Here is a 57417-nt window from a genome sequence, read left to right as displayed (position 1 = left end):
CCGTCTCCACTGCTTTCGTGCCGGGCCGTCCGCCTGGACGGTGTCCACCACGGTCATGCTGCGTCCTCCTGCCTCTGGTGCGAAGATCCGGTTGCCATCGGCAGCGCCTTGGCCAGGCCGACGCGGAACCACGTCTCGGCCTGCGAGCTGGAGTAGTGCACCTCCCGGCCGTTCTGGTCGGTGAGCGTGCGGCCGGTCCAGGCGTTCGGGCCGGCGTCCTCGACCAGTGCGCCGCCGAGCCGCTCGATCGCCCGGCGGAGCAGACGCTGCCAGGCTCCGCGTTCGGCCGCCGGGTCGCTGTCCGGTCCGAGGCGGGCCAGCCAGTCGCGGAACGCGCGGTCCAGCAGGGCGTACGCGCGTTCGGCCGCCCGGTCGGCCTCCCCGCTGTCGGTGTCCCGGCTGCCTGCGGCGCGGGCCAGGTTGACGGCGAGCCGACGCAGCACCGTCACGGCGGCCTCCGCGTCGGCGGCGGCGTCGACGGCCGTGGTATGCAGGGCGGAGTCTTCGACCAGCAGCAGCACGTTCATGGTCAGCGCGTCGCTGAACACCTCGTCCACGACCGCCTGTTGGGTGCCGTAGGTGACGCTCGTGGCCCGGGTACGGGCCCGGAAGTCCGATCCGACGACACCAGTGACGGTCAGCCGGGCCAGCCACTGGACCACCATCGGCGGCAGCCGCTGCGGCGGTTCGGCGCTGGGCGGTGGCGGCGCCGGCAGCAGGGATTGCAGGCCACGCCAGAGAGCGCGGTTGGGATCGTGCGGACGGGGCAGGTAGATTGGGGTCCGCTTCTGCTCGCGCTCGCGTGGTCCGCTGCGGCCCCAGACGCTCATCGGTTCCAGCAGGTGTCGGTCCTGCCAGTCGATCCGGTCGCCATTCGAGATCATGGCGCCGGTGATGCGGCCGGCACCGCCGAAGAGCCGGATCCGCCGGGACTGCCAGGTGTAGAGACCGAGCAGGCCGTACGGCCCCCGGGTGGCGTTGCTCTCCTCGGCGGCGGTCTGCGGCTCACGTTCCCAGACGGGCAGGTCACGCTCGTCGGCCACCTGCCAGCCGGGCGCGACCGGCACCAGGTTGAGCAGCAACGTCTCCCGCAGGTTCGCGCCTTCCAGGTGGACGCCGCCCAACGAGCCGAGCGAGCTGGGCCCGATCGGGTAGCCCTTGCCGTTCCTGGCCTGCGGATCGCCGACCGCACCCGTCTTGATGCCGGACGGGTCGAACGCCTGGCAGTGCACCAGCCAGCGGGCGGCTTCGGCCGGCGTGATCGACTCCATGCCCGGTCCGGCCCGGGTGGTCAGGAAGGGCATGCCGTTCGGCACGTCGGCGATGAGGCGCTCCAGCCCGTACGTGCTGTCCTTGGCCGCCCGCAGGTCGGCGACCTGGTAGAACGGGTGCTTCGGGTGGAGCAGGTCGAACCGGTCGCGGAAGGTGTCGAGATAGTCGGCGATCTCGGCGATCGGCAGCTCGCGGTCCCGCCACAGCGCCCGCCAGGCTGCTTCGCCGGGTGGACCGTCGGTGGCGCGGTGCAGGATCGCCAGGGCGAGCCGGAGGATCCCGAAGGTCTGCGTGGGCAGCTCGCAGGCGATCATCCGCAGGTCTGCGGCCTGCTCGAAGAGGCCGAGCAGCGACATCTCGCGGCACTGACCGGCGGTGTCCAGCACCGGGATCCACGCCTCGTCCACCAGCGAGAACCCGGACGTTCGATCAAGGTTTGCCAAAGTCATCCCCACCGTCTGTATTCGTAGGCGCGCTGGTTCGCAGCGACGCTCCCCGTGTAGGCGGGGCTTCCTGTTCCGCTCGGACGACACAGAGACCGTCTCGAAGGTCGTAGTGCAGCTCGAAGGGGCCCACCTGCCCGTCACCGTCGCCGTCGATCTCCAGGACGAGTTCACCAGCGAGCCAGGGGCTGCCCTGCCAGGCGCTGAGGTCGAACCGACTCTCCAACTCGGCGATCACGTCGTCGATGGCATCGGCGGAGGTCATCGCGCGTGGCAGGGGCAGGGTGCACCGGGCCACGGAACGGGCCAGGCGCCATCCCGGCGTCGCGTCGAGTGGGACGACCTCTCCACCCCCGGGGACCCATGGGGGGACGACCAGGCCGGCGGAGGTGCGTACCAGTAACAGGACCTCCAGTGACTCGCCGTCGGCGTCGCGGACGTGACCTCGTGCCGTACGGTCGTCCGCGTCGCCGACGCCTCCGGAGAGCCAGCCGATCAGGGGCACCCCGGGCTCCCCGACGGCGGCCAGGCGGAACCCGTCGGCCTTGAGTTCCTTGGCGTCGAACGCGTCCCGCTGTCTCGCCTCCGCCTCGGTCATCGTGGGCTGCCAGGACACCGGGCCCACCGGCGCGTCGCCGTAGGCCGCCTGGGTGATCGGGGCGATGTCCGACGGCACCCGCAGCGGCATCCCGTCCAGGTACGGCAGGAGCACTGCGGCACTGCGGAGCAGGGTGGCCGGTTGGTAGACGCGGCGGGAACCGGCGACCGGCTGCGGCGGTTCGGTCGTCCAGTCGACGCCGGTGATCCAACACGTCGGCGTCGCGAGCCGGGCGGGACGGTCGTCGCGGAGATGCCGGTGCAGCCGGCCGATGCGTTGCAGCACGAGGTCGACCGGGGCGAGGTCGGTGACGAGCAGGTCGAAGTCGATGTCGAGGGACTGCTCGGCGACCTGGCTGGCCACCACCACGTGCCGGAACGGTCGGCTGCCGGTGCCGGGCGGGCCGAACGTGTCGCGCAGCCAGCGGTCCTTGTCGGCGCGGTCGAGGGCCATGAACCGGGAGTGCGCCACCGACACCGGGACGTCCGGCCCGAGGGCCGCGCGCAGTGCGGCTGCGGTCTCCTGGACTCGGGCCACGGTGTTGCGGACCACGAGCACGCAACCTCCGTCGGTCGACTGGTCGCGCAGCAGCCCGATCAACGCCGGCATGTCGTCGGCCAGCGGCCGGACCGCGACCTCGACACCCCGTCCGGAGTCGGCGCAGGTGCTGGCGGTGCCGCCCCGTCCGGCGGTGGAGACGGTGACCAGGGGGTAACGCAGGTCGGTGCGCAGCGGCGCGTACGGGTCAACCCGTGGTTTACCCCGGTCGCGCCAGGTGGGCTTGGGCAGCGGTCCGAGTCGGCCCGCGTCGTACGCTTCCATGAGCGCGGCTCGCCGGTGAGCCGGCAGGGTCGCCGAGAGGACGACGACCGGAACGCCGTACGCGCCGAGCCACTCCAGCGCCCGGTCGAGGAACCGACCCATGTACACGTCGTAGGCGTGCGCCTCGTCGATCACGACGATCTTCCCGGCCAGCCCGAGGTGACGCAGCACGAGGTGCTTGCCGCGCAGCGCCGCGAAGAGCAACTGGTCGACGGTTCCCACGACGAAGCTGGACAGGAGGGTCCGTTTGGGTCCGGCGAGCCAGATGTGCACGCCGATGTCGGTGCCGCCGGCGTCCTCGGCGATGCCGCTCGGCAGCAGTGTCCTCCGCAGCCGGTCGTACTCGGGGTTGAGGGCCGCCTTGCCGTGGGCCAGCCGCACGTCGCGGGCGCCCCGGCCGACCTGGGTGTCGGGCAGCCGGCTCAGCCAGGACAGCATCCGGCCGAACATGGCGTCGCTGGTGGCCCGGGTGGGCAACGCCAGGTAGCAGCCCGACGCGCCGGTGCGGCGGGCCAGGATCTCCACCGCGGCCAGCGCGGCCTCGGTCTTCCCCTCGCCCATCGCCGCCTCGACGATCATCATGCCGGGCACGGGCATGGTGTCGGCCAGTTCGGCGACGGTGCGCTGTACCGGGCGGGGCACCGCGCCGGCGGGCAGGGCGAACCGCGCCTCGAACAGCTCGTCCACGCCCGGTGGCGGTGCGGCGGGTTGCCACGGGACGGGCAGGTCCAACACGTCCCAACCGGACCGCAGTCGCTCCCCGTCCGTGCCGTCGAGGACGTAGGGGAAGAACTCCTCGTTGCTGGCGATCCAGTCGGCGACGATGACGAGGCCGGTGAGCGCGGCCTGCACCGGCTGCGACAGCGGCACGTCGCCCCAGGTGGTAAGGCGTTCGCCCGCGCCGGACCGCTCGGCCATCCAGTCCAGCAGCTCCTGTTGCACCTGCCGCCAGGCCTGGTCGCCGAGCAGGTGCGGACGCACCTGCACGTCCCGGAGGCCGGCGTCGGTCGGCGGAACACCGTGGTGTCCGCCGACGACGACCGCGTACGGGTGGGGGTCGGTCCAGTCCTGCTGCTGCAACCAGTCCGCCAGCACGAGTTGCCCGGCCGTGGCGTGGGGGGCGTACCTGCGGTCGGCGCGGATCAGGTCCCGGTGGAAGCCGAGCCCGTGGTCACGCATCCGTTCCGCCAGCGCGTACGCCTGGCAGGCGAAGGCCGGGGTGGCCTTGCCGATGTCGTGCACACCGGCGATCCAGACCGCGAGGGTACGGCCGTCCGGGTCACCGCCGGGAAGCTCGTCGGCGATCCGTCGGCGGACCGTCCGACCCAGCCAGTGGTCCCAGAGTTGCCCCGCCACGTCGGCGGTGTCCGCCAGGTGTCGCCACAACGGGAGCCAACCCACCGGTGAGGTGCCCCGACGGTCAGTCTTTCCCCAGACGGAGCGGGCCGCGTCGCCCAGCTTCGGACCGCCTCCGGCGGTGCGGGCACTCATCGAGCCGCCGGCAGGAGCGGGCTGGGCGTACCGATGTGGGACAGGTAGAGCACGTCACGGGCGCGGGTCAGGGCGACGAACAGGAGACAACGCTCCCGTTGCAGGTCCTGCCGGTGGGCGTGCGGGTCCTCGGTCGCCGAGGTGAGCGCGTTCGGGGCAGGCAGGACGCCCGCGTCCAACCCGACCACCGCGAGGCACTGGAACTCGAGCCCCTTCATGCGGTGCATGGTCGCCACGCGCACCCCGTCCACGCCTCGTTTGTCGTCGGCGACGGGAATGTGCGCGTCCGCCAGGATCCTGCTGACCGTTCTGACGAGTTGTCCGGTACGGGCGGCAACGCCGATGGCGTGCGGCTCCACCCCCTGGTCCAGCCAGGTCCCGACCCGTTCGATGAGTGCTTCGCACTCCTCGTCGCGGCTGGGGTGCGCGACGAGGTCCGGTGCTCCGCCGCGCGTGATCGAGCGGTAGCCACGCAAGGTGTCGTCCTGCCCGTCCAGGCCGACGGTCGCGTCGCCGCCGAGGACCCTTACCGACAGGTCCAGGATCTCGTGGGTGGTCCGGTAGTTGACGGTGAGCCGTCGGGTCCGGCCACGGACCTCGATGCCGAGCTGGGCCAGGGAAACGTGGCTGTCGTAGATGCGCTGGTACGGATCGGCGAGCAGGAACATGTCGTTCGGTCCGGGCGCGACGAGCGCACGCAGCAGCCGCCACTGTGCCGGATGCAGGTCCTGCCCCTCGTCCACGACGACGTGCCGGTATCGGGTCGACGAGCGACGGAGGATCACGGCTGCCTCGTCGGCGAGCTGGGTGTGGGTGCGCAGACGTCGCTTCGCCAGCTCCCGCACCACGCTGTCGATGGCGGCCCACACTCCGTCGCGCTGGGTCGTGCGCAGGCCCGCGCCCCGGCCCTTGCGGGGTGCGTCGCGGTACGCGTCGAGGGTGGTCAGTTGCCGTGCCAGGACCACCTGCTCCCACTCGTGCCGGAGGAAGGCGGGACTGACGCCGGTGACCTGGCCGGCGCGGTTCAGGAAGGTGGGCCCGGCCTTGGCGGCGGCTTCCCACAGGTGGTCGAGGAGTTCGCTGTCGGCGATCGTGACCTTTCCGCTGTGCCGGGTGACGACGTCGTGGGCCAGCTTGTCCACGCTGATGACGTCGATGCGGTCTCGCACCGCCGGATCGGAGGTGAGCCGGTACAACTGCTTGGCGAGGGCGTCGGCGAGCGCGCGGGTGAACGTGGTCAGCAGGAGCTTCTCGCCGTCGGGCAGCCGCTCGGCGAGGAACACCGCCCGGTGCAGGCCGGTCACGGTCTTCCCGGTGCCGGCGCTGCCGGTCACCAGTGCCGGACCGCTGTAGGTCTCGCGGTAGGCGACGTCGCGCTGCGTCGGGTGCAGGAAGGTACGCCACACGTCGAACGGGTGGGCGAGGATGGCGACGAGTTCCACCGGGCCGGACACGAAGGCGATCCGCTCGGGCGTACGGCGTGCCGCGGTCACCAGGTCGGCGGTGTCCACGCCCGACACGATCCGGTCGGCCAGCTCCGCCCAGACCTCCTCCACCGTCATCCCACTGGCCAGGTCGCGCAGGATCTCGAGCTGGGTCTCCGGCAGGCGCCCGGCGAGGCTCTCCAACTGCTGGTCGGTGGTGATGACGCGCAGCAGTGGCAGCAGGTCCTCGTCCACTCCGAGCCGGGCGAAGTCGGCGGCCGAGACGTCGTCGAACAGTCCGCCGTGCATGCTGGCTGATTCGGTGCGGGCGAACTCCTCGATGCCGGCCTGGTCGCGCATCTCGAGCACGCCGAGGGTCTGGTTGACGGTGAACCGACGGCTCACGGCGAAGGCGATGGCGTCGTCGTGCGGCAGGACGTCGAGCAGCGCGTACTTCTCCTCACCGAGCGAGAGCACGACGCCGCGGTAGAACTGGTCGATGCGGATGGTGCGGATGTGCGGATCCCGTGCTCCGCTCAGCTTCTCCAGGTGCAGACCCGCGTGGGTGTGCTCGGCGAACTTGCTGATGGCGGCGTCCACGGCACGCTGCACCCGGCGCTGCAGCCTGGCGTAGGCGGGAAGGAATCCCCGACCGATGGCCAACTCAGCCATACCATCCCCTGTCGGCGGCGCCTGGACGTCGCCAGAACGCGGAGGTCAAAGCTGTCGTGTGCCGGACACGGTCGATCGTGTCGAGCACGCAGCTGGGAGTTCGGCGCGAACGGAGCTGACCTGCCCGCACCGCTCCACATTAGAGCACTTGTGAACACTGCTTGCAAGTTAATCTTGGTGGACACGATTCACTGCATCCACCATGCCGAGCGGGCCGGACGTTCGGGGCTACGGGCGGTTCGGTCGATATGCTGACCACGTGGGACCTGGCATGAGCCTCAAGGACCGGTACACGCTGGGCCGGTTCCCGTTGGCCCACAAGGGAATGGGTGAGGTCTGGCCCGCGCGGGACACACAGCTCGACCGCGCCGTCATCGTCAAGTTCGTCAGCACCGCCAGGCTGAACGCGGACCTGATGCGTCGCCTGCGCCGGGAGGCGCTGCTGACCGCCCGGCTGGACCACCCCGGCGTGCCCGCCGTCTACGACTTCGACCAGCATGCCGGCCTGCCGTACGTCGTCCTCCAGAAGGTCCGGGGAATCACCCTCGCCGACCTGGTCGCGGAGCAAGGACCACTCCCGTTCCAGTGGGTTGCCGCCATCGGGGCGCAGATCAGCAGCGTCCTGCTCGCCGCAGGACAGATAGGCCTGGTACACCGGGATATCAAGCCGAGCAACGTCATGCTTGACCCGAGCGGCGCGGTTAAGGTGCTCGACTTCGGTCTGGCGGTCGTGCGGAACGACGACCGCTACTCACGCATCACCGAGACCGGGCAAGCTCTCGGTACGGTGGGCTACATGGCACCCGAGCAGATCCTCGGGGAGCCCAGCGACCACCGCACCGACCTGTACGGCCTGGGTGCCACGCTCTTCGACCTGCTCACCGGCCGACCGCCCTTCGACGGCGTCACCACCACGACCACGCTGCGGCACCAGCTGGACGATCCTCCACCGCGCCCCGCCCAGCTACGGCCGGGCATCCCGGACGACCTCGACGACCTGGTCCACGCGCTGTTGAGCGTCGACCCCCGGGGCCGGCCAGCCACCGCCGCCGACGTCTACCGGGTGTTGGCGCCACTCTCCCACGACCTGCCACCGATTCCCGGAGTGCTCACCGACGCCGCCGAGGCCGTGCGGGCCTACGCGGCGATCGTGGGACGAGTACCTCAGCAGACGCGTCCCACCGCGAGAACGCCCGCAGAGCCGAACGCCCTCGACATGGATCTGGCCGCTCGACGCGCGGAACAGCTACACGCCGCCGGTCAGTACCGGGCCGCCGCACGACAGTGGCGACACCTCGTCGATCAGCGGGTACGGCGGCACGGCGACGACGACCCCCTGGTGTTCGACTTCCGGCTCCGTATCGCCGGAGCTCATTCGGCGCTCGGTGAGCACAGCCGGGCGCTGCGACAGCTCCAGCAGTTGCTGGAGGACCGCGTCCGGGCGGACGGGCCCGAGCATCCGGCCGTGCTGCACCTGCGCCAGGAAGTCGCGAATCTCAGCGCCCGGCATCGGCCGTCTGGACGGACACCGAGCGCGGATCGCTGAACGCACGAGGCAGCAACACCGCCTTCTGCTCCGGGAAACGGCTGCCCCCGTAGCGGAAGATTCGCGCGCAGTTCTGCCCGCGCGTCTCGGTCGCCAGGGCACGTCGGGCCAGCGGTGAGTACATGGTGCGGTGTTTCCACCAGGCCGCCTCCTCGCCGTGCCGGTCGAAGCCGCGGCCGGTCCCCGCGTGCCCGAACACGTCGTGGACCGCCCGGAACATGTCGTTCTCACCATCGCTGAGGTAAGGGTGCGGATTGTCGCCGGCCGCGCTGGCCCAGACCTTCAGCCGACGTTGCCGCACGTCGGCGACCATCGACGCGACGTCCGCGTACGGGTCGGTCTCAACGATCCGCACCTCGACGCCGAGGCCACCGAACTCCACCCGACCGACCAGGAAGTGGTACTGCCGCACTGTCTCCCGGCAGAACGCGGCATAGGCGGGGTAGGCCCGCTCGTCCCGGACCGGTGCCGCCAGGTACGCGTCCGCGATGGCCGCACCGACGACCGGGTCAAGGCGCACTCGTGCGTACACCTGGGGCGTTGCGAAGCCCGTGGAGCCGGAACCGTAACGCACGGCGCCCCGGCAGACGTACGCCACCGGCGGAAAGCTCGGGGAGAGGGTGGCTGGCGGTCCAGGTACGAGCAAGGGTGTTCATGGTCCTCCTTCAGGTGGTGGGAGTGGATCGACTGGGTCAGCGGGCCCCGGCGGTCTCCCGCCTGTCGGGCGGCGGCGAACCCGTGCCGGGTCTGGGGGTCTGTTCACGCCGCAGCAGCTCGCCGAACACCCGGATCTCGGACACCCGGCGGTCCTGGTGGAACTTCCCGATCTTTCCGATGGTGGTGCTGCGTCCGCGACGCGGCATGAGCCCTCCTTCAGGCGTGGCTACCGGAACCACGAGGGAACATAGCGCCTGTGAACTGTATACACAAGAGCTTACGTCATGCTAGCGTTCACGCGTGACGAGAGAGCCGAGCATGGCCCCGAACCAGGCCACCCTGACCGCCAGTGGCATCGCCCGGCTGGCCAACGTCGGCAGGGCAGCGGTGAGCAACTGGCGCCGCCGGTACGCCGACTTCCCGGCACCCGTGGGCGGCACGCCGACGAGTCCGTCGTTCGACGCGCGGGAGGTCGAACACTGGCTGCGCCGTCATGGTCGGCTGCACCAGGCCAGCACCGAACAATGGGCCTGGCGGCACTTCGAGAGTCACCAGCCCGCAACGGAGATCAGCGACATCCTCGGCGTCGCCGGCGCGCTCCTGCTCGTCCGCGCCGACCGGACCACGACCCCCGACGCGGGCCTGCCCACGCCGAAGCAGCTCGTCCGCCACCTGCGCACCCTCGATCCCGGCCTGGCCGACCTGATCGGTGAGGTGCTTCCCGGGCAGTGGACCGCACCGCTCACCACGCTGCTGCGCACGGTCGACCAGCTCGGCTCGGAGCAGGGCCCGGAGGCCGCCTTCGAGCACCTGCACAACCAGTACGCTGCCTCCGCCCACTCGCTGTCCGGCCTCGCCGGCACACCGGACGTCGTCGCCGACGTGATGCTGACCCTCACCGGCACCGGAGCCCGAACCTTCGACTTCACCAGCGGCACCGGGTCGATCCTGCGGATGGCCGCCGACCGGGCCCTGCGGAGCGGCACACCCACCCGCTGCTACGCGCAGGAGATCAACCGGCAGTACGCGGTGATCACCCTGCTGCGGCTCTGGTTCGTGCACCTGCGGGCCCGGCAGGCCGGGCACGACACCGAGCCGCCCGTAGTGCAGATCGGCGACAGCCTGCTCGAAGACGCCCTACCGCACCTGCGGGCCGAGGTCGTCGTGGCGAACTTCCCGTTCGGCATCCACGACTGGGGTCACGACCGCCTGGCGTACGACCCCCGCTGGACCTACGGACTTCCCCCACGTACCGAACCCGAACTTGCCTGGGTGCAACACGCTCTTGCGCACCTCTCCCCCGGGGGTACCGCCGTCGTGCTCATGCCCCCGGCCGCCGCGGCACGCCCCGCAGGTCGCCGGGTTCGTGCAGAGCTGATCCGGCGTGGCGCCCTGCGGGCGGTCATCGCTCTCCCCGCCGGCCTGATGCCACCGGCCGGCATCGGGCTGCACGTCTGGGTCCTCGCCCAGCCCGATCCGCACCAGTCACCCGCAAGCACCCTGCTCGTGGTCGACGCCACCACCGAATCCGCCAGCCGACCCCTCGCCGAGATCATCGGAACCGCGTGGCGTGCCCACCAGTCCGGCGACCAAGCCGAGCTGCCCGGCGTCCACCGCGCCGTATCCGCCATCGAACTGCTCGACGACCAGGTCGACCTGACACCGCAACGCCACCTACCGCAGGCCAGCGAACTCGTCGCCACGCCCGCACAGATCATCTCCAGAATGAGCGACTTCGGCCGGCTCCTCGACCATGTGCGCCGGGTCCTGCCCGCAGTGCGCAGAATACCGACAGCGCCGCTGGGCGACGCTCCTCAGGCCGACATCGCGGACCTGATCCGATCCGGCAGCATCACCGTCCAACGTGCCGCCACCCGCAGCCGACCGACCGGCGTGACCTCCAGCGATGCCGTACTGACCGCCGCCGACGTCCTCTCTGGTGGCCCGGCCACCGGTTCGGCGAACCACAGCGCGAACGACGACCCGGGGCCACGAGTGGGCGCTGGCGACATTCTCGTTCCCGTCATCAGCCGCAAGATCAGCGCCCGAGTTGCCACCCCGGAACAGTTTGGAGCCAGACTCGGGCCCAGTGTTCAGCTGATCCGCGTCGACCCGGACCGCTTCGATCCGTGGTTCGTCGCCGGTGTCATCTCCCGACCGGACAACGCGCGAATCGCCGGCCGCACGTCCAGCAGCGCCAGCGGCGCACTGCGCATCGACATCCGGCGTCTTGCCATCCCCGTCGTACCGCTCGATCAGCAGCAAGCCTACGGACGGGCTTTCCGCCAGCTCGTCGAGTTTCGCACCGCACTGAACCATGCAGCAGCGACCGGCGCAGCCCTCGCCTGCGAGATCAGCGATGGCCTCACGACAGGCGCCCTCGGCCTTGCCCCGTCATCAGCCCCTCGGCCTCGGGAAAGTCTCGTCGACGGTGTTCCCGGCGATCCTGGTCTGTAGGTTTCAGGGGCCGGGAAGCGGTCGCTGAAGGCGATGGCGTTCGACACGGGTTTCCAGCCCACTGCCCTCGGGCTCCTCCTGCTCCGGGCTCTGGCTACAGGATGATCGGGTCTGGACTACTGCGGTAGACACTGCCGGCCAGGACCGGCCGCCCCACAAGCTTCGAGAGCGACGACCAGGCGGGCGCGTCGATGAGCCTGCCGGGCCCGGCCGCCCATCAGCAATCAGGTCACCGTCGCGCCCGGCGACCAGCCGAAACAGCGTACGGACCTGGGCGGACTGCAGCCCGGTAAACGGAAAGATCCGCTCGGGACGAGCCATCGAGACCACCTGCACCCTGTGATGCTCCACGGTGGACCCACCACCAAGTTACAATCTCAGCCTGGCTCGATTGTTCCCCAGCATCAGATGTGCCGTGTGCGACGCTGAGCCAGCCCGAACCTCGCTCTGGTGGAGCGCCTCGTCAACAAAAGTGAAGGAAACTGACCTAGTTGATCTTTGAGACACCAGGTCAGGAAGTCTGCTCCCCGCGCACGCGGGGGTGATCCCGGCGAGGCGCTGCTCGGCGCGGCGGTCGTCGCCCTGCTCCCCGCGCACGCGGGGGTGATCCCGACTCCGTCATGTCCGCTGTCAATACTCAGCCCTGCTCCCCGCGCACGCGGGGGTGATCCTACCGGATGCCGCCAGCCCTTCGGGTTATCCAACTGCTCCCCGCGCACGCGGGGGTGATCCCCGTGCGCAGCGCCGCCTCCAGGTCCTCCCGCGCTGCTCCCCGCGCACGCGGGGGTGATCCCAGGCCCTTGTCGCCGGTGCGGTCGAACTCCGCCTGCTCCCCGCGCACGCGGGGGTGATCCGCCGCCCCACAGCCGGTCGGAGGTGTACGCGCGCTGCTCCCCGCGCACGCGGGGGTGATCCTGAGAAACTGCCCCCGGTCGAGCCGGCACCGGTGCTGCTCCCCGCGCACGCGGGGGTGATCCTGGTTGCGGGCGTATCAGGTCAACACGGTGGCCCTGCTCCCCGCGCACGCGGGGGTGATCCGTTGTCGGCCGTCTCCCGGGCGAGTTGCTCGACCTGCTCCCCGCGCACGCGGGGGTGATCCCACGTGCGCGCCGATCCCGGCCGGCAACGGCACCTGCTCCCCGCGCACGCGGGGGTGATCCCCTGGACGCGCAGGGCATCGCGCACGACCGGGTCTGCTCCCCGCGCACGCGGGGGTGATTCCTTGACCCCGGAGTCCAGGACAGCCACGTCATGCTGCTCCCCGCGCACGCGGGGGTGATCCGTGCCCGTGCGCCGTGGTGGCCGTAACGCTGTTCTGCTCCCCGCGCAGGCGGGGGTGATCGCTGGGCATGGATGGGGTTGCTGTTTGCTGTTGGCCTGCTCCCCGCGCCGGCGGGAGGGGTGATCCCGGGTGTCGATTGAGGTCGGGCGTGACCATCTCCTGCTCCCCGCGCACGCGGGGGTGATCCCTGGTCGTCGTCGTTCTATCCGGACCCAAGCTGCTCCACGCGCACGCGGGGCGGCGTGGGCGTACTTGCGGGCGGTTCTGACGTTCATGTCGAGCCGCCGGGCGGTCGCGCTGATCGACAGTCCTTCGGCCCGTAGGGCGTGCACGGCCGCGTGACGTTGGCGGGTGTTCGCCGCCCGACGTCCCGCCCTGACCGGCTCGGCCGGAGGCGGCGCAGACAGGGCGGGAAGCGGATCGGTGTGCGCGCGTAGGCACCGGCGGTGCCCACGCACGACCTTTTCGACGGCGTCGGTGAGGTTCTTGAGTAGGTGCCACCGGTCGGCGACCTGGACCGCGTCGGGTGCGCCCTTGCGGGCGCCGTCGGCGTAACTGCCACCGCGATCCCGACAGATGACCCGGACGCCGGGATGCTCGCGCAGCCATTCGGCGAGGGTGTCGGCGGTGCGCCCGCACCGTCTGTGTCGCCGCCTCGATCCTGACCCCGACACCCCGGACCACCACCGCCTCCAACCGCAGGCCCACCAGATGCGGAAGCAACGCCGAGATGATCTCCATCCGGGCAACCAACCCGAACTACCGACGAGCACGACTCACAAAATGTGTGCCAGAGCCAGTTTTCAGGCGGAGCCGACACTCTTCCGACCGGAGGGCCAAGAGATGCTCGACGGAGGGACGCCGGCCGCGTGACGACGGTCAGGTAGCCACCATCGGTACGCCCCCGGGTCAGCAGTCCGGGGCACGCCAGAACTGGGTGGACTTGTTGCCGACGTGGACGTGGTCGTCATGGTCGGGATAACCCGGTCCGAGAATCTCCTTGAATCCGCAGGTACGAGCCATCCGCCACATCTCGCAGAGGCTCGGCCGGCTCGACGTGCCGAGGTCGGCGGCCTTTCCGTACGTGTGCAGGCTGGCAGCCGCGCCCAGAGTGCCGGGTCCGCCGGGGCGTCGCTCAACCAGTACGGCGGCGGCCCGCCGTCCTCCGACGTGACGAGTCGGCCGGGAGGCAGCGTTCCGGCGGGCAGCGCGTCGAGCAGCCGGGGCAGGTCCGGGATCACGACGGGGAGCGTAGGCGACCCGTACGACGGGGCGTGCGGGACAGACGCCGGGGCACCGTGCGGTGACCAGAACCGGTAGTTAGTCCTGGTCACCGCACGATTCAGCCCTGGTCACCCACCAGCGACTCAGCCCTCGAAGGCGGCGTTGATCGCGTGAGAGTCCTCGTGCATCCGGTAGGTCGTGATCTTGCCGTCCTTGACGACCATGTGCAGTGCGAAGTGGTTGTCGAAGACCTTCCTGGTGGAAAGAACCTCGAACGAGTTGTGCCCGACCACGACCGCGTTGTCCCCGTCGATGACCGTCGCCGTGACGTTGTACTCCTTGGCCGGCCCGAGGAACTTCCCGAACGATGCGAAGAACTCCTCCAGTTCAGCCGGAGAAGAACGACGCCCCGACCACGGGATGCGAGGGGCCCCCTCGACCACGAAGTCGAACTCGTCGGCGAAGAGGTCGATCAGGCCAGGTACGTCACCAGCGGCAAAGCGCGTGAAGAAGGTTTCGACGACGGCGGCCGTGCTGGTTGTTGTTGCGGTGCTCATGAGAATACTGCTCCTTTTTGTGTATGACGTGGCCGGATCGGCCATGGTGTGCGATTACCGGGACGCCTCAGGCGATGACCGAGAGGACGACCTTTCCTGTGGCGCTGTTCGTTTCGCCGCGCTTGTGCGCCTGAGCCGCTTCCGCCAGCGGAACGGTGGTGTCGATGAGCGCCCGCAACCGTCCGCGAGCAACGAGATCTGCGATCGCCTTCATTCCGGCGTGGTCCGGCTCGACGAGCATCCGGGTGGCGCGCACGCCGAGTTCCTCGGCAAGGTCGGCGGGGAAGTCGGGGGCCACAGGCAGAAGCGAGATGAGAATCCCGCCCTTCCGCAGGGTCCGGAGGGAACGCGGCGTGTAGTCCCCGCCGATGGTGTCGAGCACGACATCGACGTCACGGAGGACACCGAAATCCTCTGCCGTGTAGTCGATCAGTTCATCCGCGCCCAACCTCCGAAGGAGGTCGTGCTTGGCAGCACTCGCCGTACCGATGACCCTTGCGCCACGCGCCTTGGCGATCTGCACGGCCAGATGCCCGACTCCTCCCGCAGCAGCGTGGACGAGGACGCGCTGGCCCGGCTGGATGTCGGCGGTGTCGACGAGAGCCTGCCAGGCGGTCAACGCCGCCAAGGGCAACGCTGCGGCGGCCGTGTGGTCGAGGTTCGCCGGCTTGCGGACGAAGTGACGCGCGGGAGCGGTCACGAACTCCGCGTACGCGCCTGCCGGGTGCGGGAAGCGCGGCATGCCGAACACCTCGTCGCCCGGCGAGAAGAGGGTCACCCCGGGCCCGACCGCTTCGACGACCCCCGAGACGTCGAAGCCCAGCACGAACGGCGGGACGACGCCGGTGGCGAACTGCCCCCGAGCCCGGGTCTTCCAGTCGGTGGGGTTGACCCCGGCAGCATGAACCCGGACGAGGACCTCGCCGACGGTCGGGACCGGGCGGTCCACCTCGATGATTTTCAGGACATCGGGCGGCCCGCCCACGTCCTGGCTGACGGCGAGCATCCGTACCGGCACTCGCGCTGAACTGGTTGTCACTGCGCTCCTCACCTGTCGCATCGGCCGCCTGCCAGCCGCGCAGGTCCAACATCCCCTCATGAGCGGCGCCCGACCAGTGGCCAGATCGACAATATGCGCAAGGATCCGGCCATCGTCGGCGAGCCGTAGCCACCGCGCGAAGTTTTCGTCCGAGCGTCCGGGTCAGCACGAAGCCCCCGACTCCGAGAGAGGAGGCGGGGGCTGTCGGCGTGGCAACAACACCTGTCCGAGTCGGCTCCACAGCGGCCTGTGCGTCACGCCGCCTTTTGGGGACCCTGTTCGGCATCCATGGCAGGAGCGTCACTCTGTCACCGACTCTAGAGCCGGGTGCCGCCGGTGGCGTCAATGGTCTGCCCGGTGATCCACCGCCCTCCGTCGCCGGCCAGGTAGCGGACGACGTCGGCGATGTCCTCGGAGGTACCCAACCGATCGAAGGCGGAGAGCGATTCGGCGTGTTCACGCGCGCCTGGTGCGTCGATCCAGTCGGCGTTGATGTCGGTGTCCACCACGCCGGGCGCGACAGAGTTGGCGGTGATCCCTCGCTTGGCCAGTTCTGGCGCGACTGCCCTGATGACGCCTTCGAGTCCGGCTTTCGATGCCGTGTAGGCGACGTGGGTGGGTGCTGCGATGCGTGTGTAGCCGGTCGAGATGGCGACGATACGGCCGTTGTCGTTGAGGTGATCGGCGAGGCGGTGGAGGAGGAACGTCGGCGCGGTGAGGTTCACGGCCAGGACGCGGTCGTAGGTGGCGGTGTCCAGCTGAGCCAGAGATTGAGCCCCGTTGATGCCCGCGTTGCTCACGAGCACGTCGGTGCCCGTGTACCCATGGAGCGCGACGGCTTCCTTCCACTCCATGGCGATCTGCGCGGCAGCCACCGCGCCCCCGGCCAGGTCGGCGTGGATGAGCACGGGAGTTGCACCCTGTGCGCGGATCTGGGCGGCGGTGTCCTCTGCGGCGGCGCGGTCGTGGCCGTAGTGGATGCCGACCAGCCTGATCCCGTCGCAGGCGAGCCCGCGTGCGATGGCGGCGCCGATGCCACGGGACGCGCCGGTGACGAGAGCGGTGAAGCGGGACAAAGTTCCTCCGTAGTGATCGCTACGAAATTATGTTTGGGATATCGTAGCAGTCGCTATGGAAATGAAGACGCGGCCGCGGGGTCGCCCCCGCTCGTTCGATCCGGACACCGCGCTGGAGGCGGCTCTCCTGCTGTTCTGGGAGCACGGCTACGAGGGGACGAGTCTTGCCCGGCTGCAGGAGGTGACGGGGCTGACCGCTCCCGCCTGGTATCGGGCGTTCGGGTCGAAGGAGCGCCTCTTCGAGCTGGCTGTGCAGCGGTATCAGGAGCGGTACGGGTTCGGGATTCGGGACGACCTTCCTCTCGTGGCGGCGGTCAGCGACTACCTCGACCGAGCCGCACGAGAGTTCACCACGCTGCCCGGTCGCGGGTGCCTGGTGTCTACGGGGATGCTGGCGACGAGCCCGGATGCCCGCTTTGCGGCTGGCGTTGTGCGGGCTGAGCGTGAACGCGCTGTCGAAATGCTCCGCGAGCGCTTCACCCATGCCGTGACGGATGGCGAACTCCCCGAGGGAGTCGACGCCAACGCACTCGCTCGGACGCTGGCCGCCTTGATCCAAGGGATGTCCGTACAGGCCCGGGACGGTGCTGGGTACGAGCAGCTCCGCCTTGTCGCTCAGACCGCCGAGCGACTCATCCCGAACAGAGCGGATCGAGGGTCAACGGCGGACAACGACAAGGGCCAGTGACACGACCCCGTACCCGCCGCCGGTGACGCCGACGGTGCTGGGCGTGGACGACTTCGCCCGACGCCGGGGGCACCGCTACGCCACCGTGCTGATCGACATGCACAGCCGCCGGCCGATCGACGTCCTGCCCGACCGCACCGCCGACACCCTCGCCGAATGGCTGCGCGAGCATCCCGGCGTCCGGGTCATCTGTCGGGATCGCGGTGGCAGTTACGCCGACGGCGCCCGCAAGGGTGCACCGACAAGCCGTTTCCCCTTCCGGTACGGATATCCGCGTGACCGACACCGTAGGGTCGCTTGACGAACTCCTTCGGCACGTCGAAATCGCCGACATCGTGCTGTACGAGGTCGCTGGCAGACGTCGGGACGGCTTCGACCCAACCGACGGACCACCGACCGACTCCGGCGAGACGAACATGCGCCTGTTGCAGGACAGCAACACGGAGCGGATCCGCATCCGCTGCCAACTGGCGGTGCACAGCCGGGACGGCATCCACTCGGTGGACGCGGCTGTCTCAAGCCTCCGATCCTGCAACTCTTCCGACCGGAGGGCCAAGAAATCCTCGACGGAGGGACGCCGGCCGCGTGACGACGGTCAGGTAGCCACCATCGGTACGCCCCCGGGTCAGCAGTCCGGGGCACGCCAGAACTGGGTGGACTTGTTGCCGACGTGGACGTGGTCGTCATGGTCGGGATAACCCGGTCCGAGAATCTCCTTGAATCCGCAGGTACGAGCCATCCGCCACATCTCGCAGAGGCTCGGCCGGCTCGACGTGCCGAGGTCGGCGGCCTTTCCGTACGTGTGCAGGCTGCCGCGCGCTCCCCCGACGCTGCTGTTGCAGGAGATGCTGCGGAATCCGGAGGAGATGACGATCGGGCGGTCGCCGAGCTTGTGCCGCAATGCCTCCAGTTGCCACATCACCCGCAACAGGTTCTCCCGCACGGCGGCGGAGCCGACCGCGCCCCCGGTGAAGCCCGACTGACCGCAGCCGCCGTCGAATTCCGAGTACGCGAAGTGGCGCGGCGTGCAGTCGTCGTCCTGGATGGAGTAGATCAGGTTGAAGGTCGTCGGCCCGGCGGTCTCCGACGTGTCCTGTAGGCGGTAACCAGCCTTGAAGCGTTTGACCGCAGCCGCCGTGGCCGGACCGAAGATGCCGTCGATCGCGAGGGTCTCGCCGCTGGCCACCCAGCCGGCGATCCGGATCTGGAGCTGTTTCACGTCGTTTCCGGTGGCACCCCGGCTGAGGGTGCGGGTCCAGGTGAAGCATTTCGTGGTCATGCCAACTCCCGTGGTCATGCGACAGGTCTCTCACCGCCGGCCCGCGAATCCACGAAATCCGTCACACGCGAATGCTTCTCACCCCCGGATGTCAAGAGCGGGAATGGGAGCGCCCCAACTGTTCGGGTTTCCGTGCCGGCGCGGTTCCACGGTGGCGCGGTCGCACGGGAACGACCAATGCCGGCCGAACAATCGGCAGGTGGTGACATTTTGACGAAGTGGTGACGAACGATGTGTCATCATCGGGCCCGACCCGGCAGCCCGGACACGGTCAGTCCCACCAGAACGCCCAGCAGTTCATGTCGAGGATCTGGTCGGCGTAGGCGGCCAGCGTCCCACTGCCCTGCCACACGTTGTCCGGGCAGAAGGCGAAGTGCTCGGCGGCGACCCGCAGGGCATGCTCGGGCGACGTCGGCGGGGCGGCAACGCTCAGGTGGAGAGTGTCGAATCCGAGGCCGATCACCCTCGCGCCGAAGCGCTCCTCCCAACTCCGCACGACCGCCGCGATCTCCCCCGAGTCACAGTTGAAGTTCGCCGGGCCGGTCCAGCCGGTCACGGCCAGGGTGTCCGCGCTCCGGACGGCCGGCACCAGACCCAGCCGTGTCTGCCCGTCCGCCAGGAAGGCCACGTACTCGTCGGCGAAGTCACCGGGCGACCCTTCCGGCTGGCCGGGGTCGGCCGGGCCGGGCCACCGCACACCGAGCGGCGCCACCACCTCGGCGAAGTCCGCGTCCTTCTCGTCCTCGCCCCACCACTGGGCGAGCAGCTCCGTCGGGTCGTGACGGTCCGGCGACGACATCCCCGCCGGGGACACCTCGCCGACCGCCCAGGGTCGCTCCTCCTCGCTGCGCAGACCACTCAGCAACAGCGGCCACAGCCCGGTCACCTGGTGGTTGCGCCGGAGCTGCGTCCAACGGTAGGGCTCGGCCGGGTCGTCGCTCAGCCAGTACGGCGGCGGGCCGCCGTCCTCCGGCGTCACGAGGCGGCCGGGCGGCACCGCCCCCGCCGGCAGGGCGTCGAGCAGTCGGGGCAGGTCCGTGATCATGACGGGGAGCGTAGGCGACCCGTACGACGGGTCGGGCGGCGTCGAGTCAGCCCCGATTTGTGCGCAGGTAGGTGAGGACCGCCAGCACCCGGCGGTTGGTGTCGTCGCTGGGCGGCAGGTCCAGCTTGGCCAGGATGTTGCCGACGTGCTTGCCGACCGCCGCCTCGGTGACGTGCAGCCGCGCCGCGATCGCCACGTTGGAGTGCCCCTCGGCGAGCGACGCGAGGACCTCCCGTTCCCGGGCGGTCAGGGCGACGAGCGGGTCACGGGGGCGGTGCAGCAGGTGGCGTACCACGTCGGGATCGATGGCCGTGCCACCGCCGACCACCCGGCGCAGCGTCGCGGCGAACTCGGCCACGTCGGCGACCCGGTCCTTCAGCAGGTACCCGACGCGCCGGCCGTCGCCGCTGTCGAGCAGCGCGGAGGCGTACTCGGTCTGCACGTACTGGCTCAGCACCACGACCGCGAGCCGGGGCCGTCGCTCGCGCAGGGCGACCGCCGCGCGCAGCCCGTCGTCGCGGTGGTACGGCGGCATGCGGATGTCGGTGACGAGCAGCTCCGGCTCGTACGCATCGACGGCGTCCCGCAGCGCCGGGGCCGAGCCGACGGCGGCGACCACCTCGAAGTCGAACCGGGTCAGCAGGGCGACTAGGCCCTCCCGGAGGAGGACCTCGTCCTCGGCGAGCACGACGCGGGTCACGGGCGGCACGGCAGTTCCACGCGGACGAGGGTAGGTCCGCCGGTCGGGCTGGCCAGCAGCAACCGCCCGTCCACCGCGGCGACCCGGTCGGCGAGGCCGGTGAGCCCGCTGCCCCGGGCCGGGTCGGCGCCGCCCCGGCCGTCGTCCTCGACCTCCACCACGAGGTGCTGGTCGGTCTGGGAGAGTCGCACCTCGGCCCGGGTCGCCCCGGCGTGCCGGGCGACGTTGTTCAGCGACTCGGACAACACGAAGTAGGCGGTGGTCTCCACCAGTTCCGGCACCGGGCGGATCAGGTCGGCCCGGACCACGACCGGGATGGCGGCCTCGCCGGCCAGTTCCCGGGCGGCACCGGCCAGGCCGAGTTCGGCGAGGTTCTGCGGGCGGATGCCCTGCACGATCTGCCGCAGGGTGACCATCAGGTCCTTGGCCTGCTCGTGCGCGACAGCCAACGGACCGGCGGCGGGAGAGTCGGCGGGCACGTCGAGTCGGGCCAGTCCGAGTTGCACGGTGAGGCTCGTCAACCGGGGCTGGGCGCCGTCGTGCACGTCACGCTCGATGCGGCGGCGTTCCGCCTCGTACGCGCCGACCAGGCGGGCCCGCGAGCGGGTGACCTCCCGCAGCGCCGCCGGGTCGGCGGGCGGCCCACCGAGCAGCCACCGGGCCACGACGGCCTGACCCGCGACGAGCAGCCCGAAGAGATACCACAGCACGGGTACGAGGAGGAGCGCCCCGATCGCGTAGGGCACCGCCTGGCGGGGCGTGTCCACCGTCGTCCAGAGCACGATGACCTCGTCGGCGTCGCCGACCAGCCAGGGGCTGGCGACCAGGGTGAGGTCGACCAGCACCAGCAACGCGAACATCCAGTAGGCGACCGGCACCACCGCGCCCAGCCAGAACGCGTACGCCGCCTCCCGCCACGCCGCCGCGCTGGTGTAACGCGCCGCCAGGCTCCGCAGGATCTGGTCGGGCAGCGGCAGCCGCCGGCCGGGGAACGGACGCTGGTCGACGACGCCGAGCCGCCACCGCTCGACTGCGGCCACCGGGGCGCTGACGACCGGCGCAAGGGCCAGCATGACCAGCCCGGCCACGGTGAGGAATACGACGATCGGCAGTTCGATCGGCCGGCCCTGCCGCGCCGCGTTGACCACCGCCACCGAGGGCGCCACGACGACGAGCAGCCCGAAGGCGAGCACGCCCGCGATCGGCACGGTGGTGACGGCGTACGCCAGCGCCCGCCAGGGCCACCACGAGATCAGGTAGCCGCGTCGTCGCAACGCCGCCGGCAGGTGGAGGGCTTCGTTCGAGGGCATGACGTCACGCTAGGCACGGAGATCCGGCCGACCCAGCCGTCTGGCCCCACTCCTGTGGTATGCCCAGCCCTACCTGACGAGCGCCGAGCCGCCACCTCCGGGAGGCGGCGGCTCGGACCGGGCGCGGGGCGGGTGGCCGGCTACTTCATGGTGGCGAGCTGGATCAGGTTGCCGCAGGTGTCGTCGAGAACGGCGGTGACGACCGGCCCCAGGTCGGTCGCCTCCTGGGTGAACTCGACGCCCAGCCCCTTCAGCCGCTCGACCTCGGCGTACACGTCGTCCACGGCGAACTGGGTGTACGGGATACCGTCGGCGACCAGGGCGTTCTTGAACGGACCCGCCGCCGGGTGGCCGTCCGGCTCCAGCAGCAGTTCGACCCCGTCCGGGTCGGCCGGGGACACCACGGTGAGCCAGCGGGCCTCGCCGGCGGGCACGTCGGTCTTCTTGATGAACCCGAGCTTCTCGGTGTAGAAGGCGAGCGCCTTCGCCTGGTCGTCGACGAGCACGCTGGTCACGTTGATACGGATCACGATTTCGGTTCCTCTCGGTCGATGGGCCACCGCTCGACGATCACGCGTAGCGGGCTCGTGTCGATGTGGTGGAACTTGAACCGGCCCTGCCGCCGGGTGTGCACCAGGCCGGCCTGTTCGAGCACCGCGAGGTGCTGGGAGATGGCCTGGCGCGAGGAGGCCAGGCCGTGCTTCATGGTCAGCCGACCACAGATCTCGAACAGCGTCTGACCGTCCTTGTCGGTCAGTTCGTCCAGGATGATGCGTCGCGTCGCATCACCGATGGCCTTGAACACATCGCCGTCTGCGTCCACGCCATAGTTATAGGCAAGTGTCGACTTGCCTGTCAAGTCGAACGACGGCGTGGCGTCCGCCGGCTTCGACGACCGGGGCGAAACCGCCTACCCGACACAACGGCGCCCCCGGCTCGGACGGAACGTCGAGCCGGGGGCGCCGGGTGTGGGGCTACGCCACGAAGCGGGTACGGCGGCGTCGGGCGATCAGGAAGCCGGCGCCCCCGAGGAGCAGGAGGACGCCGCCCACGCCGGCCACGGTCGCGGTGCCGGCACCGGTCACGGGCAGTCCGCCACCCTCGCCACCGGCGCCCGCGCTCACGGAGGGAGCAGCGGTCGGCGCGGCACTCGGCGTCGCCGACGGGGTCGGCGTCGCGGTCGGCTCACCGGTAGGCGGCGTGACCAGCTCGACGCCGGCGAAGCCGAGCGGCCCCCCGATTCCGCCGAGCTCCCCGGACGGGGTCGTCAACGGCAGCAGGTCACCGGTGCCACGGACCGCCTTGGTGCCCTGCCCGGCCCACTTGTCGGCCAGCGCCTGGATGCCGCCCTGCGCGTCGGCGTGCTGCTTGCTCATCCACCAGTACACGACCGACGAGATGTCCTCGGCACGGGCGTCCGGGCTGGTGGAGATGCCCGCTCCGGTCACGGCCAGGCTGGCACCCGGCGCGAGGTCTGCGTCGAACTCGCACCAGGCCGTCTCCTGGTTGCTGTCCACGGCGTACCAGCAGTTCTCGTACTTCGTGGTCAGGTCGAGGTCGTTGAGGACGCGCACCTGGACGACGAGGCCGTCGACCGGCGCGTCACCGACGTTCGTCACGCCGAGCACGACGGGCACGTCCTCGCCCTGGCCGGCCGGGTACGTACGGTTCTTGCCCGTCTCCGGGTCCTTCAGCGTGCCGGCGGCGAGCTTGGCGCTGTCGGCCGTACTCGACTCCGCAGCGGCCGAGGCGGGTGTGGCGGCAAGCCCGGCCACGAGGACGGTGGCGCTCGCGGCAAGGCCCGCGTACCAGCGGATCGTCATGGAAATCCCCCGTTGATGTTGGCGACAACCGCGACACGATACAGCTCCCCACCAGCGCTCCCGTCCACCCGGGAGCGTCCTCCCGCCGCACCGGAGGTCGAAGCGTGTCGCCGCGGTCTGATGGGATGGTCCGATGGAGCTGACGATCGACGCCGATGGTGTCGCGTTGCCCGCCTCGCTCGCGGTACCCAAGGGCGCTGCCGCGGCGGTCTGGTCGTGCTGCACGGAGCTGCGGCCGGGCAACGCTCGTTCTTCCTGTACGAACACCTCGCCCGGGTGTTGCCGGCGATGGGCGTGGCCGTGCTGCGCTACGACCGCCGGTCGAGGGAAGAGGGAGACGTTCCGTTGGCGGTGCAGGCGGCCGACGCCCGTGCCGCCCTTCTCCGGCTCCGCCAGGAGGTCGGTGAGGTGCCGACCGGCCTGTGGGGTGTCAGCCAGGGCGCCTGGGCCGCGCTCGTCACGGCCGCGACCCACCCTGCCGACGTGGCGTTCCTGGTGCTGGTGTCAGCCTGCGGCATCTCCCCGGCACGGCAGATGCGCTTCGGTACGGCCGAACAGCTCAGACGGGCCGGATTCGGCTCTGCCGACATCGCGGAGCTGCTCGACGTACGCCTGACGGTCGAGGGGTTCCTGCGAGGCGACGTCAGCCGGTCCGTCGCACAGGCGGCGGTCGACCGGGTCGCCGGACGTGCCTGGTTCCCGCTGAGCTACCTACGCCGGACCATGCCGGACCAGCCGGGCAGCTGGGTGGACATGGACGTCGACCCAGCGGTGTTCATCGCCGGGGTGCGATGCCCCGCCCTGCTGTTCTACGGCGAGACCGACGACTGGATGCCCGTCGACGAGAGCATCGCCGCCTGGCGGCAGGCGGACACCCCCGACGGGACGCCGTCGCCTGAGATCTACCGCCTGCCCGGCTGCGGCCACCTGCCCGGCCCCGACGGGAACACGACCGTCGACGGCATCAGCCCACGGTACACCGAGACGATGTCGAGGTGGCTCGACAGTCAGCTCCCCCACCGCCACGCCCGACGACGTCCGGGGGCAGGATGACGGCGTGAGCTGGGTCGCCAACATCCTGCTGTCGGTGGACGTACGCGAGGACAGCGCACTCGTGCACGAGTTCGACCAATGGCTTCAGACACAGGCACCACGGCGGAATCAGCCGCATGTGCACGGTGTCGGTTCTCTCCGTGCCCTCCATGACACCCCTGAGGCATGGGGCGGGCAGAAGCACCCCGAGGCCCTGGTCTGGGCCGGCGTGCTCAACCACGCAGACATCAGGGCTGTCGTCCAGCGATTCGGTGCGACCCGCTGGCGCATTCCCGACCTTGCCCAGCTCATGATCATGGACCAGGAACAGGGCGCTTTCCGGATATGGATGATCCGTGACGGGAACGCTCGCCAGTACCTGCCGCTCCCAGACTTCGGGGCAGACGATCAGGGCGTGAATACGCCTTGAACGTCAGACGTTGAACCGGCGGGTCTGTGCGCGCCTCCGCCAGAACCCGGCTCCGCCTGCGCTCAGACGTTGAAGCGGAACTCCACGACGTCGCCGTCCTGCATGACGTACTCCTTGCCCTCGATGCGGACCTTGCCCGCCGCCTTCGCCGACGCCATCGATCCGGCCGCGACCAGGTCGCCGAAGGAGACCACCTCGGCCTTGATGAAGCCGCGCTGGAAGTCGGAGTGGATCACCCCGGCGGCCTCCGGAGCGGTCGCGCCGACCGGGATCGTCCAGGCCCGCGCCTCCTTCGGCCCGGCGGTCAGGTACGTCTGGAGCCCGAGCGTGCGGAAGCCGACCCGGACGAGCTGGTCGAGCCCCGGCTCGGACTGGCCGATCGACTCCAGCAGCTCGCGGGCCTCCTCCTCGGGCAGGTCCACCAGCTCCGACTCGATCTTGGCGTCCATGAAGACCGCCTCGGCGGGAGCGACCAGGGCGCGCAGCTCATCGAGGAACGCCGCGTTGGCCAGCTCCTCCTCGTCGACGTTGAACACGTAGAGGAACGGCTTGGTGGTGAGCAGGTGCAGCTCACGCAGGTGCTCCAGCTCGATGCCGGCGTCCTTGGCGCCCGCGTAGAGCGTCGTACCGGCATCGAGGACCTCGACCGCCTGCTTGGCTGCGGTGACGGCGGCGGCCCGGTCCTTGCGGAGCTTGGCCTCCTTCTCCAGCCGGGGCAGCGCCTTCTCCAGGGTCTGGAGGTCGGCGAGGATCAGCTCGGTGTTGATCGTCTCGATGTCGTCGGCCGGGGAGACCTTGCCGTCGACGTGCACCACGTTCGGGTCGGAGAAGGCGCGCACCACCTGGCAGATGGCCGAGGCGTCCCGGATGTTCGCCAGGAACGCGTTGCCCCGGCCCTGGCCCTTGGAGGCGCCCCGGACCAGCCCGGCGATGTCGACGAACGACACCGGCGCGGGAAGCACCTTCTGCGAGTCGAAGATCTCGGCCAGCTTGTTCAGCCGCTCGTCGGGCAGACCGACGACGCCGACGTTCGGCTCGATCGTGGCGAACGGGTAGTTCGCCGCGAGCACGTCGTTCTTGGTCAGCGCGTTGAACAGGGTGCTCTTGCCGACGTTGGGCAGGCCGACGATCCCGATGGTCAGACTCACGACGAGCCAGCTTACGCCGCTGCCGCCGCCCCGCTCGCGCCGGGCGGGCTCCGACGTGGGCCGAAAATCGGCGTCGGGGACGGTGCCACGTTGTTAGCCTGCGCTGCTGAAGATCGACGGGGAGGCACGATGGCACGGCGCGATCAGGCGGAGCTGCCCGAGCTGTACCTGGCGGTGGACGTGGAGGCCGACGGGCCGATCCCCGGCCCCTACAGCATGATCTCGCTGGGCATGGCGGTCGCCGGACATCCCGGGCTGACCTTCTACACCGAGCTGAAGCCGATCTCCGACGAGTACGTCCCCGAGGCGCTCGCCGTGTCCGGGCTGGACCGGGACCGGCTGCTGCGGGAGGCACCCGCCCCGGCGGTCGCGATGGCCGCCGCCGCCCGCTGGGTGGAGGGGCTCCGCCGGATCGGTCGGCCGGTCTTCCTCGCCGCCCCCGCCGTCTGGGACGGCATGTTCGTGCACTGGTACTTCGTCCGGTTCCTCGGCCGGAGTCCGTTCGGTGCGACCGGCTCCGGAATCGACCTGCGCAGCTACTACATGGGGGCGACCGGGCGGGAGTGGTCGCACAGCCACAAGAGCACAGCCAAGCGGGATCTGGGGCTGACCCACCTGCCGCACACCCACCACGCGGGCGAGGACGCCGCCGAACTGGCCCAGGTCTTCGACGCCCTGCGCCGCTCCGGGCAGCGGCAGGGGGTCAACCCAGCAGACGCGGGGTGATCGGCGTCTCGGTGACCGTGCCGTCGGCGTCGCGGCTCACCTCGTACGCGAACACCCCCTCGCGGTCGGCGACCGCCTCGACGAGCGTGGTCCCCCGGTAGACCAGCCCGACCCCGTCGTCGGTGCAGTGGGCGGTGGGCAGGGTGCCGTCGGCGACCAACTGGTGGATCAGCGGCCGGCGCTGCTCCTCGCTGTTGTAGTGCACCCCGTTGCCGTACGGGAGGAAGCCCAGCCCGCCGGTGAACGGGCGCAGCGTCGGCCCGTAGCTGTCGGTGGCCCCGCCCACGTGCCAGCAGATCGACCCGGCGGAGACCCCGCCCAGCACCACCCTGGCCTGCCAGCACTCGCGCAGGATCTCGTCGAGCCCGTGCACGCGCCAGACGGCGAGCATGTTGGCGACGCTGCCGCCACCGACCCAGACGACGTCCTGGGCGAGCAGGTGGGCCCGGATGTCCTCGACGTTGGGCATCGGGAAGAGACTGAGGTGGGACAGGCGGAACCGGGTGCCGGCGAACGCCCCGTAGAGGGCGGTCAACGTGGTCGGCTGGTCCCCCTCGGCCTGCCCGAGGAAGCACATTCTCGGTTCCGGCCCGGCCCCGGCCAGTTCGGCCGCGAGGTCGAAGACCGGTCCGGGCCGCCAGTCCCAGGGGCCCCGGCGACGGCTGAAGAAGCCGATGCTGGTGGCGAGGATGGTGGGTTCGCTGGCGGGCACGGGCTCCCCTTCCGCTCCTGGTTACCGGGACCCGCTCATCCTGCCGTACCGCGACCGGTCCGTGTCGCCCTCGCCGAGAACGTCGAACTCGGGCAGGTCGGCCTGGTCCAGCTCATGCGCGGCAGCCCTGGGCAGGGTAAAACGGTCACCGGCGGTGGGCGGGGCAGCGTACGACTCGCCGAGCATCCAACGCACCTCGTCGACCGTCCAGCCGAGCCCGGCGCGACCGGCGATCTCCCCGATCAACCGCCGACCGACCCGGGTGTCGTCGTCGTAGAACCGTAGGCACCAGTGGTGCGCCCACATGCCGAGCGCCCGCAGCGCGGCGTCGTCGAGCGACCGGACGAGCCGTCCGCAGGCCGTGTCGGCGAACCCGCGCCCCGGATCGTCGACGCGGTCCCGCTCGATCGCGCCCACCGCCGCCGGGCCGACCGCCCGCATCCGGTCGTAGAACTCCTGCACCACCGCCCGATCGAGCCCGGGACGCACCGACCGCGCCTCCACCCGTCCCGGCCCGGCCACGCTCCCCATCGACGCACCCCTTCTTGAGTTGGCCCCGGACAGTACCCGCCCCCTCCGACACTTTCGTCGCGGACGGGCCGGAATGGTTGCGCGAGGGCTGGAGTGGTTGCAAGGGCACCTTGCACGGCAAAAAGCGGTAGCAGGGGACCCCTGCTACCGACAACAGCGGGCGAGGTCCGATTTCCGCGAGCCGCCGGGCCGACCGGCGGGGCAGGATCGGTGGCGTGGAGTTGGACTTCGAGCGGTGCTACCGGGCGGTCGACAGCCGTGACCAGCGGTTCGACGGCTGGTTCTACACCGGCGTGACCTCGACCGGGATCTACTGCCGGCCGTCCTGCCCGGCGATGACCCCGAAGCGGGAGAACGTCCGGTTCTTCCCGTCGGCCGCCGCCGCGCAGGGTGCCGGGCTGCGCGCCTGCCGCCGGTGCCGGCCGGACGCCGCACCCGGCTCGCCGGAGTGGGACGTCCGGGCCGACGTGGTGGGGCGGGCGATGCGGCTGATCGCCGACGGGGTGGTCGACCGGGACGGCGTGCCCGGGCTGGCGTCCCGACTCGGCTACACGGAACGCCACCTGCACCGGATGCTCCGCGCCGAACTGGGCGCCGGCCCGCTCGCCCTGGCCCGCGCGCAGCGTGCGCAGACCGCCCGGGTGCTGATCGAGACGACCGGGCTGGGCATGGCCGAGGTCGCCTTCGCCGCCGGCTTCGGCAGCGTCCGGCAGTTCAACGAGACGGTGCGGGAGGTCTTCGCGCTCGCCCCGTCCGAGCTGCGCGCCACCCGGGGGCGGGGACCGGTGTCCGGTGGCGCGGGCACCATCACGGTACGGCTGGCGTACCGCCCGCCGCTGCACGTCGGATCCCTGCTGGAGTTCCTGGCGTTGCGGGCGGTCCCCGGCGTCGAGGAGGTGCGCGACGGGACGTACCACCGGGGGTTGTCCCTGCCGCACGGCCCCGGCGAGGTGGCGCTGACCCCGGCGGCCGGGTACGTCTCGGCCACGCTCCGCCTGACCGACCTGCGTGACCTGGCCCCGGCGGTGGCCCGTTGCCGCCGCCTGCTGGACCTGGACGCCGACCCGGTGGCGGTGGACGCCACCCTGGCGGCGGACCCGGCCCTGGCCGGACCGGTCGCGGCGGAACCCGGCGTCCGGCTCCCCCGCACCCCGGACCATCCCTTCGAGGCGGCCGTGCGCGCCATCCTCACCCAGCAGGTCTCCCTGCGCAGCGCCCGCCCTCTCCTCGTCCTCCTCCTCACCCACTGCCCGCCTGATCCGGCCCTCACCGGTCACGAGCGCGACGGCGGATGGGGATTGCGGGGGTTTCCGGAGGCCCGGGAGGTGGTGGGCGTGCCGGATGGCGGGTTCCGGGGGCCGGTGGGCCGGCGGGAGGCGGTCCGGGCGCTGGCGCGGGCGGTGGCCGGCGGGGAGTTGTCCCTGGACGGGGACTGGGCACAGACCCGCCGGCAGCTGCTGGCGTTGCCGGGGATCGGCCCCTGGACCGCCGGATACGTGGCCATGCGCGGGCTCGGCGACCCGGACGTCTTCCTTCCTACCGATCTCGCGGTCCGCCGGGGCGCCCGCGCCCTCGGCCTGCCCGACGACCCGAAGACCCTCGACGCGTACGCCGAACGCTGGCGCCCCTGGCGCTCGTACGCGGTGGCCCGACTCTGGAGAGCAGCAGCATGACCGGAACGAACATGATCGACAGCAGCACGGTGGACACCCCGGCCGGACCGTTCAGTGTCCTGGTCGCGCCCGGCGGGGCGGTCCGGGCGGCCGGGTTCACCAGCGACGTGGACGGGCTGCTCGGCCTGGTCCATCCGACGCTGCGCGGCCAGGTGCGCAGCCGGCCCGAACTGGGGGCGGTGAGCAGGGCCGTGGCCGCCTACCTCGACGGCGACCTCGCCGCGATCGACGCGGTGCCGGTCGAGCAGCACACCGACGGGGTCTTCCTGACGCACGCCTGGCAGGTGCTGCGTGACGTCAAGCCGGGCGACCCGGTCACGTACACCGCCTTCGCGGGGTTGGCCGGCCGTCCGGCGGCGGTACGCGCGGCGGCGGCGGCCTGCGCGCGCAACGCCGCCGCCCTCTTCGTCCCCTGCCACCGGGTGCTGCGCACCGACGGGAGCCTCGGCGGCTACCGGTGGGGGCTGGACGTGAAAAAGTGGCTTCTCGGTCACGAGCGGCGGTTGACGGCAAGTTGACCGGGTGACGGCAAGTTGACCGTCGTGGAAGTCACGTTTACCGATACCGTCGGGGGGTGGCTGCGGACGGTGACCGCGTTCCCGCCACCAGGGGGAGCATGCAGAACCTGTGGCGGCTGCGCACTTACCTGTGCCCGCACGCCACCGAGTTCTGCTGGCTGCTGGTCGCCGGGCTGACGGCCACCGCGGCCGGGCTCGCCGTGCCGCTGCTGGTCCAGCGGGTGGTGGACGGCCCGGTGGCCCGGCGCGAGCTGGCCGGGCTCGTGCAGCTCGGCGGCCTGGTCCTGCTGCTCGGCCTGGTCGAGGCGGTGCTGATCTTCGTCCGACGGTGGACGCAGACCTCCTCGTCGGTGGGCATGGAGGCGGCCATCCGGGCCGATCTCTACGCCCACCTGCAACGCCTGCCGGCGAGTTTCCACGACCGGTGGCAGTCCGGTCAGCTCATCGCCCGCGCCACCGGCGACCTGTCGATGATCCGCCGATTCCTTTCCTTCGGGCTGCTCTTCCTGGTCCTCAACCTGGTCACCTACCTGGCCGTGGTGGTGCTGCTGATCCGGCTGCACCCGCCGCTCGGGCTGCTGGTCGCGGCGAGCGCCGTGCCGCTGTTCCTGATCAGCCGCCGGTTCGCCCGGGCGTACCACGCCGCCGCCCGCCGGATGCGCGAGCAGCAGGGGGACGTCGCGACGCTGGTCGAGGAGACCGCACAGGGGATCCGGACGGCCCGCGCGTTCGGCCGGGGACCGGAGCTGGGAGTCCGGTTCGGGGCCGGTGCGCGGGCCCTGCACGACACCGCCGTCGGCAAGAGCCAGCTGTTGGCCCGCACCTCCGCCCTGTTCGACCTGGTGCCGAACCTGACCCTCGGCGTGGTGCTGGTGACCGGGGTGGCCGCCGCCGCCCGGGGCACGCTCACCGTCGGCGAGCTGCTCGCCTTCGTCAGCCTGCAACTGATGCTGATCTGGCCGGTCAACTCGCTGGGCTGGATCATCGCCAACGGCCAGGAGGCCGCGACCGCCGCCGACCGGATCCAGGAGGTGCTGGACACCCCGCCGGCGATCACGGACCGGCCGCACGCGGTCGCGCCGGTGCGCAGCGAGGTACGCGGGCGGCTGCGCTTCGAGCGGGTCGGCTTCGGTTATCCGGGCAGCGCGGCCCCGGTGCTGCGGGACGTCGAGCTGACCGTCGAACCGGGCGAGACGCTCGCCCTGGTCGGCGCGACCGGCTCGGGCAAAAGCACGCTGCTCTCCCTCGTCCCCCGGCTGCACGAGGTGGGGACGGGACGGATCACCCTGGACGGTCACGACCTGCGCGACCTGCGGCTCGCCGCGCTCCGCCGGCTGGTCGGGGTGGCCTTCGAGGAGCCGGTGCTGTTCAGCATGTCGGTCTGGGAGAACCTCACCCTCGGCCATCCCGACGCCGACGAGGACGAGGTGCGCAGCGCGCTCACGCTGGCACAGGCCGACTTCGCGTACGACCTGCCGTGGGGACTCTCCACCCGCGTCGGTGAGCAGGGGCTCTCCCTCTCCGGCGGGCAGCGGCAGCGGCTCGCCCTGGCCCGGGCGGTGCTCGGTCGCCCGGCCGTGCTGGTGCTGGACGACCCGCTCTCCGCCCTGGACGTGCACACCGAGGCGTTGGTCGAGCAGGCGTTGCGCCGGGTGCTGCGGGGCACCACCGCCCTCCTGGTGGCGCACCGTCCCTCGACGGTCGCCCTCGCCGACCGGGTCGCCCTGCTCGACCGCGGCCGGATCACCGCCGTCGGCACCCACACCGAACTGCTCGCCACCGAGCCGGCGTACCGTGCGCTGCTCTGTCCGGAGCCGACGACGGCCCGGACGGCAGCGGTCACGGCGGAGGGACCACCGACCACGGCCCGGACGACGCCGGTCACGGCGGAGGGACCGACCGCCGGGCGGGCGACGCCGGTGGCGGTGGAGGGGGCGCCGATCGCGGTGACGGGCGGTGGGCTGGTCGGCCTCGCGGCCGGGGCGGATCCGGTGGACCGGACGGTTCCCCCGTGACCGCACCGGAACCCGCCGGGACGACACAGCCGGCCGGGGCGGAGCGGACCACCGGAACGGATCCGGTGGACCTGGGGCGTTGGCGGGGGCGCGGGACCGAGCCGGACGCCGACCGGAGCCGGGCCGAGGAGGACGGTCCGGAGGCGGTCGCCCGGCTGCGGACCCGGAGCCGCGTCCTCCTGGCGGACCTGCTGCGGCCACACCGGGGCCGACTCGCGCTGGCCGTCTCGCTGCTGCTGGCGCAGAACGCCGCCGGGTTGGCGGGCCCGTTCCTGGTGATGTACGGCATCGACCACGCGATCGCGCCGCTGCGCGCCGACGAGCCGGGACCACTGGTCGCCGTCGCGGCGGCCTTCGCGGGGGCCGCCACCGTCGAGTACGTGAGCAAGCGCGGCTTCCTCATCCTCTCCGCGCGGATCGGCCAGGCCGTCCTGCTCGACCTCCGCCAGCGGGTGTACGGGCACTTCCTGCGCCTCCCGGTGGCATTCCACGAGCGGTACACGTCGGGACGGATGGTGTCCCGGCTCACCAGCGACCTGGACTCGATCGCGGAACTGCTCGACGGGGGCGTGGACAACCTCGTGCTCGCCGTGCTGTCGATCCTGTCGGTGACCGGCGTGCTGCTCTGGCTGGACCCGCCACTGGCCGTGGTGACCCTGCTCGCCTTCCCCCTGCTGTTCCTGCTGTCCCGCTGGTTCGCCCGGGCCTCGGCCGCCGCGTACCGGCGCACCCGGGATTCGGCGGCGCTGGTGATCGTCCATCTGGTGGAGTCGCTGCGCGGGATCCGGGCCGTGCAGGCGTACCGGCGGGAGGCCCGCAACCAGCGCATCTTCGAGGCGGTGAACGACGACTACCGGCGGTCCAGCGTGCACGCGTTCCAGTTGATCGCGGTGTACTCGCCGGGCATCAAGCTGGTCGGCAACGTCGCCGTGGCGGGGGTGCTGACCTACGGCGGCTGGCGGGTGCTCGACGACCGGCTCGAACTCGGCGTACTCGCCGCGTTCCTGCTCTACCTACGCCGCTTCTTCGAGCCGATGCAGGAGCTGAGCCAGTTCTACAACACGTTGCAGTCCGCCACGGCGGGGCTGGAGAAGCTCGCCGGGGTACTCGACGAGCGGTCCGGAGTGGTGGAACCGGCCCATCCCCGTCCGCTGCCGGTCGGCGGGGTCCGGGGGGCGGTACGGTTCCGCTCGGTGACCTTCGGCTACCGACCGGGGACGCCGATCCTCACCGACCTCGACCTGGAGGTGCCGGCCGGGCAGACCGTCGCCCTGGTCGGCGCGACCGGGGCGGGCAAGTCCACGGTGGCGAAGCTGCTCGCCCGGTTCCACGACCCGGACGCCGGCTCGGTCAGCCTGGACGGGGTGGACCTGCGCGATGCCGCCGACGCCGAACTGCGCCGGGCGGTGGTCCTGGTCACCCAGGAGAACCACCTGTTCAGCGGCACGGTCGCGGAGAACATCCGGTTCGGCCGCCCGGACGCGGACGACGCGGCGGTGCGGGCGGCGGCGCGGGCGGTCGGGGCGCACGACTTCATCGCCGCGCTCCCCGACGGGTACGCCACCGAGGTGCACCGGCGGGGCGGTCGGCTCTCCGCCGGGCAACGGCAGCTCGTCGCGTTCGCCCGGGCCTTCCTGGCCGACCCGGTGGTGCTGGTCCTCGACGAGGCGACCTCGTGCCTGGACGCGCCCACGGAACGGGTGGTGCAGCACGCGCTCGGCACCATCCTGCGCGACCGGACCGCGCTGGTGATCGCGCACCGGCTCTCCACGGTGCGGATCGCCGACCGGGTGCTGGTGATCGACCAGGGTCGGATCGTCGAGGACGGCCCACCCGACCGTCTCGTCGCCGCCGACGGCCGGTACGCGCGGCTGCACCGCCAGTGGCGCGACTCGTTGACCTGAACGGCTCAGATCGTGCGCCGCACCGCGACCGGTTCGGGAGCGGGACGGCGGTCGACCAGGAGGCCGAGGCCGAACAACAGCGCGAGCAGCACGGCGGCGGCGACGATGAGCAACGGGAGGGTGAGCGGCGGGACCAGTCCGGGCGGCGGGACCTGTGCCCGGATCGCCAGCGGGGTGGCGGCCTGCGCGGCGAGCGCCCAGGCGGCGACTCCGACCAGCAGCGTAGCGCTGCGCCACCCCCGGTCCGCCTCGGCGAGAGACACCGTCCCGGCAGGCGGCACCGTCCCGGAGGGGGGCACCACTCCGGAGGGCGGCACCGTTGCGGCGGCTCCCGGCTGCCAGGCCAGGCCGGGTTCGCGGGTGGCGACGAGGGTGAGGCCGGAGCCGAGCGCCAGGCCGAGACCGAGGGCGGTGAGCACCACGCCGGCTCCCGCCGCCGTCGGCAGGTCCAGGCGGACCGCCGGGGCGGCCAGCGGCAGCGCCATGGCGGCCAGCACGATCCCGAGGGCGTCCCAGGGCATGATCCGTTCGGCGTACCGGGTCAGTGCCACGCCGCCCGCCACGGCGGCGAGCCCGGTCAGCACGGCCAGGAACGCCACCGCGGGCGCGACGACGCCGGTGAGCCCGCCACCGGTCACGGCGATCGGGCCGGCCGCGACGGCGAGCACCACCCAGCGCGCGCCGACCACACCGAGCGCGCGGAGCGCGTACCCGAGCAGGAGCAGCCCGGCGACCACCGTGAGGGGCACGACCAGCAGCCGGGCGGCGGTCAGGGCGGCCTCCTCCAGTCCCTGTCCCGGCCGGAGCCGGGCCCGGACCACCGACCAGCGCACCGCGAACCCGGCGGCGACGAGCAGCCCGACGGCCGTCACCACCAGCACCGGGGTCCAGCGCAGCGGACCGCCGGCCGGCCCGGGGCCGACCCGCCGCCAGGAGACCAGCAGCGCGGCGGCGACCAACGCCACGGCCAGCCAGAGCGAGATCTGGTACGGCTGCACACGCCCTGGCACCGGCAGGCCCGCCCGGAGCAGCGCGCTGCACGCCGGTTGCCCGACCAGGCCGGCGGCGAGCCCGACCGCCACCGGCACCCGGACCGCGCGAGCCGACCCGCCGGCCACCAGGAGCACCCCGCCGAGGGCCAGGCCGACCCCCACCGCCCCGACCAGGAAGGCCGACGCCTGCCGGGCGGCGACCGCGTTGGTGGGCAGCAGCCCGCCGGGGGTGAGCAGGTCGGTGGCCACGGCGAGCAGCAGCCCGGCGAGGGCGACCGGCCAGCCGCCGACCCGGTACGGCAGGGCGGCGGCCACCACGGCGAGGGCCAGCACCACCGGGGCGAGCACCCCGGCGCGCACCGGCGCGAACGGCGTCAGGTCGGTGTAGCCGGTGAGCATCGTCAGCGCCGGCAGCGCGGTCCCGGCGAGCACCCCTACGGCGAAGGCGGCCACGGCCCCGACCACACCGGCCGGCCCGGGTGGTCCCCCGGCCGGCGACCACCCGCTCCCCGGTGCTCCGGTCACCCGGTCGACCCGCACGCCCGCCTCCTCTCCGGCCGGCGGCCCCCCACCGCCGACGTCCGGTCGGCGATTGTCGTCACCCGTCGCCGGGCGTCGATGCTGCCACAGGGCGACCACCGCCTGTCCCGCCCGTGGCGGGGCGACCACCGCCTGTCCCGCCCGTGGCGGGGCGACCACCGCCTGTCCCGCCCGTGGCGGGGCGACCACCGCCTGTGCCGCCCGTGGCGGCCGGATTTACTCCCGGCGGACGGGGCCGGCCTGGATCTACGATCGACCGATGACTGATACGGCGAGGACGGCCCGCGCCGGAGTCCCCGAGCGTCCGACCCTGGACGGCCTCGAGGAGACCTGGGCGCGCCGCTGGCAGGAGGAGGGCACGTACGCGTTCGACCGCAGCAGGGAGCGGGCGGACGTATACGCGATCGACACCCCGCCGCCGACCGTATCCGGCGAGCTGCACATGGGACACGTCTTCTCGTACACGCACACCGACACGGTGGCCCGCTTCCAGCGGATGCGCGGCAGGACGGTCTTCTACCCGATGGGCTGGGACGACAACGGCCTGCCGACCGAGCGCCGGGTGCAGAACGTGTACGGGGTGCGCTGCGACCCGTCGCTGCCGTACGACCCGGACTGGACGCCGCCCGACGCCCCGGTGGACGACGCGGCCCGGAAGAACCCGACGTCGATCTCCCGACGCAACTTCGTGGAGCTGTGCGAGCGGCTGACCGGCGAGGACGAGCAGGTCTTCGAGGCGCTGTGGCGGCGGCTCGGGCTGTCCGTGGACTGGTCGCTGACGTACACCACGATCGGGCGGGTGGCGCGGGCCACCTCGCAGCGGGCGTTCCTGCGCAACCTGGCGCGCGGCGAGGCGTACCAGGCGGAGGCCCCGACCCTCTGGGACGTCGGCTTCGCCACCGCCGTGGCCCAGGCGGAGCTGGAGGACCGGGAGCGCCCCGGCGCGTACCACCGGCTGCGGTTCCACGGTCCCGGCGGTCGGGAGGTGCTGATCGACACCACCCGGCCGGAGCTGCTGCCGGCCTGCGTGGCGCTGGTCTGCCACCCGGACGACGAGCGCTACGCCGACCTGGTCGGCGCGTCGGTGCGTACCCCGGTCTTCGGGGTGGAGGTGCCGGTGCGTGCGCACCCGCTGGCGGACCCGGCCAAGGGCACCGGCGTCGCGATGGTCTGCACCTTCGGCGACCTCACCGACGTGACCTGGTGGCGGGACCTGGACCTGGACACCCGGGTGGTGGTCGGCCGGGACGGGCGGCTGCTGCCGGAACCGCCGGACGGGGTGCCGGCGCAGCGCTACGCGTCGCTGGCCGGGCAAACCGTCAACGGCGCCCGGCGGGCGGTGGTGGAGCTGTTGACCGAGGCCGGTGACCTGGTCGGCGAGCCGCGTCCGATCAGCCACCCGGTGAAGTTCTACGAGCGCGGCGACCGGCCGTTGGAGATCGTCTCCACCCGGCAGTGGTACCTGCGCAACGGCGGTCGGGACGCGGAGCTGCGCTCGGCGCTGCTCGACCGGGGCGCGGAGCTGAACTGGGTGCCGGGGCACATGCGCCACCGCTACGAGCACTGGGTGGGCGGCCTGACCGGCGACTGGCTGGTCAGCCGGCAGCGGTTCTTCGGCGTGCCGGTGCCGGTGTGGTACCGGCTCGACGACGCTGGCGAGCCGGTCTGGGCCCAGCCTCTCACACCGGAGGAGGCCGCGCTGCCGGTCGACCCGTCCAGCGACCCGCCGCCCGGCTTCGACGAGGCGCAACGCGGAAAACCGGGCGGTTTCATCGGAGATCCGGACGTCCTGGACACCTGGGCCACCTCGTCGTTGACCCCGCAGATCGTCGGCGGCTGGGAGACCGACCCGGACCTGTTCGCCCGGGTCTTCCCGATGGACCTGCGCCCGCAGGGACAGGAGATCATCCGGACCTGGCTCTTCTCCACCGTGGTCCGCGCCCACCTGGAGCACGGGGTGCTGCCCTGGCGGGACACCATCCTCTCCGGCTGGATCCTCGACCCGGACCGGAAGAAGATGTCCAAGTCCAAGGGGAACGTGGTGACCCCGATGGCGCTGCTCGAACAGCACGGCTCGGACGCCGTGCGGTACTGGGCGGCCAGCGGCAAGCCCGGCATGGACCTGGCCTTCGACCCGGCCCAGATCCGGGTCGGGCGTCGGCTGGCCACCAAGCTGCTCAACGCGTCGAAGTTCGCCCTCGGGCTGGGCGCCGCCGACTCGTTGCGCACCCCGGCGACGGAACCGCTGGACACCGCCATGCTCGCCGAACTCTCCGGCGTGGTCGCCACGGCGACCACCGCCTTCGACGGGTACGACCACACGGCCGCCCTCCAGGCGACCGAGGCGTTCTTCTGGCGGTTCTGCGACGACTACATCGAGCTGGTGAAGGAGCGCGCCTACGGCACCGGGCCCGGCGCGGACTCGGCCCGCGCGGCGCTCGCCACCGCGCTGTCGGTGCAGTTGCGGCTCTTCGCCCCGGTCCTGCCGTACGTGACCGAGGAGGTCTGGTCGTGGTGGCGGTACGGCTCGGTGCACCGCGCGCCCTGGCCCACCACGTACGAGGTCCAGCGGGCGGTCCGGGGCACCGGTGACCCGGCGCTGCTGCGGCTGGCCGGGAACGCGCTCAGCCAGGTGCGGCGGGCCAAGTCGGAGCGGAAGCTCTCCATGCGGACCGAGGTGCCGCTGGCCGAGGCGCTCGCCCCGGCCGCCGTCCTCGACCAGCTCGCCCTGGTCGCCGACGACCTGCGCGCCGCCGGCCGGATCACCACCCTCGACCCGGTCCCGGACCGCACCACCGAACTCGTCATCGCCTGCGCCTTCTGACGACTGACGAAGCCGGAGCTGGTTGGTTGGTTGGTAGCAGGGGTCCCCTGTTACTCGTTTCTGATGAGCAGGGGACCCCTGCTACCACCTGAAAAGGAGGAGGAGAGGTCCCCTGCCACCACCTCAGCTGGTTTCGCCGGCGACGCTGAAGGAACGGAGCCGGTTGACGGCCAGCACGGTGAAGCCGAGGACCACCAGCGTGGTCATCACCGCCGACACCGGCACGGTGACCGTGGTGGACAGCAGGTCGGTGGGGGCGATCCGGTCGGCGAGCGCGATCACGTACTGCTGGATGGAGAGCACCTTGGTGCCGCTGACGAAGTTGCCGAGCAGCCCCTCCCAGATCAGCACGTAGACCAGGCCGAGCAGCACCGGCCGCCGGGTGACCAGGCTGAGCGCCACGAACAGGGCCGAGTACGCCAGCGCGCCGATCGCCGACGCGAGTGCCAGTGCCAGTCCGAACCGGACCGAGTGGGCGAGCACACCCCCGACGTACAGTGGCACGGCGCAGGAGACCGCGGTGACGGCGGCCGCCACCCCGAGCTTCGGCAGCACGATCTGCCAGCGGGGCAGCGGTTTGGTCAGGATGTGCACCACGGTGCCGTCGTCGATCTCGGCACCGAGCACGCCGGTACCGACGATCAGGGCGACCACCGGCAGCACCACGGCCAGACCGAGCCCGACCAGGACGGGCGGTGCCCACTGGCCGGGGTCGACGCCGAGCGCCCGGGACAGCACCGCCAACCCGACCAGGATCAACGGTAGCGGGACGAGCATCAGGGACCGGCGGCGACCGAAGAGGCCGCGCGCGGTGATCCAGGTGACGGTCGACATGTCAGCTATGCCTCCACCAGGTAGGAGAAGACGCTCTCCAGGGACTCGTCCTCGGGCAGCAGCCGCCGCACCCGGATGCCCTGGTCGAGCGCGATCCGGGGCAGCGCCCGGGTGAACGCCCCGTAGTCGCCGGCCCGTACGGTCAGTCCGGCCCGGTCCAGCTCGACCCCGTTGACCGACGGCTCGGCCATCAGCGCCACGGCCAACGCCCGGTCGTCCGTGGACTGGACGGCGAAGACGTGCGGCCGGTTGGTCATCAGCCGGCGGATGGTGCGGAAGTCGCCGGAGGCGGCCAGCCGACCGGCGACCATCACCTGCACGGTGCCGGAGACCTGCTCGACCTCCTCCAGAATGTGCGAGCTGAACAGGATGGTCCGGCCGGCGTCACCGAGGCGGTGCAGCAACTGCATCATGTGCAGCCGCTGGCGGGGGTCCATGCCGTTGAACGGCTCGTCGAGCAGGAGCACCTGCGGGTCGTGCACCAGCGCCGCGGCCACCCGGGTCCGCTGCCGCATGCCCTTGGAGTAGGTGCCGATCCGTCGGCCCTGGGCGCCCTCCAGCTCGACCAGGTTGATCGCGCGGCGGGCCGCCTCCGCCGGGTCGGGCAGCCCGTGCAGTTTCGCACTGGCCAGCACGAACTCGTACGCGGTGAGGAAGGTCTGCACCGCCTCGCGCTCGCTGACCAGGCCGAGCCGCCGGTAGACGTCGGGGTTGCGCCAGGTCGGCTGGCCGTCGAGAGTGACCCCGCCCCGCGAGGGGGCCAGGAACCCGGCCATCATGTGCAGCAGGGTGGTCTTGCCGGCCCCGTTCGGACCGAGCAGGCCGGTCACCCCGGGGCCCAGGGACATGGTGACGTCGTTGACCGCCACCACGTTGCCGTACCAGCGGGAGACGCCGGTCAGGGTCAGTTCACTCATGCGGAGGCGACCTTCCGGTATCGGACGAGCAGCAGCGCGACGCAGGCGGCCACCAAGGCGACGGCGGCCACGGCGTAGAGCGGGCCGAACCCACCGATCGGGAGGTCCGTCGAGCCGCCGCCGGGCGAGGAGAGCAGGTCACCGAGGGCCCAGCCGCCGATCGACTGCACCATGGTGGACGGGGAGGCCAGGAAGGCCAGCTCGTTGACCGTGGTCGACGGCATCACCTGGAGCGTGCCGACGATCGGGGTGGTCATCAGGAAGACCGCGACCACGCCACCGGCGGCGAACGCCCGCTTGCCGGTGAGCGAGGCGACCAGCAGCCCGACCGAGGCGAAGACCACCGCCCACAGCCCGGCGTAGAGCAGCCCCGGCAGCAGGTCGAGCAGTTCGTCCCAGGCGCCCCGCCACCCCTTGCCGGTGGTGAACGCGGCCCCGACGAACATCAGCAGCTGCGGCGCGCCGAGCAGCAGCCAGAGCGCGGTCACCAGGGCGGCGAGCTTGGCCAGCGGGTAGTCGGAGCGGGGCAGCGGCCGGGAGAAGTAGAGCGGCAGCACACCGCTGCGCAGGTCACGGGAGACCAGCTCGGGCGCGACGACCGCGACGAAGAAGATCACCAGCCAGCTCATCGCGTCGGCGAACTGGGCGTACGTCAGCACGACCTCGCCGATCTGGGTACGCACCGCGGTCGCCCCGGCGGCGACCACGACGACGATCGCCACGATCAGCCACGGGAACATCTTGGCCTTGGCGCTGCGGCCGAGGCCGAACGCGGTCCGCAGACCGTGCCCGTAGAGCGCGCCGAAGACCTGCCGGCGGCCGAGGCGGGGACCGCTGTAGCGCTGGTAGCCGATGTCGTGGATGACCCCGGTCGGCTCAGGCATTGATCTGCTCCCTCGGTGCGAAGAGTTCGGCCACCCGGTGCCGGCGCTGGTCGAGCCGGTGCAGCGGCAGGTCCAGCGCGGCGACCGCGCCGAGGATCAGGTCGTAGGTCCCCTCGTCGGCGAGCGGGACGAGCAGCATCCGGCCGTCCCGGCCCACCGGCAGGTCGAGCGCGGCGAGCCGGGCGGCCAGTTCGTCCGTACCCTCGCTGACCTCGACCGCGAGGATGTCGGTGGCGGAGGTCATCGCGGAGATCCGGTCGGCCCGCAGCAGCCGCCCGCCGTCGATGGCGACCAGGGTGTCGCAGATCCGCTCGACCTCGCCGAGCAGGTGCGAACAGACCACCACGGAGATGCCGAACTCGTTGCCGATGCGGTGGACGAGGTTGAGCATGGCGTCCCGGCCGGCCGGGTCGAGGCCGTTGGTCGGCTCGTCGAGCAGCAGCAGGTCCGGGTCGTGCACCAGGGCCTGGGCCAGCTTGACCCGCTGCTTCATGCCGGTGGAGTAGCCGCCGACCGGCCGGTACCGCTCCTCGTAGAGGCCGACGTGGCGCAGCGCCTCGGAGGCCCGTTCCCGGGCGACGGTGCGGGGCAGCCCGCTGATCCGGCCGAGGTGGGTGACGAACTCGGCGGCGGAGAGGTCCGGCGGGAGGCAGTCGTGTTCGGGCATGTAGCCGACCCGGGCCCGGACGGCGGCCGGGTCGGCGGTCGGGTCCAGGCCGAGCACCCGGACGGAACCGCTGGTCGGGGCGAGCAGGCCCAGCAGGATCTTGATCAGGGTGGACTTTCCGGCACCGTTGGCACCGACCAGCCCGACGATTCCCGGTTCGACCGCGACGGTCAGGTCGGCCAGCGCCGTGACCCGTCCACCGTAGGTCTTGGTCAGCGACTCGGTCGCGAGCAGTGTCACGCCGCTCAGCCTAGGGAGCCGGCGCACGCCGGAACATCGGGTCCGCCCCTGATCCTCCGTCGCGCGCTCCACTAGGGGGTAACCGACGCACATCCGACCAGGTCACGCAGGGTTCTGACGACGAGACGCACCGTCGCGGACCGACCTGGAAGTGGACCGAGCGCGCGGGCGGCCCCGGCCCGGAGCAGGCCCGGCGCGGAGGCGGACGGAACCGGCCGGCGTGGTGGACCGACCATCGGTCCACACCGGCCCCGCCGGGTGACGGGTTCCCGACGACGGACGTCGGCCGAAGATCGCCGCACGACGCCGGGACGGGACGGTTCGACCGGCCCGCGCCGCCTCCGGACCGACGGCACCGCGTTGACCAGCGTCGCTGTCCGCGGCGGGCGGTCCGCACGGCGGTACGGGACGACGACACGGGGAGCCGTACGACGGTCCGGGAGGCGCGATCGTGGGGTGGCACTCTCGACCGATCGCCGGTCGGCTGCGAAACTGTGTGCCGGTCAGCGAGTGGGGGGTGTGATGAGCAACGGCTGGGTGCTGCCCGACGACGTGCTCCGGGACGCGCCGGTGTTCACACCGCGTCCGGGTGAGCTCGCCGACCTGGAGCTGCTGCTGAGCGGGGCGTACGCGCCACTGACCGGCTTCATGACGCGGGCCGACCTGACCTCGCTCAGTCGCCGGGGCCGGCTCGCCGACGGGACGCCCTGGCCGGTGCCGGTCACCCTCCAGGTGCCGGCGGCGGTGGCCGAGGGGCTGCGGCTGGACGACCCGGCAGGCCGGGTGCTGGTGCTCACCGACGGCGAGGGAGCACCGCTCGCCGCGCTCGACGTGCAGGACGTCTGGTCCGGCCGGGACGGCATCGCCGGACTCGGTGGCCCGGTCCAGCGGATCGGCGACGGCGGCCATGCCCCGTTCCAGCGGTTGCGGCGGACCCCGGACGAGGTCCGGGCGCTGCTGCCCCCCGGACGGGTGCTCGGGGTGATCGCCGACCGACCGCTGCACCGGCCGCAACTCGCCCAGATCGCGCACGCGGCCCGGACGCTCGGCGCGCACCTGCTGCTGATGATCCCGGTGGGTGAGGAGGCCACCGGCGGTCTGCCGTCCGAGGCGCTGGTCCGCGCGGTCTTCGCCGCCCGGGACCGGATGCCCCCGGCGACCCTGATCACCGTGCCGCTGGCCCGGCGGCGGGACGAGATCAGCGACGCGCTGCTGCGGGCCCGGGTCTGCGCCGCCTACGGCGTGACGCACCTGCTCTCCACCGAGGAGACGCTCTCCGGTGCCGGACTGCGGGTGCTGGTGCCCCGCGAACTGGCCTACGACAACCGGGACGGGCAGTGGCGCTGGCGGGACGACATCCCACCGCGCAACCGACGGCTGGCCTTCAGCCAGGAGGAGATCGACGACCACCTGGACCGGGGCTTCCCGCTGCCGGAGTGGCACACCCCGCCGGCGGTGGCGAAGGAGTTGGCCCGCGCCCGGCCGCCGCTGCGGCACCGGGGGCTGGTGGTCTTCCTGACCGGGCTCTCCGGGTCCGGCAAGTCGACGATCGCCAGCGGGCTCGCCGACGCGCTACGGGAGGCCGGGGACCGGACGATCACCCTGCTCGACGGGGACGTGGTGCGGCGGGAACTCTCCGCCGGGCTGACGTTCAGCCGGGCGGACCGGGACCTCAACGTACGACGGATCGGCTGGGTGGCCGCCGAGATCGCCCGGCACCGGGGAGTGGCCATCTGCTGCCCGATCGCCCCGTACGCCCAGGCGCGGGCGACCGCGCGGGAGATGGCGGAGTCCGCCGGGGCGGGTTTCGTGCTGGTCCACGTCGCCACCCCGCTGGAGACCTGCGAGCAGCGGGACCGCAAGGGTCTCTACGCCCGGGCCCGGGCGGGGCTGCTCACCGGGATGACCGGCGTGGACGACCCGTACGAGGAGCCGACCGACGCGGACCTGGTGGTGGACACCTCGGACATCTCGATCGAGGAGGCGGTGCAGCGGGTGCTGCACCTGCTGACCGAGAGCGGCTGGATCGAGCCCCGCCTGACCCCGGCCTGACCCCGACCCGTCCGGCTTCGCCCGGCCCCCGCCCGCCCGGCTTCCACCCGCCGACCCGGGACTGCCCGGCATCGGTCCTGTCCGACCCGGACGGACCCGGCTCGGACCGACCCGACTCGGGCCTACCTGACGCGGGCCTACCCGGCTCGGGCCTACCTGACGCGGGCCGACCCGGCTCGGGCCTACCTGACGCGGGCCGACCGGCTTCGGCGGGATGCCGCACCTCGGTCACCGGCGGCGTCCGGCCCGCGTCGGGGCCGTCCCACGCATGCGTCGGCAGCCGGCTGCCTTCCCCACCCCGCACTCGCCGCGCTAGTGTTCATCTTTGTTGGAACACGTTCGAGAACGTCGGACGACACGGGAAGCGGAGGCTGGAGATGCTGGCGCGGCAGCGACAAGCGGCCATCCTGGAGCGGGTCCGGGCGAGCGGCGGGGTACGGGTCAGCGACCTGGCCGCCGAGTTCGGCGTCTCCGACATGACCATCCGCCGCGACCTGGACGCGCTGGACGCCCAGGGGCTGCTGGCCAAGGTGCACGGCGGGGCGACGGTGGCCGACCCCTCGGCGGCCGACGAGCCCGGCTTCGACGCCAAGTCGGTGCGCCAGCCGGCCGAGAAGGCGGTCATCGCCGCGCACGCCGCACGGCTGGTCCGCCCCGGCGCGGCCGTCGCCCTCTCCGCCGGTACGACCACCGCCGCGCTGGCGCGTCGCCTGGTCGACGTGCCGGCGTTGACCGTGGTCACCAACTCGTTGCCGGTGGCGGAGGTCTTCCACAACGGCGGCCGGCCGGACCAGACGGTGATCCTCACCGGCGGCATCCGGACACCCTCGGACGCGCTGGTCGGGCCGCTGGCCGTGGCGGCGATCCGCTCCCTGCACCTGGACGTGCTGTTCCTCGGGGTGCACGGAATCAGCGAGCGGGCCGGCTTCACCACGCCGAACCTGATGGAGGCGGAGACCAACCAGGCGTTGATGGCCTCCGCCGACCGACTGGTGGTGCTCGCCGACCACACCAAGTGGGGCCTGGTCGGCCTCTGCTCGATCGGCGAGCTGGGCTGCGCGGACGTGGTGGTGGTCGACGACCGGCTGACCGAGGAGGGCCGCCGCGTGCTCGGCGAGCAGGTGACGGAGCTGATCGTCGTGGAACGGTCGACGGGTGGTCGTCCGGCGAGGGAAGGGACACCGGCATGAAGCGTACGGTCACCAGGCTGGCCGACGGCCGCGAGCTGATCTACTTCGACGAGCGGGACGACGTCGTCCGCGACGAACCGGACCGGCGGGAACTCCCCCCGCCCCCGCCCGCGTCGCAGCTACGCTACGACCCCCTGCTCGACGAGTGGGTGGCGGTCGCGGTGCACCGGCAGGCCCGCACCTTCCTCCCCCCGGCCGACCAGTGCCCGCTCTGCCCCTCGCGGGGCGACCGGCTCAGCGAGATCCCGGCCTCCGGGTACGACGTGGTGGTCTTCGAGAACCGCTTCCCCGCGCTCAGCCAGCGGATCGCCGACGAGCCGCCGGGCGTCACCCCGTTCACCGAGATCCGGCCGGGGCTGGGCCGCTGCGAGGTGGTCTGCTTCACCGACGACCACCACGCCGCGTTCGTCGACCTGCCGCCCGCTCGGGTGCGGACCGTCCTCGACGCGCTCGCCGACCGGACCGCCGCCCTGGCCGAGCTGCCCGGGGTCGAGCAGGTCTTCTGCTTCGAGAACCGGGGCGTGGAGATCGGGGTGACCCTGCACCATCCGCACGGCCAGGTCTACGCGTTCCCGTTCGTCACGCCCCGGACCCGGACGATGCTGGCCGCCGCCCGCCGACACGCCGAGCGCACCGGCGGCAACCTCTACGCCGACGTGCTCGCCGCCGAGCGGTCCGCCGGGGAGCGGGTGGTGGCGGAGAACGAGCACTGGACGGCATACGTGCCGGCGGCGGCGCGCTGGCCGTTCGAGGTGCACCTGGCCCCGCACCGGCCGGTGCCGGACATCCCGGCGCTCAGTGACGCGGAGCGGGACGCCTTCGGCCCGCTCTACCTGGACGTGCTGCGCCGGTTCGACAGGCTGTTCGACATACCGATGCCGTACATCGCGGCCTGGCACCAGGCCCCGGTCCGCGTCGACCGCGAGCTGGCCCACCTGCACCTTCAGCTGTTCAGCATCCGGCGGGCGGCGGACAAGCTGAAGTACCTCGCCGGGACGGAGTCGGGGATGGGCGTGTTCATCAGCGACGTCGCCCCGGAGCGCGCCGCGCAGTTGCTGCGCGAGGCCTGAGACACCGACCCGTCTGGCGATCGGCAGGACGGACAGGACGGGACAGGGCGCGGGGGGCCCGGGACAGGGCCCCCCGCTGGGAAGGGACGGCTGGCTGCGCACGACAGCCGGGAAGGCTGGCTGCTCGGCGCTCACGTGTCGCATGCGACCGTGGTCAACCTTCCTGGACGCGACTGGCATCACGTCCACCCTGTCAACGACCGGGCGCCCCGTCCGGTGACGCGGGACACGCGGCGCGGTCGCCCCCGGGCACGCACGGAGCCCGCCGGCCTCAGCCGACGGGCTCCGTGGGTGGACGCGATCAGGCGCCGAGGCGGCGTGCCAGGTTCTCGTCCAGGGCGTTCATGAACTCGTCGGTGGTCAGCCACGGGGCGTCCCGCGAGATGAGCAGCGCGAGGTCCTTGGTCATCTGGCCGCCCTCGACGGTGTCGATGATGACCTGCTCCAGGGTGTTGGCGAACTCGGTGACCGCCGGGGTGTTGTCCAGCTTGCCCCGGTGGGCCAGGCCCCGGGTCCAGGCGTAGATGGAGGCGATCGGGTTGGTCGAGGTCTTCTCGCCCTTCTGCCACTGCCGGTAGTGCCGGGTGACGGTGCCGTGGGCGGCCTCCGCCTCGACGGTCCGGCCGTCCGGGGTCATCAGGACCGAGGTCATCAGGCCGAGCGAGCCGAAGCCCTGGGCCACGGTGTCGGACTGCACGTCACCGTCGTAGTTCTTGCAGGCCCAGACGAAGCCGCCCTCCCACTTGAGCGCGGCGGCGACCATGTCGTCGATCAGCCGGTGCTCGTAGGTGATGCCGGCGGCGTCGAACTCGGCCTTGAACTCGTTCTCGAAGACCTCGGCGAAGATGTCCTTGAACCGGCCGTCGTACGCCTTGAGGATGGTGTTCTTGGTCGACAGGTAGACCGGGTAGCCGCGGTCGAGGCCGTAGCGCATCGAGGCGCGGGCGAAGTCCCGGATCGACTCGTCGAAGTTGTACATGCCCATCGCGACGCCGCCGCCGGTGAAGTTGGCGACCTCCATCTCGACCGGTGCGCCACCGTCGGTCGGGGTGTAGGTGACGGTCACCGTACCGGGGCCGGGGACGACGAAGTCGGTGGCCTTGTACTGGTCGCCGTGGGCGTGCCGGCCGATGATGATCGGCTTGGTCCAGCCCGGCACCAGCCGCGGCACGTTGGACATGATGATCGGCTCACGGAAGACGACGCCACCGAGGATGTTCCGGATGGTGCCGTTCGGCGAGCGCCACATCTTCTTGAGGCCGAACTCCTCGACCCGGGCCTCGTCGGGGGTGATGGTGGCGCACTTGACACCGACGCCGTGCTCCTTGATGGCGTTGGCGGCGTCGATGGTGACCTGGTCGTCGGTCTCGTCGCGGTACTGGATCGAGAGGTCGTAGTAGTGCAGGTCGACGTCGAGGTAGGGCAGGATCAGCTGCTCCCGGATCTGCTTCCAGATGATCCGGGTCATCTCGTCGCCGTCGAGCTCTACGACCGGGTTGTTTACCTTGATCTTCGCCATCGGCCGGCGCTCCTCTCGGGGGACACGTGCTCAAGCAGTACGAGCGTACTGGAAGATGCCCGGTCCCTCGCAGCTGGGCCTCCACCTCCCCCGGAAGAGCAACGATCCTCCGGCCCGCCGTGGCGATCGGAGATCGATTCACGACGGCGGGGCCGGAGGATCGGGGGCGTCGGCCGGGCCACGCGGACGGCGGGCAGCCGCGCCACGGACCCGGGTCATCGACGGACCGTCGACGGGTCGGTCAGGGTGTCCCGGACCCGGACGGCCGCGTCAGACGTCACATGTTGGCGACGTCGGCCTGCTTGGCCCGGACCGCCTCGGCGGCTTCCTTCAGGCTGGCCAGCTCGTCGTCGTCCAGCTCGGTGGTGACGACCCGCTTCACGCCCTCGGCGCCCAGCTCCGCCTCGACGCCCAGGTAGACGCCGGAGATGCCGAACTCACCGTCGACCCAGGCGCAGACCGGCATGACCTCGCCGGAGTCCTCGGCGACCGCCTTCGCCATCCGGGCGGCGGCGGCGGACGGGGCGTAGTACGCAGAACCGGTCTTGAGTAGGGCGACCACCTCGGCACCGCCGTTGCGGGTCTTGACCACCAGGTCCTCGATCTGCTCGGCCGGCATCACGTCGCGCAGCGGCTTGCCGTCGACGCTGCTGCGGGACGGGACCGGGACCATGGTGTCGCCGTGCGAACCCAGGGTGAGGGTCGTCACCGACTTCACCGGTACGCCGAGCGCCTCGGCGACGAAGTTGCTGAACCGGGCGGTGTCGAGCATGCCGGCCTGACCCAGCACCCGGTTCTTCGGGAACCCGGTGGCGATCTGCGCCAGTGCGGTCATCTCGTCGAGCGGGTTGGAGACGACGATGACCACGGCGTTCGGGGCGAAGCGGGCGACGTTCTCGGAGACCTGACGGACGATCTTGGCGTTGGTCTCCAGCAGGTCCATCCGGCTCATGCCCGGCTTGCGCGGAAGGCCAGCGGTGATCACGACGACGTCCGAACCCTCGATCGCCTCGTAGCCCTCGCCGCCGGGGCCGGTGGTGGCACCGACGATCTTGGTCTCGAAGCCCTCGATCGCCCGCGACTGGTTGAGGTCGAGGGCGAGGCCGGCGGGCTTCCCCTCGACGATGTCGGTGATCACGACGGTGTCGAAGATGTCGTACTCGGCCAGGCGCTGTGCGGTGGTGGAGCCGTAGAAGCCGGCCCCGACGACAGTGACCTTCTTACCCATGGTCGTCCCACTCCCTGCTACCAGTCGGTTTTCCGGACCGTATCAGTCATCGTGGCACCGGACCGGCCGGGTCGGACGGTTATGACGTAGTCGGCACTTGCCGCTCAGCCCGCTCCACCACGTTGGTCAGCAGCATCGCCCGGGTCATCGGCCCGACCCCACCGGGCATCGGGACCAGGGCACCGGCCGTCTCGGCGACCTCGGGATCGACGTCACCGGTGTAGCGGCCCTTGCCGTCCGCGCCGATCACCCGGGTGATACCGACGTCGACCACCACCGCCCCCGGCCGGACCATCTCGGCGGTGAGCAGGCCGGGAACCCCGGCAGCCACGATCACGATGTCGGCGGCCCGGGTGTGCGCGGCCAGGTCGAGGGTGCCGGTGTGGCAGAGGGTCACCGTCGCGTTCTCGCTGCGCCGGGTGAGCAGCAGGCCGAGCGGACGGCCCACCGTGTTGCCCCGGCCGACCACGGCGACGTTCGCCCCGCTCAGCGGCACGTCGTGCCGGCGCAGCAGTTCCACGATGCCGCGCGGCGTGCAGGGCAGCGGCCCGTCGTAGCCGAGCACCAGCCGGCCGAGGTTGACCGGGTGCAGGCCGTCCGCGTCCTTCTGGGGGTCGATCATCTCCAGCGCCCGCTGGGTGTCCAGGTGGACGGGCAGCGGCAACTGGACGATGTAACCGTGGCACGCCGGGTCCGCGTTCAACTCGGCGAGCACCGCGTCGACCTGCTCCTGGGTGGCGTCGGCCGGCAGCTCGCGCCGGATCGAGGCGATGCCCACCTCCGCGCAGTCGCGGTGCTTGCCGTTGACGTACGCCTGGGAGCCCGGGTCGGCGCCGACCAGGACCGTGCCCAGCCCCGGGGTGATGCCCCGCTCCGCCAGTGCCTTGACCCGTACCCGCAGCTCGTCCTTGATCTCCGCCGCGGTCGCCTTGCCGTCCAGGATCGTCGCCGTCACTCCCCGATCGTCTCACGCCCGGCACCCGACGTTCCGCCGACCCGCTCCCTGTCCGCCGGGCACCCGCACCGACCTGGGGCGATCCACGCCGACGACAGGCGGACGGGCAACGAGACGGCACTCACCCTCCGTCACCTCCGCCAGTCGACGCCGCTGGGCACGGTTGGGTGTTGGTGGGCTGGTTGGTTGCAGGGGTCCCCTGCTACGCAAAATCCGGTAGCAGGGGACCCCTGCAGGCACCCGAGAAGACCACGCCGCCCTCAGCGGACCGCGAGCGACCGTCAGGGACCGTCAGTGGAAGAAGTGCCGGGTGCCGGTGAGGTACATGGTCACGCCGGCCTCGGTGGCGGCGGCGATCACCTCGTCATCCCGGATCGAACCGCCCGGCTGCACGACGGCGCGGACCCCCGCGTCGATCAGCACCTTGAGTCCATCGGCGAACGGGAAGAACGCGTCCGAGGCGGCGACCGAACCCCGGGCCCGGTCGGCCCCGGCCCGGTTGACCGCGAGGTGCGCCGAGTCGACCCGGTTGACCTGCCCCATGCCGACCCCGACGGTCGCCCCGTCGGCGGCGAGCAGGATCGCGTTGCTCTTGACCGAGCGGACCGCCCGCCAGGCGAAGGCCAGGTCGCGCAGGAGTTCACCGTCGGCCGGTTCGCCGGCCACCAGCCGCCAGGCGGCCGGGTCGTCGCCGGGGGCGTCCACCCGGTCGGCCATCTGCACCAGCACACCGCCGCTGACCTGCCGCCACTCGGCTGGCGGCGGGGCCCAGGCCGGGGCGCGCAGCAGGCGCAGGTTCTTCTTGGCCTGGAGCACCTCGACCGCGCCCGCCTCGAACTCCGGGGCCACCAGGACCTCGGTGAAGATCTCCGCGACCTGCTTGGCCAGCTCGACGGTGACCGGCCGGTTGACCGCGATCACCCCGCCGTACGCGGAGACCGGGTCGCAGGCGTGCGCCCTGCGGTGCGCGTCGGCCACGTCGGCGCCGACCGCGATGCCGCACGGGTTGGCGTGCTTGATGATCGCCACGGCCGGCTGGTCGGCGAAGTCGTTCGCCGCCCGCCAGGCGGCGTCCGCGTCGACGTAGTTGTTGTACGACATCTCCTTGCCGTGCAGCTGCTCGGCCTGGGCCAGCCCGACCGGGGCGTCCGGATCGGTGTAGAGAGCGGCCTGCTGGTGCGGGTTCTCGCCGTAGCGCAGCGCCCGCTGGGCACGCAGTCCCAGACCGGCGAAGACGGGCCAGTCCGCCTCCTCCGGGTCGAGCTGTGCCGCGCACCAGTTCGCCACGGCGATGTCGTACTCGGCGATGTCGGCGAAGGCGCGGGCGGCGAGCGCACGACGCTGCGCCAACGAGAAGCCGCCCGCGTCGAGGGCGGCCAGCACCCTCGGGTACGCGGCCGGATCGGTCACCACGGCGACCGAGGCGTGGTTCTTGGCGGCGGCCCGGACCATCGCCGGCCCGCCGATGTCGATCTGCTCGACGCACTCGTCGACGCCTGCGCCGGAGGCCACCGTGGCCTGGAACGGGTACAGGTTGGAGACCAGCAGGTCGATGCCGGCGATGCCGTGCTCGTCGAGCTGGGCGGCGTGCGAGTCCTTGCGCAGGTCGGCCAGGAGTCCGCCATGGATCTTCGGGTGCAGGGTCTTGACCCGGCCGTCGAGGATCTCCGGGAACCCGGTCACCGACTCGACGGCGGTCACCGGCACCCCGGAGCCGGCGATCGTCGACGCGGTGCTGCCGGTCGAGACGATCTCGACCCCGGCCTCGTGCAGGGCCCGGGCCAGCTCGACCAGCCCGCTCTTGTCGTAGACGCTGACCAGCGCCCGCCGGATCGGCCGGCGCCCGTCGGAGGGGGTACTCACGCCAACGGTGACCTTTCTTTCGGTGATCGTCCAACCTTCGCGGACCAGGCGGCCGACCTGCTCAACGAGCTGCCGCCGCTCGGCCACCTTGATGCGCTCGGTGAGCGTCTCCTCGTCGTCGTCGTCGCGCACCGGCACCGCGACCTGGGCGACGATCGGACCGGTGTCCATGCCCGCGTCGACGAAGAAGAGGGTCGCGCCGGTGACCTTCACGCCGTAGGCGAGGGCGTCCCGGGGCCCGTGGATGCCGGGGAAGGCCGGCAGCAGGGTGTTGTGGGTGTTGAGGTAGCGGTCGGAGAAGGCGGCCAGGAAGTGCGGACCGACGAGCTTCAGGAAACCGGCGGAGACGACCAGGTCGGGACGGTGCTCGGCGACCCGGGCGGTGAGTGCCCGATCCCAGTCCTCGCGGGTGGGATGGTCCTTCAACCGCTCCACGAAGGTCGGCACTCCGGCGGCGGTGGCCCGGTCCAGCCCGGCGATGCCGTCCCGGTCTGCGCCGACCGCGACCACCCGGGCCCCGTACGCCGGATCGGTGCTGGCTTCCAACAGGGCCTGGAGGTTGCTGCCGGAACCGGAGACGAGGACGACGATGCGGGCGGCGGACGCGGGCTCGGTCACCCGGTCACCCTATCGGGCGGGCGATGGTCCCCTTCCGCTGGCCAGACCCTCCGTCAGCCGGTCCTCACCGTGGGACCACGCCCCGCCGGTCACCCCGGACGTCGCCCCGAACAGGTACTCTGCCCCCGCTCGATACTCGACGCGCGAGCGGCCCACCCCACCTACGGGCGGCCCGGTTCGCGGTCACCCGATCAAGGAGTTCACCCCATGCAGCCCGGATACCCCCAGCAGCCGCCGCAGCAGATCGACAACAACATGACCATGTCGATCGTGGCCATCTTCCTCTTCTGGCCGCTCGCCATCCCTGCGCTGATCAACGCCTCCAAGGTCAACCCGCTGGTGCAGCAGGGTAACTACGCGGCGGCCCAGGCCGCGGCGGCGGAGAGCAAGAAGTGGTCGAAGTGGGCCCTCATCGTCGGCCTCGCCTGGTACGCCATCGCCCTGATCTGCTGCCTGCTGGGTGGTCTCGGGTCGCTGGTGAGCACCGACACAACCGTCTGACCCTCCCAACGCCGTACACCAAGGAGAGCAGCCCGTGCAGCCCGACAACCCCGGCCAGGACCCGTACGGCCAGCAGCCGCCGTCGGATCCCACCTCGCCGCAGTACTCCGACCCGTACGCTCAGCCGGCGCAGCCGTCCTACGGCCAGCCGTCGCACGACCCGTACGGTCAGCCGCCGCAGGATCCGTACGGTCAGCCGCCGGCCTCGGGCCAGCCGTACGGGCAGCCGCCGGCCTCCGGGCAGCCGTACGGGCACCCCACGTCGGGGCAGCCGTACGGGCAGCCGCCGACCTCGGGGCAGCCGTACGGGCAGCCGACCTCGGGGCAGCCGTACGGAGACCCGTACGCGCAGCAGCAGCCCTACGGCGCGGCGCCGGGCTACCCGGCCGGGCAGTACGGCCACTACGGTGTGACGCCGCAGAACAACAACCTCGGCCTGATCGGGATGATCCTCGGTATCACCTCGATCGTCTTCGCGATCTGCTGCGCGTTCCTCGGCATCATCCTCGGCATCGCCGGCGTGGTGCTGGGCGTGATGGGCCAGAAGAAGGCGGACCAGGGGCTGGCCAGCAACAAGGGTCAGGCGACGGCAGCCCTGATCACCGGCGCGGTGGGCATCGTCCTCGGCCTCGCCAACGCGATCCTCGGTGCCGCGCTGAACTTCAACTCGCTGAACCTGTCCTGACCAGCGAGCAGCGGCCACAGGCGGGGCGTCCGGAGTCCTCCGGGCGCCCCGCCGTCATCTGACCGCCCCCGTTCCGGAGTCCTGGGCGATGCCCCGGCCGCCCCTCCCCGAGTTCAGGGACGGGGGGTGGGCGGGCGGGTGAAGGCGCGGGTGGCGGCGGCTCCGAGCAACGCGCCGACCGCCACGACCGCAGTGGTCACGGCGGTCACCTGCCAGGCGACCGGGCCCACCTCGGCGAGCCGGCCACCTCCGAGCGGGCCACCGGAAACCGCCGCCGCCGCGCCCACCAGCAGACCGGCCACCGGTCCGGCGAGCGCCGCCGTGCCGAGCAACGGCCTCCAGGCCAGGGGCGTCCGGTCGTCGGCGGCCGACCGGAGCAGGCGACGGGCGAGCAGCCAGCCGGCCGCCATCCCGATCAGGACCGGCACCGCGAGCAGCAGCGCGCCGACCCCGTCGACCGGCCCGCGCGGCAGACCGGCGAGCAGTGGTACGGCCGGCAGCGCGCCGACGGAGACCTCGCTGGTGCGTACCGCCGTGTCGGTGCCCACCGCGAACCCGGGACCGAGCAGGTAGCTGGTCGCCCAGATCGCCGCGTTCGGCGCGTAGGCGAGGCTGACCAGGGTGATCCCGGCCTGCCCGGCCACGCCCGTCCGGTAGGCGCCGATCATGTCGGCGGCGTCGCCGCCACCGGTGGCGATGGCCAGTCCGGCGGCCCCCGCGCCCGCTGCGGCCAACAGCAGTCCGGCGACCAGGCCGGTGCGGACCCCGTCCTGCAGCACGGTGGGCACCCGCCGGAGCAGTCCGTCGGGAGCACCGGTGGTCCGCAGCGCGCCCACCAGGGCGGCGGCCACGCCGACGAGACCGAGGGTCACCCCGGCCCGCAGCGGGGAGAGCCGCATCCCGCCGCTGTCGGCACCGACCGCGGCGAGCACGCCGAGCAGCGCGTACCCGAGGCCCACCGCACCCGCCGCGACGAACGCCGGACGGATCTCCCCGGTGCCCCGCGCGCCCAACGCCCGGGTGGTGTGCACCCCGGCCCGGGTCAACCGCCAGACGACCAGTGCGGTCAGGGCCAGCGGGGCGAGACCGAGCGGGCCGGCACCGGTGTCGAGTGGCACCCCGTGGCCGAGCAGCCAGCCGGCCAGGCCGGCGCGGAGGGCACCGGCCACCGACGCGGCGTCCTCGCTGAGCTGCATCAACCCGAGCACCACGGCGACCGGCAGGTACGAGGTGAGGGCGGCCCAGCCGGCGGCCACCACGGCGGCGACGGCGAGGGGGGCGCGCCGCCGACGGGGGCCGTCCGCCCGGTCGGGCCCTCCGGGGCGCCGGGGACGCGGCCGGGGAACCGGGCCGGCACGACCGCTCGGCCGGTCGTCGGGATCGACGCCAGCGGGGCGGCGGGGTTGATCAGGGGTGATGGAGGACATCGGGTTCTACTCTGGCACGCCGGACGAGCGGGGGCAGTCCGATAACCCGGCGGATCACCGATGAGTTCGGTGATCCTTCCGCCCGGGACGGTACACCCGGTCTAACCTCGGCGCAGGCGCGGCCTTCCGCGGTCGCGGCCCCGACCGTCCGGAGGAAGCCGTGTCCGCTCCCTACGCCCCGCCCCCGCCGTCCGCCGCCGGCAAGGACCGGACCACCTTGTGGGGTGTGCTCGGCATCGTCCTCGGCCTACTGTGCTGCGGCATCCTGGGGGTCATCTTCGGGTACCTGTCGATCCGGGACGCCCGGCGGTACGGGCAGTCGCAGGTGCTGGGCTGGCTGGCCATCGCCTTCGGCGTGATCAACATCATCGGCAGCGCCGTCCTGCGGGCCACCGGGAACTACCCGCTCGGCAACGACTGACCACCGGGGCACCCCCGTCGACGCCGACCCCGACCGTGCAGAGAGACCGGCCCGTGGTCGCCGGCGGCCCCACCGGGAAATCGGCGGCGCATGCATGACGGAGGGGGACGACCGTACGGTCGTCCCCCTCCGTCATGCATGCTCTCGGCTCAGCCGGCCGACATGATCTCCCGCATCAGCCTGGCGGTCTCGGTCGGCGTCTTGCCGACCTTGACGCCGACCGCCTCCAGCGCCTCCTTCTTCGCCTCGGCGGTGCCCGCCGAGCCGGAGATGATCGCGCCGGCGTGCCCCATGGTCTTGCCGGGGGGCGCGGTGAAGCCGGCGATGTAGCCGACCACCGGCTTGGTCACGTTCGCCTTGATGAACTCGGCGGCCCGCTCCTCGGCGTCACCGCCGATCTCACCGATCATCACGATGGCGTCGGTGTCCGGGTCGGCCTCGAAGGCGGCCAGCGCGTCGATGTGGGTGGTGCCGATGATCGGGTCGCCACCGATGCCGACGCAGGTCGAGAAGCCGATGTCGCGCAGCTCGTACATCATCTGGTAGGTCAGGGTGCCGCTCTTGCTGACCAGGCCGATCCGGCCGGAGCCGGTGATGTCGGCCGGGATGATGCCGGCGTTGGACGCCCCCGGCGAGGCGATGCCCGGGCAGTTCGGGCCGATGATCCGGGTGCGCTCACCCTGGGCCACGTTGTACGCCCAGAAGGCGGCGGTGTCGTGCACCGGGACGCCCTCGGTGATCACCACGGCCAGCGGGATGCCGGCGTCGATCGCCTCGACCACCGCGCCCTTGGTGAACTGCGGCGGTACGAAGATGACCGTGACGTCCGCCCCGGTCTCCTTCATGGCGTCCGCCACGTTGGCGAAGACCGGCAGCTCGGTGCCGTCGAAGTCGACGGTCTGCCCGGCCTTGCGCGGGTTGACGCCGCCGACGACGTTCGTGCCGGCGGCGAGCATCCGCCGGGTGTGCTTGGAACCCTCGGAACCGGTCATCCCCTGGACGATGACCTTCGAGTCCTTGGTCAGCCAGATAGCCATTGTCAGACCCCCGCAGCCGCCAGCTCGGCGGCCCGCTCGGCCGCGCCGTCCATGGTGTCGACCCGCTCGACGAGCGGGTTCTTCGCGCCGTCGAGGATCGCCCGACCGGCCTCCGCGTTGTTGCCGTCGAGGCGGACCACGAGCGGCTTGGTGACCTTCTCGCCACGCTGCTCGAGCAGGGCGAGGGCCTGGATGATGCCGTTGGCGACCTCGTCGCAGGCGGTGATGCCGCCGAAGACGTTCACGAAGACGCTCTTGACCGACGGGTCGGACAGGACGATCTCCAGCCCGTTCGCCATCACCGCGGCGCTCGCGCCACCGCCGATGTCGAGGAAGTTCGCCGGCTTGACGTCGCCGTGCCGCTCACCGGCGTAGGCGACCACGTCGAGGGTCGACATGACCAGACCCGCGCCGTTGCCGATGATGCCGACCTCGCCGTCGAGCTTGACGTAGTTGAGGTCCTTCTCCTTGGCGCGCTGCTCCAGCGGGTCCACCGTCGCCTGGTCGACCAGGGCCTCGTGGTCCGGGTGCCGGAAGGCGGCGTTCTCGTCGAGGGTGATCTTGGCGTCGAGCAGCAGCACGTTGCCGTCGGCCGTACGGGCGAGCGGGTTCACCTCGACCAGGGTGGCGTCCTCGGCGACGAACGCCTGCCAGAGCTGGACCGCGATCGCGACGACCTGGTCGGCGACGTCGGCCGGGAACCCGGCGGCGGTGACGATCTCCCGCGCCTTGGCCTCGTCCACGCCGGTGTTGGCGTCGATCGGGGTCTTGACGACCTTGTCCGGGGTCTCGGCGGCGACCTGCTCGATGTCCATGCCGCCGGCCACGCTGGCGATGCACAGGAACGTGCGGTTCGCGC

Annotated in this window: 48 protein-coding genes, 4 pseudogenes and 1 CRISPR repeat array (2 of these 53 only partly in view); of the genes and pseudogenes, 18 read left to right on the top strand and 34 right to left on the bottom strand. The window is 71.9% G+C overall.

Annotated features, from left to right (window positions below; genetic code table 11):
• The 4 genes in view from casB to ACIBJE_RS15855 are tightly spaced (at most 22 nt apart) and all read right to left on the bottom strand, a layout consistent with a single transcriptional unit that may run on beyond the window.
• Positions 1–57: the beginning of a type I-E CRISPR-associated protein Cse2/CasB gene (gene casB / locus ACIBJE_RS15870; protein WP_396748634.1), read on the bottom strand. The gene continues 627 nt to the left of window position 1, outside the view; 57 of the gene's 684 nt are visible here — the first part of the coding sequence; its start codon is at positions 55–57; its stop codon lies beyond the left edge, outside the window.
• Complete coding sequence (gene casA, locus ACIBJE_RS15865) at positions 54–1679, bottom strand: type I-E CRISPR-associated protein Cse1/CasA (protein ID WP_396748632.1); 1626 nt, start codon at positions 1677–1679, stop codon at positions 54–56. The genes casB and casA overlap by 4 nt, the downstream gene beginning before the upstream one ends.
• 22 nt (positions 1680–1701) lie before the next feature.
• Positions 1702–4626 (bottom strand): CRISPR-associated endonuclease Cas3'', encoded by a 2925-nt coding sequence (locus tag ACIBJE_RS15860; protein ID WP_396748630.1) that lies wholly within the window; start codon positions 4624–4626, stop codon positions 1702–1704.
• Positions 4623–6722, bottom strand: coding sequence for a UvrD-helicase domain-containing protein (locus tag ACIBJE_RS15855; protein ID WP_396748628.1), 2100 nt, complete (start codon positions 6720–6722; stop codon positions 4623–4625). The genes ACIBJE_RS15860 and ACIBJE_RS15855 overlap by 4 nt, the downstream gene beginning before the upstream one ends.
• Positions 6723–6993: 271 nt before the next feature.
• Between ACIBJE_RS15855 and ACIBJE_RS15850 the strand changes: the two genes are divergently transcribed.
• Positions 6994–8268, top strand: coding sequence for a protein kinase (locus ACIBJE_RS15850; protein ID WP_396748626.1), 1275 nt, complete (start codon positions 6994–6996; stop codon positions 8266–8268).
• Here the strand turns inward: ACIBJE_RS15850 and ACIBJE_RS15845 are convergent.
• Entirely contained in the window at positions 8219–8788 is a 570-nt protein-coding gene (locus ACIBJE_RS15845; RefSeq protein ID WP_396748624.1) for a hypothetical protein, read from the bottom strand. The genes ACIBJE_RS15850 and ACIBJE_RS15845 overlap by 50 nt on opposite strands.
• Before the next feature lie 172 nt (positions 8789–8960).
• Positions 8961–9131, bottom strand: coding sequence for a hypothetical protein (locus ACIBJE_RS15840; protein ID WP_396748622.1), 171 nt, complete (start codon positions 9129–9131; stop codon positions 8961–8963).
• Between the two features lie 94 nt (positions 9132–9225).
• Between ACIBJE_RS15840 and ACIBJE_RS15835 the strand changes: the two genes are divergently transcribed.
• Positions 9226–11382 (top strand): class I SAM-dependent DNA methyltransferase, encoded by a 2157-nt coding sequence (locus ACIBJE_RS15835; protein ID WP_396748620.1) that lies wholly within the window; start codon positions 9226–9228, stop codon positions 11380–11382.
• A gap of 520 nt (positions 11383–11902) precedes the next feature.
• Positions 11903–12909: direct repeats of the CRISPR family, unit length 28 nt; unit sequence CTGCTCCCCGCGCACGCGGGGGTGATCC.
• Between the two features lie 195 nt (positions 12910–13104).
• Here ACIBJE_RS15835 and ACIBJE_RS15830 read toward each other — a convergent pair.
• From ACIBJE_RS15830 to ACIBJE_RS15810, 5 genes and pseudogenes are all read right to left on the bottom strand, one after another.
• Positions 13105–13338: pseudogene (locus ACIBJE_RS15830) on the bottom strand (transposase); the annotation flags it as partial.
• Between the two features lie 235 nt (positions 13339–13573).
• Positions 13574–13774: a D-Ala-D-Ala carboxypeptidase family metallohydrolase gene (locus ACIBJE_RS15825; protein WP_396748703.1), complete on the bottom strand. Its 201-nt coding sequence runs from the start codon at positions 13772–13774 to the stop codon at positions 13574–13576.
• A gap of 257 nt (positions 13775–14031) precedes the next feature.
• Complete coding sequence (locus ACIBJE_RS15820) at positions 14032–14445, bottom strand: nuclear transport factor 2 family protein (RefSeq protein WP_396748618.1); 414 nt, start codon at positions 14443–14445, stop codon at positions 14032–14034.
• 67 nt (positions 14446–14512) lie between these two features.
• Entirely contained in the window at positions 14513–15451 is a 939-nt protein-coding gene (locus ACIBJE_RS15815; protein WP_396748616.1) for an NADP-dependent oxidoreductase, read from the bottom strand.
• Between the two features lie 350 nt (positions 15452–15801).
• Positions 15802–16560: an SDR family NAD(P)-dependent oxidoreductase gene (locus tag ACIBJE_RS15810; protein ID WP_396748614.1), complete on the bottom strand. Its 759-nt coding sequence runs from the start codon at positions 16558–16560 to the stop codon at positions 15802–15804.
• Between the two features lie 55 nt (positions 16561–16615).
• Here ACIBJE_RS15810 and ACIBJE_RS15805 point away from each other — a divergent pair, with 55 nt between their 5' ends.
• Positions 16616–17248: a TetR/AcrR family transcriptional regulator gene (locus ACIBJE_RS15805; protein ID WP_396748612.1), complete on the top strand. Its 633-nt coding sequence runs from the start codon at positions 16616–16618 to the stop codon at positions 17246–17248.
• Positions 17238–17489, top strand: a pseudogene (locus tag ACIBJE_RS15800) (transposase); the annotation flags it as partial. The gene ACIBJE_RS15805 and the pseudogene ACIBJE_RS15800, both read left to right, overlap by 11 nt.
• Before the next feature lie 384 nt (positions 17490–17873).
• On the opposite strand, the gene ACIBJE_RS15795 reads toward ACIBJE_RS15800, so the two are convergent.
• The 7 genes from ACIBJE_RS15795 to ACIBJE_RS15765 form a co-directional block, all read right to left on the bottom strand.
• Positions 17874–18527, bottom strand: coding sequence for a D-Ala-D-Ala carboxypeptidase family metallohydrolase (locus tag ACIBJE_RS15795; RefSeq protein ID WP_396748610.1), 654 nt, complete (start codon positions 18525–18527; stop codon positions 17874–17876).
• Between the two features lie 271 nt (positions 18528–18798).
• Positions 18799–19572: a DUF4253 domain-containing protein gene (locus ACIBJE_RS15790; protein WP_396748608.1), complete on the bottom strand. Its 774-nt coding sequence runs from the start codon at positions 19570–19572 to the stop codon at positions 18799–18801.
• A gap of 46 nt (positions 19573–19618) precedes the next feature.
• A complete protein-coding gene (locus ACIBJE_RS15785) occupies positions 19619–20281 on the bottom strand; it encodes a response regulator (RefSeq protein WP_396748606.1) in 663 nt (220 codons plus the stop codon).
• Complete coding sequence (locus ACIBJE_RS15780; RefSeq protein ID WP_396748604.1) at positions 20269–21582, bottom strand: sensor domain-containing protein; 1314 nt, start codon at positions 21580–21582, stop codon at positions 20269–20271. Before ACIBJE_RS15780 ends, ACIBJE_RS15785 begins: the two co-directional genes overlap by 13 nt.
• A gap of 140 nt (positions 21583–21722) precedes the next feature.
• The gene (locus ACIBJE_RS15775; protein WP_396748700.1) at positions 21723–22109 is read right to left on the bottom strand and encodes a VOC family protein; all 387 of its coding nucleotides are present in this window, start codon (positions 22107–22109) and stop codon (positions 21723–21725) included.
• Positions 22109–22405: an ArsR/SmtB family transcription factor gene (locus ACIBJE_RS15770; RefSeq protein WP_396748602.1), complete on the bottom strand. Its 297-nt coding sequence runs from the start codon at positions 22403–22405 to the stop codon at positions 22109–22111. Before ACIBJE_RS15770 ends, ACIBJE_RS15775 begins: the two co-directional genes overlap by 1 nt.
• A 151-nt stretch (positions 22406–22556) precedes the next feature.
• On the bottom strand, positions 22557–23405 hold the full coding sequence (locus tag ACIBJE_RS15765) for an LPXTG cell wall anchor domain-containing protein (protein WP_396748600.1): 849 nt from the start codon (positions 23403–23405) through the stop codon (positions 22557–22559).
• 216 nt (positions 23406–23621) lie between these two features.
• Between ACIBJE_RS15765 and ACIBJE_RS15760 the strand changes: the two genes are divergently transcribed.
• Both ACIBJE_RS15760 and ACIBJE_RS15755 read left to right on the top strand, forming a co-directional pair.
• A complete protein-coding gene (locus ACIBJE_RS15760; RefSeq protein WP_396748598.1) occupies positions 23622–24458 on the top strand; it encodes an alpha/beta hydrolase family protein in 837 nt (278 codons plus the stop codon).
• A gap of 4 nt (positions 24459–24462) precedes the next feature.
• On the top strand, positions 24463–24867 hold the full coding sequence (locus ACIBJE_RS15755; protein ID WP_396748596.1) for a squamosa promoter-binding protein 15: 405 nt from the start codon (positions 24463–24465) through the stop codon (positions 24865–24867).
• A 62-nt stretch (positions 24868–24929) separates the two neighbouring features.
• Here the strand turns inward: ACIBJE_RS15755 and ychF are convergent, their stop codons facing one another.
• Positions 24930–26015, bottom strand: a complete 1086-nt coding sequence (gene ychF / locus ACIBJE_RS15750; protein ID WP_396748594.1) for a redox-regulated ATPase YchF — start codon at positions 26013–26015, stop codon at positions 24930–24932.
• A gap of 129 nt (positions 26016–26144) precedes the next feature.
• Here ychF and ACIBJE_RS15745 point away from each other — a divergent pair, with 129 nt between their 5' ends.
• A complete protein-coding gene (locus ACIBJE_RS15745; protein ID WP_396748592.1) occupies positions 26145–26741 on the top strand; it encodes an exonuclease in 597 nt (198 codons plus the stop codon).
• Here the strand turns inward: ACIBJE_RS15745 and ACIBJE_RS15740 are convergent.
• Positions 26719–27453, bottom strand: a complete 735-nt coding sequence (locus ACIBJE_RS15740; protein WP_396748590.1) for a Type 1 glutamine amidotransferase-like domain-containing protein — start codon at positions 27451–27453, stop codon at positions 26719–26721. The genes ACIBJE_RS15745 and ACIBJE_RS15740 overlap by 23 nt on opposite strands.
• Positions 27454–27474: 21 nt before the next feature.
• Complete coding sequence (locus ACIBJE_RS15735; RefSeq protein WP_396748588.1) at positions 27475–27984, bottom strand: hypothetical protein; 510 nt, start codon at positions 27982–27984, stop codon at positions 27475–27477.
• A 215-nt stretch (positions 27985–28199) separates the two neighbouring features.
• On the opposite strand from ACIBJE_RS15735, the gene ACIBJE_RS15730 reads away from it, so the two are divergent.
• The 4 genes and pseudogenes from ACIBJE_RS15730 to ACIBJE_RS15715 all read left to right on the top strand — a co-directional run bounded on the left by ACIBJE_RS15730 (position 28200) and on the right by ACIBJE_RS15715 (position 34094).
• The gene (locus tag ACIBJE_RS15730; protein ID WP_396748586.1) at positions 28200–29657 is read left to right on the top strand and encodes a DNA-3-methyladenine glycosylase 2 family protein; all 1458 of its coding nucleotides are present in this window, start codon (positions 28200–28202) and stop codon (positions 29655–29657) included.
• Entirely contained in the window at positions 29654–30175 is a 522-nt protein-coding gene (locus ACIBJE_RS15725; protein WP_396748584.1) for a methylated-DNA--[protein]-cysteine S-methyltransferase, read from the top strand. The genes ACIBJE_RS15730 and ACIBJE_RS15725 overlap by 4 nt, the downstream gene beginning before the upstream one ends.
• 98 nt (positions 30176–30273) lie before the next feature.
• Positions 30274–31992, top strand: a pseudogene (locus ACIBJE_RS15720) (ABC transporter ATP-binding protein); the annotation flags it as partial.
• Between the two features lie 263 nt (positions 31993–32255).
• Positions 32256–34094, top strand: coding sequence for an ABC transporter ATP-binding protein (locus tag ACIBJE_RS15715; RefSeq protein WP_396748697.1), 1839 nt, complete (start codon positions 32256–32258; stop codon positions 34092–34094).
• Positions 34095–34099: 5 nt separating this feature from the next.
• On the opposite strand, the gene ACIBJE_RS15710 is transcribed toward ACIBJE_RS15715, so the two are convergent.
• Positions 34100–35626, bottom strand: coding sequence for a hypothetical protein (locus ACIBJE_RS15710; RefSeq protein WP_396748582.1), 1527 nt, complete (start codon positions 35624–35626; stop codon positions 34100–34102).
• 259 nt (positions 35627–35885) lie between these two features.
• On the opposite strand from ACIBJE_RS15710, the gene valS reads away from it, so the two are divergent.
• Positions 35886–38450 carry a valine--tRNA ligase gene (gene valS, locus ACIBJE_RS15705; RefSeq protein WP_396748580.1) on the top strand — a complete coding sequence of 855 codons (2565 nt, stop codon included), beginning with the start codon at positions 35886–35888 and terminating at the stop codon, positions 38448–38450.
• A gap of 123 nt (positions 38451–38573) precedes the next feature.
• Here the strand turns inward: valS and ACIBJE_RS15700 are convergent, their stop codons facing one another.
• From ACIBJE_RS15700 to ACIBJE_RS15685, 4 genes are read right to left on the bottom strand one after another with little or no spacing between them, the layout of a single operon-like run.
• The gene (locus tag ACIBJE_RS15700) at positions 38574–39284 is read right to left on the bottom strand and encodes an ABC transporter permease subunit (RefSeq protein ID WP_396748578.1); all 711 of its coding nucleotides are present in this window, start codon (positions 39282–39284) and stop codon (positions 38574–38576) included.
• A 5-nt stretch (positions 39285–39289) separates the two neighbouring features.
• Positions 39290–40201 (bottom strand): ABC transporter ATP-binding protein, encoded by a 912-nt coding sequence (locus ACIBJE_RS15695; RefSeq protein ID WP_396748576.1) that lies wholly within the window; start codon positions 40199–40201, stop codon positions 39290–39292.
• Complete coding sequence (locus ACIBJE_RS15690; RefSeq protein WP_396748574.1) at positions 40198–41085, bottom strand: ABC transporter permease; 888 nt, start codon at positions 41083–41085, stop codon at positions 40198–40200. The genes ACIBJE_RS15695 and ACIBJE_RS15690 overlap by 4 nt, the downstream gene beginning before the upstream one ends.
• The gene (locus tag ACIBJE_RS15685) at positions 41078–41992 is read right to left on the bottom strand and encodes an ABC transporter ATP-binding protein (RefSeq protein WP_396748572.1); all 915 of its coding nucleotides are present in this window, start codon (positions 41990–41992) and stop codon (positions 41078–41080) included. Before ACIBJE_RS15685 ends, ACIBJE_RS15690 begins: the two co-directional genes overlap by 8 nt.
• A 522-nt stretch (positions 41993–42514) precedes the next feature.
• On the opposite strand from ACIBJE_RS15685, the gene cysC reads away from it, so the two are divergent.
• The 3 genes from cysC to galT all read left to right on the top strand — a co-directional run bounded on the left by cysC (position 42515) and on the right by galT (position 46304).
• Positions 42515–44044: an adenylyl-sulfate kinase gene (cysC, locus tag ACIBJE_RS15680; protein ID WP_396748570.1), complete on the top strand. Its 1530-nt coding sequence runs from the start codon at positions 42515–42517 to the stop codon at positions 44042–44044.
• 377 nt (positions 44045–44421) lie between these two features.
• Entirely contained in the window at positions 44422–45234 is an 813-nt protein-coding gene (locus tag ACIBJE_RS15675; protein WP_396748568.1) for a DeoR/GlpR family DNA-binding transcription regulator, read from the top strand.
• Positions 45231–46304, top strand: coding sequence for a galactose-1-phosphate uridylyltransferase (galT, locus tag ACIBJE_RS15670; protein WP_396748566.1), 1074 nt, complete (start codon positions 45231–45233; stop codon positions 46302–46304). The genes ACIBJE_RS15675 and galT overlap by 4 nt, the downstream gene beginning before the upstream one ends.
• A 301-nt stretch (positions 46305–46605) precedes the next feature.
• Here galT and ACIBJE_RS15665 read toward each other — a convergent pair whose 3' ends face one another.
• From ACIBJE_RS15665 to purN, 5 genes and pseudogenes are all read right to left on the bottom strand, one after another.
• Complete coding sequence (locus ACIBJE_RS15665) at positions 46606–47823, bottom strand: NADP-dependent isocitrate dehydrogenase (RefSeq protein WP_396748564.1); 1218 nt, start codon at positions 47821–47823, stop codon at positions 46606–46608.
• 277 nt (positions 47824–48100) lie between these two features.
• Positions 48101–49051, bottom strand: a complete 951-nt coding sequence (gene mdh, locus ACIBJE_RS15660; protein ID WP_396748562.1) for a malate dehydrogenase — start codon at positions 49049–49051, stop codon at positions 48101–48103.
• A 79-nt stretch (positions 49052–49130) separates the two neighbouring features.
• On the bottom strand, positions 49131–50006 hold the full coding sequence (locus ACIBJE_RS15655) for a bifunctional methylenetetrahydrofolate dehydrogenase/methenyltetrahydrofolate cyclohydrolase (RefSeq protein WP_396748560.1): 876 nt from the start codon (positions 50004–50006) through the stop codon (positions 49131–49133).
• A 291-nt stretch (positions 50007–50297) separates the two neighbouring features.
• A complete protein-coding gene (gene purH, locus ACIBJE_RS15650) occupies positions 50298–51869 on the bottom strand; it encodes a bifunctional phosphoribosylaminoimidazolecarboxamide formyltransferase/IMP cyclohydrolase (protein ID WP_396748694.1) in 1572 nt (523 codons plus the stop codon).
• Positions 51870–52487, bottom strand: a pseudogene (purN, locus tag ACIBJE_RS15645) (phosphoribosylglycinamide formyltransferase); the annotation flags it as partial.
• Between the two features lie 207 nt (positions 52488–52694).
• On the opposite strand from purN, the gene ACIBJE_RS15640 reads away from it, so the two are divergent.
• Positions 52695–52988: a CD225/dispanin family protein gene (locus tag ACIBJE_RS15640; RefSeq protein ID WP_396748558.1), complete on the top strand. Its 294-nt coding sequence runs from the start codon at positions 52695–52697 to the stop codon at positions 52986–52988.
• 34 nt (positions 52989–53022) lie between these two features.
• Entirely contained in the window at positions 53023–53673 is a 651-nt protein-coding gene (locus ACIBJE_RS15635) for a DUF4190 domain-containing protein (RefSeq protein ID WP_396748556.1), read from the top strand.
• A gap of 113 nt (positions 53674–53786) precedes the next feature.
• Here ACIBJE_RS15635 and ACIBJE_RS15630 read toward each other — a convergent pair whose 3' ends face one another.
• Complete coding sequence (locus ACIBJE_RS15630) at positions 53787–55100, bottom strand: DUF6350 family protein (RefSeq protein WP_396748554.1); 1314 nt, start codon at positions 55098–55100, stop codon at positions 53787–53789.
• A 160-nt stretch (positions 55101–55260) separates the two neighbouring features.
• On the opposite strand from ACIBJE_RS15630, the gene ACIBJE_RS15625 reads away from it, so the two are divergent.
• Positions 55261–55521, top strand: coding sequence for a hypothetical protein (locus tag ACIBJE_RS15625; protein ID WP_396748552.1), 261 nt, complete (start codon positions 55261–55263; stop codon positions 55519–55521).
• A gap of 149 nt (positions 55522–55670) precedes the next feature.
• On the opposite strand, the gene sucD is transcribed toward ACIBJE_RS15625, so the two are convergent.
• Positions 55671–56558, bottom strand: a complete 888-nt coding sequence (sucD, locus tag ACIBJE_RS15620) for a succinate--CoA ligase subunit alpha (RefSeq protein ID WP_396748550.1) — start codon at positions 56556–56558, stop codon at positions 55671–55673.
• A 2-nt stretch (positions 56559–56560) separates the two neighbouring features.
• Positions 56561–57417: the 3' portion of an ADP-forming succinate--CoA ligase subunit beta gene (sucC, locus tag ACIBJE_RS15615; RefSeq protein ID WP_396748548.1), read on the bottom strand. Its footprint extends 322 nt past the window's final position; only the last 857 of its 1179 coding nucleotides appear in the window; its start codon lies off the right edge, out of view; its stop codon occupies positions 56561–56563.

This window comes from Micromonospora sp. NPDC050187 (genome assembly GCF_044459745.1).
Classification (GTDB): Bacteria; Actinomycetota; Actinomycetes; order Mycobacteriales; family Micromonosporaceae; genus Micromonospora.
Note: the sequence above shows the minus strand (reverse complement) of the source record. Positions and strands in the feature narration are given on the sequence as shown.

Bases quoted from the DNA above. Each gene is read 5' to 3' on its own strand.
- ACIBJE_RS15860 (WP_396748630.1), bottom strand. From the start codon at position 4,626: ATGAGTGCCCGCACCGCCGGAGGCGGTCCGAAGCTGGGCGACGCGGCC.
- ACIBJE_RS15855 (WP_396748628.1), bottom strand. From the start codon at position 6,722: ATGGCTGAGTTGGCCATCGGTCGGGGATTCCTTCCCGCCTACGCCAGG.
- ACIBJE_RS15850 (WP_396748626.1), top strand. From the start codon at position 6,994: ATGAGCCTCAAGGACCGGTACACGCTGGGCCGGTTCCCGTTGGCCCAC.
- ACIBJE_RS15840 (WP_396748622.1), bottom strand. From the start codon at position 9,131: ATGCCGCGTCGCGGACGCAGCACCACCATCGGAAAGATCGGGAAGTTC.
- ACIBJE_RS15820 (WP_396748618.1), bottom strand. From the start codon at position 14,445: ATGAGCACCGCAACAACAACCAGCACGGCCGCCGTCGTCGAAACCTTC.
- ACIBJE_RS15815 (WP_396748616.1), bottom strand. From the start codon at position 15,451: ATGCTCGCCGTCAGCCAGGACGTGGGCGGGCCGCCCGATGTCCTGAAA.
- ACIBJE_RS15805 (WP_396748612.1), top strand. From the start codon at position 16,616: ATGGAAATGAAGACGCGGCCGCGGGGTCGCCCCCGCTCGTTCGATCCG.
- ACIBJE_RS15795 (WP_396748610.1), bottom strand. From the start codon at position 18,527: ATGACCACGAAATGCTTCACCTGGACCCGCACCCTCAGCCGGGGTGCC.
- ACIBJE_RS15790 (WP_396748608.1), bottom strand. From the start codon at position 19,572: ATGATCACGGACCTGCCCCGACTGCTCGACGCCCTGCCGGCGGGGGCG.
- ACIBJE_RS15780 (WP_396748604.1), bottom strand. From the start codon at position 21,582: ATGCCCTCGAACGAAGCCCTCCACCTGCCGGCGGCGTTGCGACGACGC.
- ACIBJE_RS15765 (WP_396748600.1), bottom strand. From the start codon at position 23,405: ATGACGATCCGCTGGTACGCGGGCCTTGCCGCGAGCGCCACCGTCCTC.
- ACIBJE_RS15745 (WP_396748592.1), top strand. From the start codon at position 26,145: ATGGCACGGCGCGATCAGGCGGAGCTGCCCGAGCTGTACCTGGCGGTG.
- ACIBJE_RS15735 (WP_396748588.1), bottom strand. From the start codon at position 27,984: ATGGGGAGCGTGGCCGGGCCGGGACGGGTGGAGGCGCGGTCGGTGCGT.
- ACIBJE_RS15725 (WP_396748584.1), top strand. From the start codon at position 29,654: ATGACCGGAACGAACATGATCGACAGCAGCACGGTGGACACCCCGGCC.
- valS (WP_396748580.1), top strand. From the start codon at position 35,886: ATGACTGATACGGCGAGGACGGCCCGCGCCGGAGTCCCCGAGCGTCCG.
- ACIBJE_RS15700 (WP_396748578.1), bottom strand. From the start codon at position 39,284: ATGTCGACCGTCACCTGGATCACCGCGCGCGGCCTCTTCGGTCGCCGC.
- ACIBJE_RS15695 (WP_396748576.1), bottom strand. From the start codon at position 40,201: ATGAGTGAACTGACCCTGACCGGCGTCTCCCGCTGGTACGGCAACGTG.
- ACIBJE_RS15690 (WP_396748574.1), bottom strand. From the start codon at position 41,085: ATGCCTGAGCCGACCGGGGTCATCCACGACATCGGCTACCAGCGCTAC.
- cysC (WP_396748570.1), top strand. From the start codon at position 42,515: ATGAGCAACGGCTGGGTGCTGCCCGACGACGTGCTCCGGGACGCGCCG.
- ACIBJE_RS15675 (WP_396748568.1), top strand. From the start codon at position 44,422: ATGCTGGCGCGGCAGCGACAAGCGGCCATCCTGGAGCGGGTCCGGGCG.
- galT (WP_396748566.1), top strand. From the start codon at position 45,231: ATGAAGCGTACGGTCACCAGGCTGGCCGACGGCCGCGAGCTGATCTAC.
- ACIBJE_RS15665 (WP_396748564.1), bottom strand. From the start codon at position 47,823: ATGGCGAAGATCAAGGTAAACAACCCGGTCGTAGAGCTCGACGGCGAC.
- mdh (WP_396748562.1), bottom strand. From the start codon at position 49,051: ATGGGTAAGAAGGTCACTGTCGTCGGGGCCGGCTTCTACGGCTCCACC.
- ACIBJE_RS15640 (WP_396748558.1), top strand. From the start codon at position 52,695: ATGCAGCCCGGATACCCCCAGCAGCCGCCGCAGCAGATCGACAACAAC.
- ACIBJE_RS15630 (WP_396748554.1), bottom strand. From the start codon at position 55,100: ATGTCCTCCATCACCCCTGATCAACCCCGCCGCCCCGCTGGCGTCGAT.
- sucD (WP_396748550.1), bottom strand. From the start codon at position 56,558: ATGGCTATCTGGCTGACCAAGGACTCGAAGGTCATCGTCCAGGGGATG.